The organism is Kitasatospora sp. NPDC041988 (genome assembly GCF_055588525.1).
Map to the genome: position 1 here is coordinate 56003 of NZ_JBVJCO010000002.1, position 57484 is coordinate 113486.

A 57484-nucleotide genomic window follows, 5' to 3' on the forward strand; every position below is an offset into this window, starting at 1 on the left:
ACCATCTACCGCCGCTGGCCCAACAAGGAGGCCCTGCTGGTCGACATGGTCAGCCGGCTGGAGGCCCCGCTGCCGACGCCGACCGGCGGTAGCGCGCGGGACGAGCTGGTCGCGATGATCGAGTACATGCGGTTGCGCGGCCTGGCCAAGCGCACCCGCTGGGTGCTCAAAGCCGCGCTCAGCCAGATGCAGGGCCTCCCGGAGCTGAACAGCGCGTACCGCGAGCGGGTGATCATGCCGCGGCGCCAGCTGGCGCGAGAGGTGATCCAGCGCGGCATCGACGAGGGCGAGCTCCGGTCCGACCTCGACGAGGAACTGCTCGGCGACCTGCTGCTGGGCCCGATCCTCTACCGCAGCATCCTCTGGGACGACTCCGACCTGGAGGACCCCGAGCTGGCCACCCGGATGGTCGACGCCCTGCTCCAGGGCCTGGCCGGCCCGGCCGCCCGGGGCTGACCGGGGCTGACCGGACAGTTCCGGAGCCCTTCGTTCCGGAACTGTCCGGTCCGGCTCCTTGCGGGCCCCTTTCGGCCGCCCCGGCGTGGCCTGGCTCACCAAACCGGGCCACGCCGGAACCCGCTCCACCGGCCCCGCGTCTGTCCCGGCATAGGCTGAGCCGGGAATCCGATCAAACCGGCACCAGTCCGGCACCATGCCCGCCCACCGGCGGCGTCGTGCGCCGGACCGGCAGGCGGGACGAACGACGGGAGCCACGGCATGGCGCAGGCGGACAGGGCGGACCGGGCGGGGGCACCGGCGGCGGAGGGCAGCGGCCCGGCCACCGCCGACGGCGCCGGCGACCGTCCTGACGGCCGCGGCGACCGTCCTGAGGTCCCCGGTGGCCCGGCCGACCCGGGCTCCCGGAGCTCTGGCAGCTCTGGCAGCTCGGGCTCCTCCGGGGCGGGCTTCCTGGGCCTGCGCGACTGGGGCCGGGACGGCCGGGGCAGCACCACCTGGCGGCGCGGCCTGGTCGTCGCCGCCCTCGCCCTGTTCGCCGCGGCCCTGCTGGCCTTCCACGCCGAGGTGCCCAACGGCGTCGGCAACCTCGGCAGCCTGCTGGAGACCTTCCTGCCGTGGATCGGCCTGGCCGTCCCGGTCCTGCTGGTGCCCGCCCTGCTGCGCCGTTCCGCGACCGCCCTGGTCGCGCTGCTGCTGCCGGTGCTGATCTGGTTCAACATGTTCGGCGGCCTGCTCAGCGACAAGAGCGGCGGCGCCGGCGACTGGACGGTGGTCAGCCACAACGTGGCCGCAGCCAACACCGACCCGCAGGCCACGGTGAAGCTGCTGAAGGAGTCCGGCGCGCAGATCGTCGCCCTGCAGGAGCTGGCCGGCAGGCCGCTGCGCAGCTACGAGTCCGGGCTGGCCGACGCCTACCCGTACCACGCGGTGGAGGGCACCGTCGGCCTCTGGTCCAAGTACCCGATCAGCGGGGTCTCGGTGGTGGACATCAAGATGGGCTGGACGCGGGCCTTCCGCGCCCAGGTCACCACCCCGCAGGGCCCGGTCGCGGTGTACGTCGCGCACCTGCCCTCCGTCCGGCTGAAGGCCGAGGGCGGCTTCACCGTCAACCAGCGGGACGCCAGCGCGCAGGCCCTCGGCGACGCCATCCAGGCCGAGCAGCTGAAGAAGGTGCTGCTGCTCGGCGACCTCAACGGCACCATGAACGACCGCAGCCTGGCGCCGGTCACCTCGCAGATGCGCTCGGCCCAGGGCGCGGCCGGCGACGGATTCGGCTTCAGCTGGCCGGCGTCCTTCCCGATGGCCCGGATCGACCAGATCATGAGCAAGGGCGGTCTGCAGCCCACCGACTCCCGCACCCTGGGCCGGGACGGCAGCGACCACCTCGCGGTGGCCGCCACCTACAGGTACTAGCGAAAGGTGCCGGCGGTCAGCCCCGGCGCCACCGGTTGGTGATCGGGAGGCGGCGGTCCCGGCCGAAGCCCTTGGCCGAGATCTTCGGGCCCGGCGGGTACTGCCGCCGCTTGTACTCGGCGGTGTCGACCAGCCGGACCACCCGGTCCACCACCGCCGGGTCGAAGCCGGCCGCCACGATCGCGTCCCGGCCCTGGTCGCCCTCGACGTAGAGGTCGAGCACGGTGTCCAGCAGGTCGTAGTCGGGCAGCGAGTCGGTGTCCTTCTGGTCCGGCCGCAGCTCGGCGGACGGCGGCTTGCTGATCGTGTTCTCGGGGATCGGCGCCACCTCGCCGCGCCGCTCGGCCTCCTCGTTGCGCCAGCGGGCGAGGCGGAAGACCAGCGACTTGTAGACGTCCTTGATCGGCCCGAACGCGCCGACCGAATCGCCGTACAGGGTGGAGTAGCCGACCGCCAGCTCGCTCTTGTTGCCGGGCGCGAGCACGATGTGCCCCTCCTGGTTGGAGATCGCCATCAGCAGGGTGCCGCGCAGCCGGGACTGCAAGTTCTCCTCGGCCAGGCCGGTCAGCTCGGTGGCCGCCAGGTAGGCGTCGAACATCGGCGCGATCGACACCGTCCGGAAGTGCAGCCCGGTACGGCGGGCCAGCTCGGCGGCGTCGTCCCGGGAGTGCTGCGAGGAGTACCGGCTCGGCATCGAGACGCAGTACACGTTCTCGGCGCCGACCGCGTCCACCGCGATGGCCGCCACCAGGGCCGAGTCGATGCCGCCGGAGAGGCCGATCAGCACCGAGCGGAAACCGTTCTTGCGCACGTACGCCTGGGTGCCGGAGACCAGCGCGGCCCAGATCTCGGCCTCGTCCGAGACGCGGGGGGCCACCTCGGCCCTCACCGTCCCCCGGCCTTCGGCCGGGGGTGCCCCCACGGCGGGCGCGGGCAGCGGCTCGCCGCCCAGCTCGGTGCGGACCAGGTGCAGGCCGTCGCCGAGCAGCAGCCCGTCGGTGTGGTCGCTGCTCGCGGCCGGCAGCTCCAGGTCGAGGACGAGCAGGTGCTCCTCGAACTGCGGGGAGCGGCCCAGCACCTCGCCGTCCGCGCCGACCACGATCGAGTCGCCGTCGAAGACCAGCTCGTCCTGGGCGCCGACCATGTTGACGTACGCCAGCGGGCAGCCCGCCTCGACGGCGCGGCGCTGCACCAGCTCCAGCCGGACGTCGTCCTTGTTCCGCTCGTACGGCGAGCCGTTGATCACCAACAGCAGGCCGGCCCCGGCCTCGCGGGCGGCGGTCACCCGGCCGCCGTCCTGCCAGATGTCCTCGCAGATCGCCAGCGCGACGTCCACCCCGTGCAGTCGCAGTACCGGCAGCTGGTCGCCGGGGACGAACCAGCGGTACTCGTCGAACACGCCGTAGTTGGGCAGGTGGTGCTTGGCGAACCGGGTGACCACCTCGCCCCGGTACAGCACGGCCGCGCAGTTCTGCGGCGACCCGGCCGGGCGGCCGAACCGCGGCGAGGCGTGCTCGGAGCGGCCGAGGTAGCCGACCACCACCGGCAGCTCGCCCAGCCCCTCGGCGGCCAGCCGGCCGGCGAGCTCGACCAGCGCGGACCGGGAGGCCTCGACGAACGAACGGCGCAGGGCGAGGTCCTCCACCGGGTACCCGGTCAGGGCCATCTCGGGGAACGCGACCAGCTGGGCGCCCGCCTCGGCGGCCCGCTTGGTCCAGCGCACCACCTCATCGCTGTTGCGTGCGATGTCACCGACCCACGGGTCGGTCTGGCTCAGGGCGAGACGGAGATTGGGCATGTCTCGGAGTCTAATCGTCTATCTGACGCAATGTCTCGGTCGGGGGTCGCCACTGCCCTCGGAGCCGGTGATCCGCCATGATGGGGTCAGTCGCTTTCGGGTGGTTTCCGGGCGTAACACGAACGTAAAGAGCAGAGGTGAGACTGTCCCCATGGGCAAGCAGCAGGAGTTCGTGCTTCGGACGCTCGAAGAGCGTGACATCCGTTTCGTCCGGCTGTGGTTCACCGACGTACTCGGGTTCCTCAAGTCGGTGGCGGTGGCGCCGGCGGAGCTGGAACAGGCCTTCGAGGAGGGCATCGGCTTCGACGGCTCGGCGATCGAGGGCTTCGCCCGGGTCTACGAGTCCGACATGATCGCCAAGCCGGACCCGACCACCTTCCAGATCCTGCCCTGGCGCTCGGAGACGCCCGGCACGGCCCGGATGTTCTGCGACATCCTGATGCCCGACGGCTCGCCCTCCTTCGCCGACCCGCGGTTCGTGCTGAAGCGGACCCTGGAGAAGGCGTCCGACCTGGGCTTCACCTTCTACACCCACCCCGAGATCGAGTTCTTCCTGCTGAAGAACCTGCCCGGCGACGGCACCCCGCCGATCCCCGCCGACCAGTCCGGCTACTTCGACCACACCCCGCGCGGGGTCGGCCACGACTTCCGCCGCCAGGCGATCACCATGCTGGAGTCGATGGGCATCTCGGTGGAGTTCTCCCACCACGAGGGCGCCCCCGGCCAGCAGGAGATCGACCTGCGCTACGCCGACGCGCTCTCCACCGCCGACAACATCATGACCTTCCGCCTGGTCATGAAGGAGGTCGCGCTGGAGCAGGGCGTGCACGCGACCTTCATGCCGAAGCCGTTCTCCGACCACCCCGGCTCCGGCATGCACACCCACCTCTCGCTCTTCGAGGGCGACCGCAACGCCTTCCACGAGTCCGGCGCCGAGTACCAGCTCTCCAAGGTGGGCCGCTCCTTCATCGCCGGCCTGCTGAAGTACGCCGCCGAGACCGCCGCCGTCACCAACCAGTGGGTGAACTCCTACAAGCGGATCTGGGGCGGCTCCCAGCGCACCGCCGGCGCCGGCGGCGAGGCCCCCTCCTACATCTGCTGGGGCCACAACAACCGCTCCGCGCTGATCCGCGTCCCGATGTACAAGCCCGGCAAGCAGGGCTCCACCCGGATCGAGGTCCGCTCCCTCGACACCGGCTGCAACCCCTACCTGGCCTACGCCGTCACCCTCGCCGCCGGCCTCAAGGGCATCGAGGAGGGCCTCGAACTCCCGCCCGGCGCCGACGACGACGTCTGGGCGCTCACCGACTCCGAGCGCCGCGCCCTCGGCATCCAGCCGATGCCGCAGAACCTCGGCGAGGCCATCGACCTGATGCAGCGCAGCGAGCTGGTCGCCGAGACCCTCGGCGAGCACGTGTTCGACTTCTTTCTCCGCAACAAGCGCCAGGAGTGGGAGGAGTACCGCTCCGAGGTCACGCCGTTCGAGCTGCGGAAGAACCTCCAGGTGCTCTGACGATTCATCAACTGTCGAGTGGGCCTGCTCCGATCGGAGCAGGCCCACTCTGCTGGTGCGGGGGGTCCGGGTTCCCGCGCCAGTCGCCTCCCGGGGAAGCAGGGGGCTGCTGCCGGCAGGTGTGGGCCGCGGGGTGGGGCGGCTTGCCCGGAGGCGTCCCCCGCGCACGCTAATTCGTTGGGCCAATGTGGTTACTCTGCAGCGGTGCGAACCGTGACCGGGTGACGGGGGAGCGTATTCAGAAGATCCGTTTTGCGGATCATCCTGGAGTGTCATGCGTACTCGAATCACCACCCTGGTTCTGTCCGGACTGGCCTCGGCCGCCCTCGCGTGGGGCGCCGGCGGCACGGCCTACGCTTCGCCCCTCGTCGACCACAGCGCAGCCGCCGAAGCGGCAGGGGCCCATGGCGAATGGGTCGACAGCCTCCTGCGCCTGGCCCAGGAGGACACCGGCTCCGCCGCCGACGCCTGGACCTTCACCGGTCGCAGCACCATCTACTCCGCGCCGGTGGTCCGCCCGGCCCACCGGGCCGACAGCGACTCCGAGGCCGGCGAAGCCTCGGTCGACAGCTCGGAGCCGGGCCTCGCGGAGCCGGCCGAGGCCGTCGCCGCCGAGCAGGAGGACTCGGTTCAGCCGGGCGAGGGCGGTACCGAGCGCGGTACCGAGCGCGGTCGGCCGATGGTTCAGTCGCCGGAGCTCGTGCTCCCCGAGGGTTCGTCGGCCGGTGGCGGCGAGCACTGCGACGAAGGCGGGCACGGCCACCCCGGCGATCACGGTTCCCCCGACTGCGTCTGCCCCCCCGGCGATCACGGCGACCACGGCGGTCACGAGGGTCACGAAGGCCATGGCGGTCACGAGGGCCACGGCGACCACGGCGGCCATGAGGGTCATGGCGATCACGGCGACCACGGCGGTCACGAGGGTCACGAAGGCCATGGCGGTCACGAGGGCCACGGCGACCACGGCGGCCATGAGGGTCATGGCGATCACGGCGACCACGGCGGTCACGAGGGTCACGAGGGCCATGGCGGTCACGAGGGCCACGGCGACCACGGCGGCCATGAGGGTCATGGCGGCCACGAGGGCCACGGGGGTCAGGGCGGTCAGGGCCAGGGGCAGGGCCAGGGTCAGGGACAGAGCGGCGAGCAGGACCAGGCTCAGGGCCAGGGCCAGGACCAGGCTCAAGGCCAGGACCAGGCTCAGGGCCAGAACCAGAGCGGCTCGCAGAACCAGGGTCAGGACCAGCACGTCAACGTGACCGTCAACGTGCAGAACGTCGTCACGAACAACCTCAACAACAGCGCGAACAACAGCGCCGCCAGCAACTCGAACAACTCCGCGCAGAACAGCGCGCAGAACTCGGCGCAGAACAACCAGTCGGCCTCCCAGGCCAACAACCTGTCCAACCAGCAGAGCCAGTCCAACCACCAGGCCTCGCACAACCTGAACCTGAACAAGGTCAACTTCGTCGCGAAGGAGCGGACGCCGAGCAAGACGGCCCACCACGGCGGCGGGCAGCACGGTGCGGGTGGGCAGCACGGTGGGGGCGGGGAGTACGCGGCCGGTCACCACGGTGCGGCGGGCGAGCAGCACTCGGCCGGGCACCACCACGGGGAGCTGGCCGAGACGGGTACCCAGGGGACGCCGATCCTGCTCGGCCTGTCGGCCGCGTTCCTCGCCGCGGGCGCGGCAGCGATGCGGCTCGGCCGACGGCGTGCATGACCGGACACGTCCCCCGGGGTGCCGGGTAGCGTGCACGGGCCGAACTGCGTGACTGTCCGGCGGGGCGCCGTCCCGGTCGCTCGCGACCGGGACGGCCGGACGAGGAGCAGGTGTCGAGCTCAAGGGCGGTGCGGGCACCGAGCGGGCGACGGGTGGTGCGCTGCGGGCGGCCGCCCGTCGGTCGGCTTCCCCCCTTCACCCGTTCGAGGGATCCTCCTTTCGCAGCTCGGGGGGCGGCGTACGGTCCGGGTCCACCGGCTGCTCCCGGACCAGGCTGCCCCAGACGGCCATTCGGTAGAGCGACGTGTAGACCGGCGTGCAGGTCGTCAGGGTGATGTAGCGGCCCGGCGTGGTGTACGGGGAACCGGTGGGCACCGGGGCGATGACGCCGGTGTCGTGCTTGGAGGTTTTCGGCAGCGTGGCATCGACGCGGTACACGTACCAGCGGTCGCGGGTCTCCACGACCAGTGGGTCGCCCGGCTTCAGCAGGTCCAGGTCGTGGAACTTCGCGCCGTGGCCGTCGCGGTGGGCGGCGAGGGCGAAATTTCCCTGTGGCTCCCAGGGCATGGCCGAGCTGTACGGCTTCGTGTAGGCCCCGGCGACTCCCTCCGCGAGGGTGTCCTCGTCGGTGCCGATCTTGATCAGCACCTGGTAGCCGACGCCCACCGCGGGCACGTGCAGGAAGCCGATGCCGCCGTCCGCCTCGAAACGGGGTGGGACGGCGGTGTCCGCGGTGCCGGTCGGTGGGGCTGCCGGGGCCGCCGCCGACCAGCGCTGGCGCAGGTGCTCGGCGGCGAGGCCCGTGTGGCGGGCGACCGTGACGTCCGTCCACCACAGTGAGTAGGCGACCAGCAGGGCGAGCAGCACACCCGTGGTGAACAGCAGGTCGCCGAGTACGCCGGTCGCGACCTGGAAGGGGCGTCGGTGCGGGGCTCGCGCCTCGGCCGGGTGCTCGGTCGCCATGGGCGGTCCTTCGGTCAGCGTCGGGGTCGGGGGCGGGGTCGGGGGCGGAGAGCGGCGGGGCGCCGCAGCCGGGGTTGGTCCGCTCGCCGCCGTCGCCGGTGTCGGCTGGTCCGATCGGACCCCGGACGAAGAACCGGACGACCGTCAGGGCGGCGACGGGCGTGCCGGTCAGCGGGGAGTCCCTACGGCGGGCGAGGACCGGAGCGGCATGGTGGGACGCCCTCGCCGAGGGCGTCCGGGCTGATCATGGGCGTACTTCACCGCGTCCCCGAACGGGCGGGCAAGCCGACACGCCACGCCGGCGGTCGGGCCCCTCCGGTCGGTCCACCGGCGGCCGGGTGGGGTCCGGTCCGCGGTCACGCCCGGCGCGGCGCCGTGAGGGCGCGTAACCTGCTGAGCGGGCGGATGGAGGGGCCATGGCGGTGGAGGAGCAGCGAACCGGGAGTCGGGTCAGCCGGCCGGAGATCAGGCTGGTCCGGCGCGGGTTCACCGATCCGGCGCAGGCCGTCAGGCTGCTCGCCGGGCCCGGCCTGGAGGGGCTGGCCGACGATCCGGTGCTGCTGGACGCGCTCGGTGCCACCGCCGACCCGGACCTCGCCCTGCTCGGCCTGGCCCGCCTGCTGGAGGCCGCCGACGAGCCGGACCGGCACACCCTGCGCGACACCCTGACCACCTCGAAGCCGCTGCGCGACCGGCTGCTCGGCGTGCTCGGCGCGTCCACCGCGCTCGCCGACCACCTCGCCCGGCACCCGCACGACTGGCACGCCCTGGTCACCTTCGAGCTGCGCGACATGCACCCCGGCCCGGACGACTTCCTGCGCGCGCTCCACCAGGGTGTCTGGGACAACGGGAACACCAACCGGGCGGACGCGCTACGGGTCGCCTACCGCCGCTGCCTGCTGGCCATCGCCGCCCGCGACCTCACCGGCACCACCGACCTCGCGCAGACCGCCGCCGAACTCGCCGACCTGGCCGGCGCCACCCTGCAGACCGCCCTGGACATCGCCGCCGAACAGGATCCGGACGCCGCCCGGGCCTGCCGCCTCGCCGTCATCGGCATGGGCAAGTGCGGCGGGCGCGAGCTCAACTACGTCTCCGACGTGGACGTGATCTTCGTCGCCGAGCCGCAGGAGGGCGTCGACGAGCACGAGGCGCTCAAGGCCGCCACCCGGCTCGCCGCCGCGCTCACCCGGCTCTGCGGCGACACCACCGGCGAGGGCACCATCTGGCCGGTGGACGCCAACCTGCGCCCGGAGGGCCGCAACGGGCCGCTGGTCCGCACCCTGGCCAGCCACCAGGCGTACTACCAGCGGTGGGCCAAGACCTGGGAGTTCCAGGCCCTGCTCAAGGCACGCCCGGTGGCCGGCGACGCCGAGCTGGGCGCCGACTACCTGGCCGCGCTGGAGCCGATGGTCTGGCAGGCCGCCGCCCGGGAGAACTTCGTCGCCGACGTCCAGCAGATGCGCCGCCGGGTGATCGACTCCATCCCGGCCACCGAGCTGGACCGCCAGCTCAAGCTGGGCCCCGGCGGGCTGCGCGACGTCGAGTTCTCCGTCCAGCTGCTCCAGCTGGTGCACGGTCGCACCGACCCGGCCCTTCGCAGCGGCAACACCCTGGAGGCGCTCGCCGCGCTCTCCCGGGGCGGCTACGTCGGCCGGGCCGACGCCGCCTCGCTGGACGCCGCCTACCGCTTCCTGCGCTCGCTGGAGCACCGCATCCAGCTGCACCGGCTGCGCCGCACCCACCTGATGCCCAAGGGTGCGGAGGACCGGCGCCGGCTGGCCCGCTCGCTCGCCCCACTGATCAACGACGACACCCGGGCCGACCCGGTCGCGGCCCTCCAGCGGGAGTGGAAGCGGCACGCCGTCGAGGTCCGCCGGCTGCACGAGAAGCTGTTCTACCGGCCGCTGCTGGACGCCGTCGCCGAACTGCCGCCCGGCGCGGCCGGCCTCACCCCGGACGCCGCCCGCGCCCGGCTGGAGGCGCTCGGTTACGCCGACCCGGCCGCCGCGCTGCGCCACCTGTCCGCGCTGGCCTCCGGCGTCAGCCGCAAGGCCGCCATCCAGCGGACGCTGCTGCCGGTGCTGCTCGGCTGGTTCGCCGACTCGGCCGACCCGGACGCCGGGCTGCTCAACTTCCGCCAGGTCTCCGACGCGCTCGGCCGCACCCCCTGGTACCTGCGGCTGCTGCGCGACGAGAGCGCCGCCGCCGAACAGCTCGCCCGGGTCCTCTCGGCCGGGCGGCTCGCCCCCGACCTGCTGCTGCGCGCCCCCGAGGCGGTGGCCATGCTGGGCGACCCGCAGGGCCTGGTACCGCGCGGCCGGGCGGGGCTGGAGCAGGAGATACTGGCCGCCGTCGGCCGGGCCGACACCGCCGGCGCGGCGGTCGCCGCCGCCCGCTCGGTGCGCCGCCGCGAGCTGTTCCGCACCGCCGCCGCCGACGTGCTCGGCCGGCTCGGCGATGACCCCGCCGAGGCCCTGGACGCCGCCGGGGAGGCGCTCACCGCGCTGAACGCGGCCACCCTGCAGGGCGCACTGCGGGCCTGCATCGCCGGCTGGGAGGCCCGGCACGGCGGCCTGCCGACCCGGATCGCGGTGATCGCCATGGGCCGGTTCGGCGGGCACGAGCTCGGCTACGGCTCCGACGCGGACGTGCTCTTCGTCCACGAGCCGCTGCTCGGTTCGCTGGAGCACGACGCCGCGAAGGCCGCCCAGGCGGTCTGCCACGAGCTGCGCGCGCTGCTGGCCGCGCCGTCCACCGAGCCGCCACTGGAGGTCGACGCCGACCTGCGCCCGGAGGGCCGCAACGGGCCGCTGGTGCGCACCCTGGCCTCGTACGCGGCGTACTACCGGCGCTGGTCGCACGCCTGGGAGAGCCAGGCGCTGCTGCGGGCCGAGCCGGTCGCCGGGGACGAGGAGCTGGGCGCGCGGTTCCGGCAGCTGATCGACCCGCTGCGGTACCCGGGGGCCGGCGTAGCGGAGCGGGACGTGGTGGAGATCCGCCGGATCAAGGCCCGGATCGAGGCCGAGCGGCTGCCGCGCGGGGCCGACCCGACCACCCACACCAAGATCGGGCGGGGCGGGCTGGCCGACGTCGAGTGGACCGTCCAGCTGCTCCAGCTCCAGCACGGGCACGAGCTGCCGGCCCTGCGGACGACGCGGACCAGGGCCGCGCTGGCGGCCGCCGCCGAGGCCCGGCTGGTCGGCGCGGAGGACGCGGCGGTGCTGGACGCGGCCTGGGTGCTGGCCTCGCGGGTGCGGTCCGCGGTGATGCTGGTGCGCGGGCGGTCGGGGGACAGCTTCCCCGCGGACGCCCGGGAGCTGGCCGGGGTGGCCCGCTACCTCGGCTACGGCGCCGGGCACAGCGGCGAGCTGGTGGACGACTACCGGCGGACCACCCGGCGGGCCCGGGCGGTGGTGGAGCGGCTGTTCTACGGGTGAGCCGGCTCTTCGCGGGCGACGGGTGAGTGTCGCTCTCCCGGTGGGACGCGGAAGGGCCCGGTGATCGCTCACCGGGCCCGTCAGTCCGTTCGAGAGGCGTACGCGAGGTCAGCGCCGCCCGGCGCTCACCTCGGGGGAGCTCCACTGCTCGGGGACGGTGATCGGCTCCTCCTCCGTCTCCCGGGCCGGGACCCTCGGCAGCTTGTAGGGCCAGACGTGGTAGAGCCAGCGGGCCGCGAGGAAGCCCACCAGCAGACAGAGCTCACCGCCGACCGCGTCCATCCAGAAGTGGTTGGCAGTGGAGATGATCACCAGCAGGGTGGCCGCCGGGTAGAGCAGGCCGAGCACCCGGACCCACGTCCGGCGGGCCAGGAAGAAGATCGCCAGCCCGCACCACATCGACCAGCCGATGTGCATCGAGGGCATCGCCGCGTACTGGTTGGAGACGTGCGTGGCCGGACCGGAGGCCATCGAACCCCAGGTGTTGTGGACCTTCAGGGTGTCGATGAACCCGCCGTCGGTCATCAGCCGGGGCGGTGCCAGCGGGAAGAAGTAGAAGCCCACCAGCGCGATGCCGGTGGTGACGAACAGCACCGTGCGGGCCGCGACGTAGCGTCCCGGGTGTTGGCGGTAGAGCCAGACCAGGACGCCGATGGTCACGACGAAGTGCAGCGTCGCGTAGTAGTAGTTCATCCCGACGATGAGCCACGAGACCTTGTCGATCGCGTGGTTCACCGAGCGCTCGATCGCGACGCCGAAGCTCTGCTCGAAGTCCCAGATCAGGCTCGCGTGCTTCTGGGCTATGGCCTCCTGCTCGGGCACCGCGTTGCGCACGAGGGAGTAGACCCAGTAGCTGATCCCGATCAGTGCCAGCTCGAACCAGATCCGTGGCCGCGCCGGCGAGCGGCGTTGCTCACGGATGCGGCTGCGCAGCGCCGCCGAGCGTGACTGGGCGGCGCGGGTGGCTCCGTCGGGCAGCCGGCCGAGCCCGGCCGGTGCCGGTTCGGAACCGCCACCGTGGGCCGCGTCGACGCGCTCGGCGCCGGGCTGCTGGATCTCGGTAGGTTCCCCCATGACCGAGAAGTCTGCCAGACGTCCCGTAGCCGTCTGCTCATCCTCTGGAAGTGGATTCTTCACCGGCTGTCCCCCTTGAGGGTTAGGGGGTTTCTCCCACCGGGGTAGGGGGTGAGGCTGGGACTGGTGCTAACCGGCGGGACGGGCATACGTCCCATTGTCACGCCGGGTGGATCGACCGGCGCAATCGGGGGTCGGGGCAGCGGTACGACGAGCGGATTTTCCCCGCGCGAAACGGTTTCTGCATCTTGCTGAAACATATTGCAGACCGCTAGCGTCCTGGCAACTCGATCACCCCTTTCCCCCGCAGGGAGCCCTCAGTGGCCGATGTCCCGCCCCGCCGCCGGCGGAGCACCACCCGCAGACCCGGCCGCACGGCCGTGCTGCTCGCCGCCTCGCTGACCGCCGCCACCCTCGGCACCGCCCCGGCCGTGTTCGCCGCCGCCCCGCCCGCCCCGCCCTCGGACGCCGCGCTCGCCGCCACCGCCGGACGCCACGACCTCACCCGTGAGCAGTTCTACTTCGTCCTGCCGGACCGGTTCGCCAACGGGGACCACGCCAACGACACCGGTGGGATCGTCGGCAGCAGGCTGGAACACGGCCTCGACCCGGCCGACAAGGGCTTCTACCACGGTGGCGACCTGGCCGGCCTGATCCAGCGGCTCGACTACATCCAGAACCTCGGCACCACCGCCATCTGGATGGCCCCGATCTTCAAGAACAAGCCCGTCCAGGGCGCGGGCGAGAACGCGTCGGCCGGCTACCACGGCTACTGGATCACGGACTTCACCCAGGTCGACCCGCACTTCGGCACCAACGAGCAGCTCAAGGAGCTGATAGCCAAGGCGCACCAGCGGGGCATCAAGGTCTTCTTCGACGTCATCACCAACCACACCGCCGACGTCATCGACTACCAGCAGCAGCAGTACGGCTACCGCTCCGCCGGCGCCTACCCGGTGCTGGACGCCGACGGCCGGCCGGTGGACGAGACCGCGGTCGCCGACGCGGGCGCCGCCTGGCCGAAGCTGACCAAGGACTCGTTCCCGTACAGCCCGGTCTTCCGCAACCCGGCCGACGCCAACGCCAAGACGCCGGCCTGGCTGAACGACCCCGCGCTCTACCACAACCGGGGCGACTCGACCTTCGTGGGCGAGTCCGCCACCGAGGGCGACTTCTCCGGCCTGGACGACCTCGACACCCAGAACCCCAAGGTGGTGCAGGGCTTCGAGAAGGTCTACCAGCAGTGGGTCAAGGACGCCGGTGTGGACGGCTTCCGGATCGACACCGTCAAGCACGTCAACATGGCCTTCTGGCAGCAGTGGGCGCCCGCGCTCAAGGACTTCGCGGCCAAGCAGGGCAACAAGAAGTTCTTCATGTTCGGCGAGGTCTACTCCGTCGACCCGGCGGTCACCTCGCCGTACGTCACCAAGGGCAGGCTCCAGGCCACGCTCGACTTCCCGTTCCAGAACGCCGCCCGCTCCTACGTCTCGCAGGGCGGCTCGGCGAAGAACCTGGCCGAGGTGTACGGGCAGGACTACCGCTACACCACCGCCGACACCGACGCCTACGAGCTGCCCACCTTCCTCGGCAACCACGACATGGGCCGCTTCGGCTCCTTCCTGCTCGGCGACAACCAGGGCGCCGACGAGGCCACCCTGCTGAAGAAGGACCGGCTCGGCAACGAGCTGCAGTTCCTCACCCGCGGCCAGCCCGTCGTCTACTACGGCGACGAGCAGGGCTTCACCGGCGCGGGCGGCGACAAGGACGCCCGGCAGGATCTCTTCGCCTCGCAGACTCCCTCCTACAACAGTGACCGGGTGCTCGGCGGCACCGCCGGCTCCGCCGAGCGCTACGGGCAGGGCGGCGAGCTCTACCAGGGCATCGCCGGACTGGCCAAGCTGCGCCGCGACCACCCGGCGCTCGCCGACGGCGCCCAGATCGAGCGGTACGCCGCGGACGGCGCGGGCGTGTACGCCTTCTCCCGGATCGACGCCGGGCAGCAGGTCGAGTACCTGGTCGCGGTCAACAACGCCACCGAGGCGAAGACCGTCACCCTGGACACCTTCTCGGCGGGCCAGGGCTTCGACCGGATCTACCCGGCGGCGGGGGAGCGGCTGACCAGCGGCGCGGACCGCAAGGTCACCGTCACCGTGCCGGCACTGTCGTCCGTCGTCCTCAAGGCGGCCGGCAGGCTGGCCCCCGTCGCGGCCGCGCCGGCGATCACCGTGAAGGCCCCGGCCGACGGTTCGTCCGGCACCGTCACCATCGGCGCCGACCTCGACGGCGGCGGCTTCAACCGGGTCTCCTTCGCCACGCAGATCGGCGACGCGCCCTGGCAGGTGCTCGGCACCTCCGACACCGGTACGTACCGGGTCACGCAGGACCTGAGCGCCGTCGCCCCCGGCACGGTGGTCCGGTACAAGGCCGTGGTGCAGGACTCCGCCGGCCACCTGCGCTCCGCCACCGGCAGCTTCACCACCGGTGCCCCCGCACCCAAGCCGGTGCCCAGCGCCACCGCCCGCCCGTACGCCGTCGTGCACTACCAGCGCAAGAACGGCGACTACGACGGCTGGAACCTCTATGCCTGGGGTGACCTCGCGGACGGCGAGGCGACCCCCTGGCCGGCCGGGCACGGCTTCACCGGCCGGGACGCGTACGGCGCCTTCGCCTACGTGAAGCTGAAGCCGGGCGCCTCCGACGTGGGCTTCATCGTGGAGAAGGACGGCGTCAAGGACGTGGACGCCGACCGCCATCTCGATGTCGGCACCGGCGGTGAGATCTGGCTCAAGGAGGGGGACCCGGCCGTCCGGACGGCCAACCCCGGGCCGGTGAACACTCAGCCCGCCAACACCGCGGTGATCCACTACAACCGGGCCGACGGCGACTACGACGGCTGGGGCCTGCACGACTGGACCGGCGCCGCCAACCCCACCGACTGGGGCAACCCGCTGCAGCCGGTGCGCCGCGACGCCTTCGGCGCCGTCTTCGAGGTGCCGCTCGCCCCCGGCGCGACCAGCCTCAGCTACATCCTGCACAAGGGCAACGACAAGGACCTGCCCGGCGACCAGTCGCTGGACTTCGCCGTCAACGGCCACGAGGTCTGGATCCTCGGCGGCCGCGAGGGCTACCTGCTGCCGCAGAACGCCGCCGCCTCCTCGCAGGTGGACCTCGGCTCGGCCAAGGCCCAGTGGATCGACGCCCGGACGGTGGTCGTCCCGGCCACCTACGGTGCCGCCGACGCCGCCCTGGCCGGCGGGACCAGCGCCCAGCTGGTGTACGACCCCGAGGGCGCCATCACGGCCGACAAGGGCGTGCTGAGCAAGCCAGGCCAGTGGATCCGGCTGACGCCCGCCCCCGGTGGCCTCACCGACGCGCAGAAGGCCAAGTACCCGCACCTGGCCGGCTACCGCGCCTTCACGGTGGACCAGCGGGACACCGGCCGGGTCGCCCAGGCCCTCCGCAGCCAGCTGCTCTTCACCGAGCACCTGCCCAGCGGCGCCGCCCTGGCCGCCACCGGGGTGCAGACCCCCGGCGTGCTGGACGACCTGTACGCGCGCCGCACCGGCCGCGTGGACTTCGGCCCGGCCTACTACAACGGCAAGGTGGCGCTCTCGGTCTGGGCGCCGACCGCGCAGGAGGTCTCCGTCCAGCTCTTCGACGGCCCGGCCGGCGGCACGCCGAAGACGGTGCCGCTGAAGCGGGACGACGAGACCGGTGTCTGGGAACTCGTCCGCGACAAGGCCGAGTTGGACGGCAAGTACTACCTGTACCAGGTGAAGGTCTGGGCGCCGAGCGTCCGGAAGCTGGTGGTCAACACCGTCACCGACCCGTACTCGGTGGCCCTCTCCACCGACTCGAAGCGCAGCCTGGTCGCCGACCTCGCCGCCAAGGAGCTCAAGCCGCAGGGCTGGGAGAACCACACCGTCCCGAAGGCCGTGCCGCCCGCGCAGCAGCAGATCCAGGAACTGCACGTCCGGGACTTCTCGGTCGAGGACACCACCGTGCCGGCCGCCGAGCGCGGCACCTACCTGGCCTTCACCGAGTCGCAGTCGGCCGGCATGCAGCACCTGCGCGAGCTGGCCAAGGCGGGCGTGACCACCGTCCACCTGCTGCCGACCTTCGACATCGCCACCATCCGGGAGAACCGGGCCGAGCAGAAGCTGCCCGCCTGCGACCTCAAGTCCCTTGCGGCGGACAGCGAGAAGCAGCAGGAGTGCGTGGCGGCCGTCGCCGCCGATGACGCCTACAACTGGGGCTACGACCCGCTGCACTACAACGTGCCGGAGGGCTCGTACGCCACCGACCCCGGCGGCACCGCCCGGACGGTGCAGTTCCGGCAGATGGTGCAGGCGATCCACGCGGCCGGGCTGCGCGTGGTCCTGGACGTCGTCTACAACCACACCGCGGCCAGCGGCCAGGCCGAGCACTCGGTGCTGGACAAGGTCGTCCCCGGCTACTACCAGCGCCTCGACGCCAACGGCAAGGTGACGACCGACAGCTGCTGCTCGGACACCGCGCCCGAGCACGCCATGATGAACCGCCTGGTGGTCGACTCGGTCACCACCTGGGCCCGCGAGTACAAGGTGGACGGCTTCCGCTTCGACCTGATGGGCCTGGACCCGAAGTCCACCATGCTGGACGTGCAGGCCGCGCTGCGGAAGATGACCCCGGACTCGGACGGCGTCGACGGGAAGAACGTCTTCCTCTACGGCGAGGGCTGGAACTTCGGCGTCGTCGCGGACAACGCCCGGTTCGAGCAGGCCACCCAGCTCAACATGGCCGGCACCGGCATCGCCACCTTCGACGACCGGATCCGGGACGCGGCGCGCGGCGGCAACTTCCAGCTCTCCTCGGCCCCGCAGCAGGGCTTCGCCTCGGGCCTGTTCACCGACCCGAACGGCTCGCCCGCCAACGGCAGTCCGGAGGAGCAGAAGGCCCGGCTGCTCAAGCAGATGGACCAGCTGAAGGTGGCGCTCACCGGCAACCTGGCCGGCTACCGCTTCACCGACAGCTCCGGGAAGAGCGTCACCGGCGCGGGCGTCGACTACAACGGTGCCCCGACCGGCTACGCGGCCAAGCCCGGAGAGGCCGTCGAGTACGTGGACGCGCACGACAACGCCGACCTGTTCGACGCGCTGGCGTACAAGCTGCCGGCCGGCACCGCGCCCGCCGACCGGGCCCGGATGCAGGCACTGGCGCTCTCGCTGACCGCGCTGACCCAGGGCCCGGGCTTCGCCCAGGCCGGCAGCGACCTGCTGCGCTCCAAGTCGCTGGACGCCAACTCCTACGACTCCGGGGACTGGTTCAACGCCATCCACTGGGACGCCACGCAGGGCAACGGCTGGGGCCGGGGCCTGCCGCCGGCCGCCGACAACAAGGAGATGTGGCCGGCCGCCAAGTCCCTGCTGGCCGACCCGAAGCTGACGGTGGGCGCTGCCGACATCCGGGCGGCCAGCGCGCAGTACCAGCAGTTCCTGCAGATCAAGCAGGGCTCGCCGCTGTTCTCGCTGTCCACCCTCGCTGCCGTGCAGCAGCGGCTCTCCTACCCGCTCTCCGGCACGGCCGGCGAGACGCCCGGGGTGATCACGCTGCACCTGGACGGCACCGGGCTGGCGGGCGCGGAGAAGGGCGTCACCGTGGTGTTCAACGCCACGCCCGCCGCGAAGAGCCAGACCGTGGCCGCACTGCAGGGGACGGCGCAGGCGCTGCACCCGGTCCAGGCGGGCGGCGTGGACCAGGTGGTCCGGCAGTCCGGCTTCGACGCCGCGACCGGCACCTTCACCGTGCCCGGCCGCACCGTGGCGGTGTTCGTCCAGCATTGACGGGCCGCCAGACCGGGCCCCGCTCCGCCGGCCGGAGCGGGGCCCGGTGCGTTCCGGACCGGACGCCGACGGGTGTGGCCGAAATCCGACCCTGGCACGGCCTGAATGGTGACGTGCCGCACCCGCGCGGCGCTGCCGTCCACCATGCGGACGTCCGACGTGCCCTGAGTGCTGGTCAGTGGCCGCCGAGGGTGATCGAACCTTTCCTGTGGTAATGAAAACCGTCTTCGAGAGTTTGTGTGCCTGTAACACGAATGCCGGTCTGACGGATGAACGGGTCCGGTAGCTAATCGGCCAATCCGTGGCATGCATCTGTCATTAACGACTCGTTTGCTGCCACGATTCCTCCGGCTGCAGACGAGGGGGCCCCACCCCCCGGTGCGGCTGTCACAGGTCACGAACAGCGCGTCCCCTGTCAAGAACTTGCTCGGCAACTGCTCCGCAACCGCACCCGCGCCGCGAACCCGGCGGCGGGGGCCCCCACTGCGCCGCAACCCTGCGGCCAGGTTCTCTCCACCGTTCGCGAACCCGCGCCGGTCGGAAAAGGAGTCCGCATGTCCCGTTACACCCAGGCCCGGAAGGCGGCGGTTGTCATGGCCGCCTCCACCGCGCTGCTGGTGACCGGCATTCCGGTCATCGCGCAGGCGGCCACCCCGGACGCCCCGGCAGCCGTTGCCGCCCAGCAGGCGAGCCGCGCTCAGCTGATCGCCTCCGCGACCCAGCAGACCACCTCCCTCGCCCAGACCCTGGGCCTGGGCAGCGAGGAGAAGCTGGTCACCAAGGACGTCGTCCAGGACGCGGACGGCACCCGCCACCTGCGGTACGAGCGCACCCTCAACGGCCTGCCGGTCCTCGGCGGCGACTTGGTGGTCCACCAGTCCGCCACGGGCGCGACCAAGGGTGTGGACCGCGCCAGCACCGCCGCGCTGACCGGTGTGAGCACCACGCCGAAGCTGGCCGCGCCGGCCGCGCAGTCCGCCGCGCTGGCCGCCGAGTCGGGCTCCTCGCTGGCCGCCGCGCCCCGCCTGGTGGTCTGGGCCGCCGACAACAGCCCGCGCCTCGCCTGGGAGACGGTCGTCGGCTCCACCGAGGCCGACGGCACGCCGAGCAAGCTGCACGTCATCACGGACGCGACCTCCGGCCAGGTCATCCACAAGTTCGAGGGCATCCAGACCGGTACCGGCAAGGGCGTCTTCGTCGGCAACGTCACCGTTGGTACGACGCAGTCGGGTTCGGCCTTCCAGCTGAAGGACGGGGCCCGCGGTGGGATGTACACCACCAACATGAACCACGGGACCACGGGCAACGGCACCCTGTACAGCAAGTCCACTGACACCTGGGGCGACGGCACCGTCGCCAACAGCGAGTCCGCCGCGGTCGACGCCCACTTCGGCGTCGCGGCCACCTGGGACTACTACAAGAACACCTTCGGCCGCAACGGCATCCGCAACGACGGTGCCGGCGCCTTCAGCCGCGTCCACTACGGCAACAACTACGTGAACGCGTTCTGGGACGACGAGTGCTTCTGCATGACCTACGGCGACGGTGAGGGCAACACCCACCCGCTGACCGAGCTCGACGTCGCGGGCCACGAGATGAGCCACGGCGTCACCGCGGCCACCGGCAACATGAACTACTCGGGCGAGTCCGGCGGCCTCAACGAGGCCACCTCGGACATCTTCGGCACCATGGTCGAGTTCTACGCCAACATCCCGACCGACAACCCCGACTACCTCATCGGCGAGTTGATCGACATCAACGGGAACGGCACCCCGCTGCGCTACATGGACAAGCCGTCCAAGGACGGCGGCTCGGCCGACTACTGGTCCTCCACCGTCGGCAACAAGGACGTCCACTACTCGTCCGGCGTCGCCAACCACTTCTTCTACCTGCTGTCCGAGGGCAGCGGCGCGAAGGTGATCAACGGCGTCAGCTACAACTCGCCGACCCAGAACAACATCGCCGTCACCGGCATCGGCCGGGACAAGGCGGCCGCGGTCTGGTACCGCGCGCTGACCACCTACATGACCACCACCACCAACTACGCCGCGGCGCGCACCGCGACGGAGAAGGCGGCCACCGACCTGTACGGCGCGGGCAGCGCCGAGCTCAACGCGGTCAGCACCGCCTGGGCCGGCGTCAACGTGGGCACCGCTCCGAACCCGGGTGGCGTCACCGTCACCAACCCGGGCAACCAGAGCACCGCGCTGAACGGCGCGGTCAACCTGCAGATCGCCGCCACCGGCGGCACCGCCCCGCTGACCTTCTCGGCCACCGGTCTGCCGACCGGCCTGTCGATCAGCTCCGGCGGCAAGATCACCGGCACCGCGACGGCCGCGGGCACGTACAACGTGACCGTCACCGCGAAGGACTCCGCCAACAAGACCGGCACCACCAGCTTCACCTGGACCGTCTCCGGCGGCGGTGGCGGCACCTGCACCCCGGCCCAGCTGCTCGGCAACGCCGGCTTCGAGACCGGCAGCGCCGCCCCCTGGACGGCCACCAGCGGCGTCGTGGACAACAGCTCCTCGCAGGCCGCGCACGGCGGCTCCTGGAAGTCCTGGCTGAACGGCTACGGCTCGACCCACGCGGACAACCTCTCGCAGACGGTGACCATCCCGGCCGGCTGCAAGGCGTCGCTCAGCTTCTACCTGCACATCGACACGGCCGAGACCGGTTCGACGGTGTACGACAAGCTGACGGTCACGGTCAACGGCACCGCGCTGAAGACCTACTCCAACGTGGACGCGGCCGGCGGCTACCAGCTGCGCACCTTCGACCTCTCGTCCTACGCGGGCCAGACGGTCACCCTGAAGTTCGCGGGCACCGAGGACTCCTCGCTGCAGACGAGCTTCGTGATCGACGACACCTCGATCGCCACCAGCTGAACCCGGGCCGGTAGCGCCGGCGGAACCAGGTAAGACAGGTGCGGGGCCCGGCAGCGACTGCTGCCGGGCCCTGTGTCGTCGGCCGGGTCCGGTGAGCTTTCGGAAACCGTCCGGCAACTGCGGAGCAACCGCCGGGCAACACGAAACACCGGTGAAACGTGTCCGTCCGCGACCGGAAATCCGTCCTCGCGACACTCTCCCAACCGCGACCTGCGAACCCCGCCCACCCGTCGCCACCCTTCCGAGGGCGCACTGCGTGCGGCACCCCCAGTCCACGCAGGCCTTTGGGAAGGCACCCCCTATGTTCCTGGCTGACTCGTCGCCCGGCCTCGACACCGGTGACACCGCCTGGCTGCTGGCCAGCACCGCGCTCGTCCTGCTGATGACCCCCGGGCTGGCGCTCTTCTACGGCGGCATGGTCCGCACCAAGAGCGTGCTCAACATGATCATGATGAGCTTCGTCTCGATCGCCGTGGTCACCGTGGTCTGGCTGCTGGCCGGCTACTCGCTCGCGTTCGGCCGGGACGCCGGCGGCTGGGGCCTGATCGGCGGCCCGGAGCACCTCGGGATGGCCGGGATCACCCCCTCCTCGCTCACCGGCCACGTGCCCACCGTGCTGTTCGCCACCTTCCAGCTGACCTTCGCGATCATCACCGCCGCGCTGATCAGCGGAGCCATCGCGGACCGGGCGAAGTTCGGCTCCTGGGTGGCCTTCACCGCCGTCTGGACGCTGCTGGTCTACGTCCCGGTGGCGCACTGGGTGTTCGCGCCCGACGGCTGGATCCTGTCGAAGCTCGGCGCGCTGGACTTCGCCGGCGGCACCGTCGTCGAGGTCAACTGCGGGGCCAGCGGCCTGGCCCTGGCGCTGCTGCTCGGCCCGCGGATCGGGTTCCGGAAGGAGGCGATGCGCCCGCACAGCCTGCCGCTGGTGCTGCTCGGCGCGGGCCTGCTCTGGTTCGGCTGGTTCGGCTTCAACGCGGGCTCGGCGCTGGGCGCCAACGGCCTGGCCGCGTCCGCACTGCTCAACACCCAGGCGGCGGGCTGTACCGGGCTGCTCGGCTGGCTCCTGGTGGAGAAGCGCCGGGACGGCCACGCCACCACGCTGGGCGCCGCCTCGGGCGCGGTGGCCGGCCTGGTCGCGATCACCCCGTCGTGCGGCAGCGTCGACCTGCCCGGCGCGCTGGTGATCGGGCTGGCGGCGGGTGTGGTCTGCTCGTACGCGGTCAGCTGGAAGTTCCGGTTCGGCTTCGACGACTCGCTGGACGTGGTGGGCGTGCACTTCGTGGCCGGCGTCATCGGCACCGGGCTGATCGGCCTGTTCGCCACCGCCGCGATGACCGGCGGCCCGGCCGGCCTGCTGCACGGCGGCGGCCTCGGGCAGCTCGGCAAGCAGCTGGTGGCGATCCTCGCCGTCGCGGTGTACGCCTTCGCCGCGACCTACGGGATCGGGCGGGCCGTCGACCGCGTGATGGGCTTCCGCGCCAGCGAGGAGCACGAACTCACCGGCCTGGACCTCGCCGTGCACGCCGAGACCGCGTACGATCACGGCGTCCTCGGGCACGGCACGACCGCCCACGCCACCACCACCGTGCTCACGCACTCGTCCGACAGGGCCCCCTCCGCATGAAGCTGATCACCGCGATCGTCAAGCCGTTCAAGCTGGACGAGGTCAAGAACGCGCTGCAGGCCATCGGCGTGCACGGACTGACCGTCACCGAGGCCAGCGGGTACGGCCGGCAGCACGGCCACACCGAGATCTACCGGGGCGCCGAGTACCGGATCGACCTGGTGCCCAAGGCCCGGATCGAGGTGGTGGTGGAGGACGAGGACGCCGAGCGGGTGATGGAGGAGATCGTCCGCGCTGCCCGTACCGGCAAGATCGGCGACGGCAAGGTCTGGGCCGTACCGGTGGAGTCGATCGTCCGGGTCCGCACCGGCGAACGCGGGCCGGACGCGGTGTAGGACCCCCTGCTTCTCCGTCCCGGGCACCTTGGGTCCGTCCCGGGCACCTCCGGCCACCGGGCCGGCGGCGGTCTGCCGCCGGCGCGCCGCGGGCCCCTCGGGGCGGCGTGACGGCCTGTGAGGCCGGGCCGTGCACCTCGACCGGGACCGTGCCGGCGCCCCGCCCGTCGTCGTAGCGCATCCAGAGCGCCGCGCCCCCGCGTCCCCCGCCCCGCCCGTTCGTCCCCCCTGCGCCGCTCGTCCGATGCGGCTGTTCGTCCACGCCCGTCCTTGGTGATCGCGGTGACGGGCAGGAAGGTCGCATACGACTTTTCCGGAGCTGCAGAAACGTTGCTTCCAAGGCCTTGACGGGCTCTGATCACGACTCTAGGTTCAGCGCTGCAAGTTTCCAGAAAGTTTCAGCAAGCTTTCACGAGCGGTACCCCAGGCTGCCCCACCCCAGCCCCCAGGAGACATCGTGGTCACCACCGCCCCCACCCGCCGGCCTGCCCGGACGGCCGGCGCGCTCACCGCCTCGGCGGCGCTCGCCCTCTCGCTCACCGCGGCGTTCGGCGCCGCCCCCGCCCAGGCCTCCCCGCCCGGCAACGGCAAGGACGTCACGGCGACCCTCTTCGAGTGGCGCTTCGACTCCGTCGCCAAGGCCTGCACCGACACACTCGGCCCGAAGGGCTACGGCTTCGTCGAGGTCTCGCCGCCCCAGGAGCACATCCAGGGCAGCCAGTGGTGGACCTCCTACCAGCCGGTCAGCTACAAGATAGCCGGGCGCCTCGGCGACCGCGCGTCCTTCAAGAGCATGGTCGACACCTGCCACGCGGCCGGCGTCAAGGTGGTCGCCGACTCGGTGATCAACCACATGTCGGCCGGCTCCGGCACCGGCACCGGCGGGACGAACTACACCAAGTACAACTACCCCGGGTACTACCAGGACCAGGACTTCCACTCCTGCCGCACCGCGATCAGCAACTACGGCGACCGCTCCAACGTGCAGAACTGCGAGCTGGTCAACCTCTCCGACCTCAACACCGGCAGCGCCTACGTCCAGCAGACCATCGCCGGCTACCTCAACGACCTGGCCTCGCTCGGCGTCGACGGCTACCGGATCGACGCGGCCAAGCACATCGCCGCCGCCGACCTCGCCGCGATCAAGGCGAAGACGGCCAACCCCAACGCGTACTGGGTCCAGGAGGTCATCTACGGCGCGGGCGAGCCGATCCAGCCCTCCGAGTACACCGGCACCGGCGACGTGGACGAGTTCCGCTCCGGCACCTGGCTGAAGAGCGCCTTCCAGGGCGGCCGGATCGCCGACCTCGCGAACTGGGGCTCCGGCCTGCTGCCGGGCGACAAGGCCCGCACCTTCGTCGACAACTGGGACACCGAGCGCAACGGCTCCACCCTGACCTACAAGGACGGCTCCGCCTACACCCTGGCCAACGTCTTCATGCTGGCCCACCCGTACGGCGCGCCCAACGTCTACTCCGGCTACGCCTTCACCGGCCACGACGACGGCCCGCCGAACGGCGGCACCGTCAACGCCTGCTACAGCGACGGCTGGAACTGCACGCACGCATGGCGGCAGGTGGCCAACATGGTCGGCTTCCGCAACGCGGTGGCGGGCACCGGGATCACCAACTGGTGGTCCAACGGCAACAACGCGATCGCCTTCGGGCGCGGCAGCAAGGGCTTCGTCGCGGTCAACCGCGAGTCCGGCCCGGTCACCCAGACCTTCCAGACCTCGCTGCCGGCGGGCTCGTACTGCGACGTCCAGCACGGCGACCCGGCCGCGGGCGGCTGCACGGGGCCGTCGTACACCGTGGGCTCGGACGGTCGGTTCACCGCGACCGTCGGCGCGGGCGACGCCGTGGCGCTGTACGTGGGCGCGCCGGGCGGCTCCGGCGGCGGCACCCCGGTGAGCGGCGGCGCCTCCTTCGCGGTCAACGCGACCACCGTCCTCGGCCAGAACATCTACGTGACCGGCAGCACCGCGGCGCTCGGCAGCTGGGACACCGGAAAGGCGCTGCTGCTCTCCTCGGCGGCCTACCCGGTCTGGAAGCTGGACGTGGCGATGTCCGCCGGGACGGCGTTCGAGTACAAGTACATCCGCAAGGACGCCGCCGGCAACGTCACTTGGGAGTCCGGCGCCAACCGCGCCGCGACGGTGCCCGCCTCGGGCGCGGTGACGCTGAACGACACCTGGCGTTCGTGACCGGTGCTGACGGCCGCCTCCCTTCCGACGGAAGAGAGGCGGCCGTCAGCCCGTCGTTCGACGGTTCCCCCTTGCGGGTGGCGTCGCGGACTTAAACCTCCCGTGACGGGTGAACGCTGCCAGCATCACGGGATGAGAACCATCCCCGTCGTCCTCGACATCGAACTCTGCGGCGGCCGCTGGGACGGCCACCGCAAACGCGTCAACGCCGCCGCCCCGCCGCCCTCACTGCGGATGGTGCTCCGCGCCGAACTGCCCGCCACCGAGGCCGGCGAGTACTGGCCGACCACCAGCGTCTACCGGCTCGACGAGGACGGCGCCCGGCCGCGCTACCGGTACTCCCACGACGAGTAGCGCCGGCCGCGAGGGGGCCCGGCCCCGGACCGCCTCACCCCGGAGCGCCGAAGCACGGGAGTACCGAAGCCCCGAACCGCCGCAGCCCGAACCGCCCGCAGCCCGGACCGCCGTACCCCCCCCGCAACTGCCTCAGCCGCGCCCGATATAGGGCATGGCCGTCGCCATCACGGTGGCGAACTGCACATTGGCCTCCAGCGGCAGCCCCGCCATGTGCCGCACGGTGCGGGCCACGTCGGCGACGTCCATGGTCGGCTCGACCGCGACCCGCCCGTCCGCCTGCCGGACGCCGACACTCATCACCGCCGTCATGTCGGTCGCGGCGTTGCCGATGTCGATCTGCCCACAGGCGATCCGGTACGGGCGGCCGTCCAGCGAGAGCGACTTGGTGAGCCCGGTCACGGCGTGCTTGGTCGCCGTGTACGCGATCGACTGCGGGCGCGGCACGTGGGCCGAGATCGAGCCGTTGTTGATGATCCGGCCGCCCTGCGGGTCCTGGGCCTTCATCTGCCGGAACGCGGCCCGCGCGCAGAGGAAGGCCCCGGTCAGGTTGAGGTCGACCACGGCCCGCCACTCGGAGACATCCAGCTCGTCGACCGGGGTCGGCGCGCCGAATGTCCCGGCGTTGTTGAACAGCAGGTCGACCCGGCCGAACCGCTCGGCGGCCGTCGCGAAGAGCGCGTCCACCGCCGCCGGATCGGTGACGTCGGTCGGCACCACGGCCGCCCCGCCGCCGTCCGCCCCGCCGTCGTCCGCCCCGTCCGCCGCCCCCGGTGCGGCCGCATCGCAGAGTCCGGCCGTCTCCCGCAGCGGCGCCTCCCGCCGTCCGGCGAGCACCAGCCGCCAGCCGGCGGCGGCCAGCTCCACGGCCACGGCGCGGCCCACCCCGCTCCCGGCTCCGGTGACGACGGCGATCTGCTGGGGCATGGCGGACTCCTCGGACGGTGGTACGGGCGAGCTGATCGTCCCCGATCCGGCTCACGGAGTCACTGGTGCGAGGGCCCAAAGCGCGGCGGGCCCGGCGCCCGTGCGGCTGTGTTCCCCGCCGTCCGGCGGGGGCGTCTCCCCGTCGATCGGCGGGGGCCTCGAAAACCTTTACCGGATCGGGATCAAACATTGGATTGACGTCGGTCGTACCGCAACCGGCCCGCCCCGGCCCACGTCATAAGATCGCAGGACGGCACGCCACCGCGAGGGACGGCGCGCCGCCTCCCGGGGGTCACGGACGATGTCGTGCCCCGGGCATGTCCGGCCCCACCCGGGGGCCACCGCCCGACTCCCGACGGAGCGGGCGCGACACCGGTCGGAGAGTCCTCACCGTGCAGCCGCAGCTCACCCGTATTCGCGCCGTCCTGACCGGCGCCGCCGCCCTCACCCTGGCCGCCTCGCTGGCAGCCTGCGGCAGTACGGAGAGCGGCGGCAAGAAGGGGGACTCCGCCAAGGCCACCGGCACGGCGAGCGCGAGCGGCAGTACCGCCCCGGGAACCCCGACGGCCGGCGGCAGCACCTCCGCCGCGCCCACCAGCGCAACCCCGACCGCCTCGGGCAGGGTCCTGATGCCCACCGGTCCGACCACCGCCCTCGCCAAGGCCCGGGACACCCCCGTCGGCCAGATCTTCGTGACCACGCTGGCCGGTCCCAAGTCGGGCGTCTCCGGCAAGGTCTGGGTCTGGCTGCCGCCCGAGTACAACGACCCGAAGTTCGCCAAGACCGGCTTCCCCGTGCTCACCCTCTACGCGGGCGGCCAGAGCAACGGCTACAACACCTGGACCGACGACCAGTTGCCGATCCAGCAGGAGGACGCCGAGCTGGCGAAGGCCGGCAAGGCGCACCCGTTCATCATGGTCATGCCGGTGCAGAACTTCACCTCCGACGAGAAGAACGCCCTGGACTGCTCCGACATCCCGGGCCAGCCCAAGATGGGCACCTGGATGGCCGAGGACATCCCGGACTTCGTCCGCGCCAACTTCCGCACCGTGAAGGGCCGTGACGGCTGGGGCCTGATGGGTGCCTCCACCGGCGCCTTCTGCAGTGCGAAGCTCGCGCTCCAGCATCCGGACAAGTTCAAGGCCGCCGTCCCGATCGACGGCTACTTCAACCCGGACTCCGGGTTCTGGAAGGGCCACGAGGCCGAGCGCCAGGCCAACAGCCCCGACGTGATGGTCGCTCAGGGCAAGGCCGACGTGAAGATGCTGGCCACCGCCGGCGGTGCCAACGGGTACGAGACCAAGCTGGTCAAGGCGTGGGCCGCCAAGGCCGCGCCGCCACTCTCCGTCGAGTACTACGAGCAGCCCGGTGGCAAGCACCTCACCAGCGACTTCAAGAAGATGATCCCGGACGCCCTGCAGTGGCTCAGCAAGAACCTGGCGGGCCCGGCGAGCGACTGATCCGATCGTGCCGCGCCGCCGGCGCCGGGAGTGCCCCCGTGGCCCCCGGCGCCGACGCTTTTCCGGCGGCCGGGCCGCCCCGGCCGGGGCGCTGACCTGCACGTCAATCGGACATTGATTCGGCTCTGATCGACTGTGAGCACTTTGGTGGAACCGCCGTACACCAGCCGTGCCAAGTCGTGAAGAGAGTGTCATGCCGAGCCATCTGCTGCCCGTAGCGTCCCCGCCCGCAGCCCCCGCCCAGTGGGGCTCCGACCGTGCGCAGCCCACCGGCGAGGAGTCGCAAGCCGTCCGGTTCGCCGGGCTGCGGCTGGTGCACGCGGCGCTCCGCCGAGACCTGGCGCGGCTGCCCAACGCGCTGCGGCTGCTTCAGCCCGGCGAGGACGAGAAGGGCGCGGCGCTGCTGCGGCACTGGCACTTCGTCAACGCGATGCTGACCTGCCACCACGAGCAGCAGGACAGCCGGGTCTGGCCGATCGTCCGCCGCTTCGCGCCCGAGCTGCGGCTGCTGCTCAACTGGCTGGAGGAGGACCACCACAACCTCGACCACTCCTTCACCCGGGTCGGCACCCTGGTCCGGATCGCCAGCCGGGACGCAGGCAGCGCCTGGCCGGTCGCCTACGCGATGGAGGATCTGGCGGCCCGGCTGGAAACCCACCTGCGGATCGAGGAGCGCCAGCTGCTGCCCCGGATGGAGCGGGTGTTCAAGGAGACCTCCCGGGTCGGCGGCCTGCCCGAGCTGCTGGACCTGCTGCGCTCCGCCGACGGCCCCGGCACCGCGGACGCGCTCGCCTGGCTGCTGGACGGCGTCGAGCCGGCACTGGTCGAGCGGCTGATCGCGGACTGCGACGACGACGTGGCCCGCAGCTGGCCGCACTGGCAGTCGACCTACCAGCGCTGCACCGCCCCGCTCTGGGGCCCGCCCGACGTCCGGGACGGCGCCGCCGAGTGACCGGCGGCCGTTTTTCCGGGCCGGTGATCTACGCGCGTGGCATATGCCTTGCGAATATGTCACCGGGTCAGCGGATCCCCAGCCGGGCCAGGTATCCCGGCAGGTCGGCCGGGTCGTCGGTGGCCAGCCCGACATAGCCGTCCGGCCGGACGACGAAGAGTCCGCTGCCGTACGCCCCGGCGGCCACTCCGCCGTCCACCCGGTGCGCCCGCACCCCGGCCGGCACGGCCGGCAGGTCGCGGCCGACGGCGAGCACCGTCACGTGCGGGCCGCGGAACAGGTCGAACAGCCGGGCCTCCGCCCCGGCCGACGTCCCCTCCGGTGCCGCGCCCTCCAGCGGAGCGTCCGGCGCCCGGTCGCCCGCCCGCAACGCCTCCTCGGCCACGCCCGGCCGCGCCTCCACGGTGAGCGGCCCGTCCGGGTAGCCGACGCCCAGCTGTTCCGTCCTCGGCCCGCGCAGCCTGCCATCCCGGACGGCACCCGCGCGGTGCAGCCGGGTGGAGATCTCCAGCACGTCGGCGGCGATCGGCAGCCGCTCCTCCTCGTAGCTGTCCAGCAGCTCCTCGGGGGCGTCGTGCAGCAGCACCTGCCCGAGCTTCCAGCCCAGGTTGTAGGCGTCCTGGATGCTGGTGTTGAGGCCCTGCCCGCCCGCCGGGGAGTGGATGTGCGCGGCGTCGCCGGCGAGGAACACCCGGCCGGCCCGGAACCGCTCGGCCAGCGCCGCGCTCGGGCGGAACGCCGAGGTCCAGCGGGCCGTCCCGACCGCCGCGGCGGCGAGGTGGGTGCGGGCTGCGATCACCTCGCGCACCGCGTCCGGTGAGGTGTCCGGTTCCTCGTCCGCGCCGAACTGGGCGAGCAGCTGGAACTCGGTGGTGCCGGGCAGCGGGCAGAGCAGCAGCGCCCCGCCGGGACCGTCCGGCCAGAAGTGCCAGTTGCCGCGGTCGAGCCCGGCGATCTCGACGTCCGCGACCAGCGAGTGCTGCGGGTCGACCTGCTCGCCGGCCATCGGGATGCCCGCCAGCCGGCGGACGGCGCCGCGCCCGCCGTCGGCGGCCACCAGGTACCGGGCCGTGACGGCCCGCTCGGCGCCGTCCGGGCCGGTCAGGGTGGCCGCCACCCGGTCGGGGTGCCGGTCGAGGCCGGTCAGCGCGGTGTCGAAGCGGACTTCTCCGCCGAGCTCCCGCAGCCGGTCGTGCAGGATCTCCTGGGTGCGCCACTGCGGGATCATCCAGACGTCCGGGTACGGGACGGTCGGGTCGTCGGGGGCCGTCCGCTCGACCAGCTCCCATTCGCCCTGCCGCTCGCCGTCCCGCCAGGACAGGATCCGCGGGTAGGGCGCGCCGGCCGCGCGGACGGCGGGCAGGATCCCGAGGTCCTCGAAGACCTCCAGGGTGCGGGGCTGGATCCCCTTGCCGCGGGAGCCGGGGAAGAGCGCCGGGGCGCGTTCCACCAGCAGGGCGCGCACCCCGCGCCGGGCGAGGTCGCAGGCCAGGGTGAGGCCGGTCGGTCCGGCGCCGACGATCAGGACGTCGGTCTGCTCCGGGAGTGCGGTGGGTTGGGGCTGGGCGTGCTGGGCGTGCTGGGCGGGCTGGGGCTGGGCGGGCTGGGGCTGGGCGGGCTGGGGCCGGGCGTGCCGCATGAGAGCTCTCCTTAACGACGTTAAGTTGGCCGATGGGGAGAGCATGGGCTTAACGGTGTTAAATTGTCAATGCCGGGAGCCCGCACCCATGGGCTCGCATCCACAGGAAGGCGGCCGGCCGTGCCACCGAAGCTGGACCGCGCCCAGGTCGTCGACACCGCGCTGCGACTGCTCGACGAGACCGGCCTCGACGGCCTCACCCTGCGCCGCATCGCCGCCGAACTGGACGTCAAGGCACCCGCGCTGTACTGGCACTTCGCCAACAAGCAGGCGCTGCTGGACGAGATGGCCACCGAGATGCTCCGCCGGATGTCCGCCGGGCCGGCCGCTCCGCCCGACTCCTGGCAGGAGGCGCTCGCCGACACCTGCCGCACACTGCGCGCCGCCCTGCTCGGCTACCGCGACGGTGCCAAGGTCTTCAGCGGTACCCGGCTCACCGACTACGGCCACGCCGAGGGCCAACACGCCCTGCTCGGCGTCTTCACCCGGGCCGGCTTCGAACTCGCCGACGCTGCACAGGCGTTCACCACCGGGTACGCGTACACCATCGGCTTCGTGATCGAGGAGCAGGCCGTCCACCCCGTGCCGGGGGAGCGGGCATCCGGCTACGACCCGGAGCAGCGGGCCGCCGCCATCGACCCCGCGTACGAGCTGGCCGCCGCCGCGGGGCAGGACTTCTTCGGGGGGTTCGAGCGCCGCTTCGAACGCGGCCTCGCCGTCCTCGTGGCCGGCGTCGAGCGCGTCCTCGGGCCGTCAACTCCCCAGTCCCCCTAGGGGATTCGCAACGGCTGGATCCGGGGGCAGCCAGGGGGACGGTACCGCCGGGGGCCGATGGCGCGGCGCGTCCGGGCACCTACCGTCGGAGCCATGACCACCTCACCGCGCCCCGTACGGCGCCGCCCCGCACCGGTCCGACCGGCCGCCCTGGCGGCCGGTGCCGTCCTGCTGCTCGGCGGCGGGCTCGCCGCCTGCAAGGGCGGCGCCTTGCCTGAACGACAACACCTGCGACGTCGTCGTCCGCACCGAAGACGGTGAATCCACGCACACCGTCGAGGTCTTCGGCAACGACAAGACCCTCAAGCTGATTGTCGGCCACATCACCGACAACTCGGCCGAGGTGAAGCTCGGAGACGAGACCAAGACCCTCACCGAGGACACCGAGACCACCCTCGGCGCGGCGAAGATCACCCTCCGCAACGCCAACGCGCACGACCACTACGCCGAACTCCACGTCAGCCGCTGACCGCCCGAGCGGACGGCAGGTCCTACTCCGGCAGGCGGTTGAGCCAGGTCAGCGGAGTGACGGCGATCGCCTTGCCCGGCGAACCGTCCCACTCCACCGGCAGGCCCGCCGCCTCCAGCGCCGCCACCACCTCGCGGCCGATCTCCACCGTCCGCAGCTCCGCCGACTCCTTCGACTCGCCCTCGGCCCGGAACCCGCCGTACCGCAGCATCAGCCCGCGCCCGGCGGCCGCGCCCTCGGTGTCCTGCTGGTGGAAGAAGACGAAGCCGCGCGAGTCCTCCTCGGCCTCGCCGCCGATCTCCTCGTAGCCGCAGCTCGAGCAGCAGGTGAAGTCCATCGCCGCGACGATGCCCTGGTCCTCCAGCGCGTCGAACGCCTCCTCCAGCCGGTCCACGTCCGTCGTCTCCGGCCAGGACGCCTGCTCGGCCAGCCGCTCCCGCCAGAGCGGGGCGACGATCTCCTCGGCGTCCTCCTCCTCCAGCCCCTGGTCCTCGAACTCGTCGACCAGGGACTCGGCTATCTCGTCGGGCTCCTGGAAGCCGCACCGGATCAACTCACGGGCACGCTCCTCGGCCTCGCGCCGTACATCGAAGGTGAGCTCGGTGTCCTGGTTCATGCCCGAATCCTCGCACCGCCCACCGACACAACCACCGCCGGGCCCGGTGTTACCGTCCGCCGGTGTTCTCCATCTTCCAACCGCCCCTGATCACCCGTCTGCTGGCCGCCGAGCGCATCCTGATCGCCGGCGCCGGCGGTGGCTTCGACGGGTACGCGGGCCTGCCGCTGGCGCTCGCCTGCGCGCGGCCGGCAAGGAGGTGCGCCTGGCCGACCTCTCCTTCACCCGGTCGCTGTTCGGCAGGCCCGGCCGGTCGCTGTCCGGCAGGCCCGGCCGGTCGCTGTTCAGCCCGAGGCGAGCCGGAACTCCAGGTTGCCGAAGCGGACCTGATCGCCCGGACGGACCCGGACCCCGCCCGCGATCCGGAGGCCGTTCACATGGGTGCCGTTGGTCGAGCCGAGGTCGTACAGCACCCAGCTGTCGCCCTCCCGCCGCAGCTCGGCGTGGTGGCGCGACACCGAGATGTCGTGCAGCCGCAGCCCCGATCCCGGGACCCGGCCGATCGTCAACTGGCGTTCCCCGGACTGCGGCAGGCTCAGTCCGGGCAGCCGCTCGATCCGCCACGCCCCGCGCAGCCGCACGCCGAACGCCGAGAGCTGACCCACCGTCCGCAGTAGGAACCGCCCGACCGGGTTGCCGGCCGGCAGGCCCGCCATCGCCTCGTCCAGCTCGGCCCGGCTGGTGGCGTGCAGCACGAGCTCCATCCGGCCGAGGAAGGTGTCGTGCGAGAGCCGGCCGCTGCCCGCGCCCTCCCGCAGCACTCCGAGCGCCTGCTCGCGCTCGACCTCGGACGGCCGGACCACACGCGTCCGGATCTCAGGAGACGTCATGGCCCGATTGTCGGCTCAGCCGCCCCCGCCTGTCCAGATTGCGGCCGGCTTCAGGGTCGGCGCCAGGGCGGGCTTCAGGGCCGGCGCCGGCCGCGCGGACCGGGCTCCCGGACGTGTCGGGGCGGGGTCAGCTCTTCCTGGCGGCGGCCAGGATCTTGACGGTGGTGTGCAGGAACCGGGCGGTGGCCGAGCCCCGGTAGGACTTGCCGAAGAGGTTGCCGCTGGTCTTCAGCCGTCCGTCCTGGAGGTGGACCACCACATAGGCGGTGGCCGGGTCGGCGCCGATCACCTCGTAGTCGCCCTTCGGCGAGGTGTACGGGACCGGGAAGTCCGCCGGCAGCGGCTCGGAGAGAAAGTTGATCATCAGTCGGAGGTCCGGCGTGACCTCGATGCCCGCGAACGGCTCGGCGGCGAGCACCGCCTCGACCTCCTCGACGGTGCGCAGCATCACCGGGACGGGGTAGCCGAGCGCCTCGGTCAGGTGCTGTTCGATGCGCCGGGTGAGCGCGGCCCGGTCCGGTTCGTCGGTGGTGAAGAAGATGTTGCCGCTCTGGATGTACGAACGAACGTCGCCGAGGCCCAGCTCGGCGAAGAGGGCCCGCACCCGCTCCATCTTCACCGTCCGGCCGCCGACGTTGACGGCGCGCAGGAAGGCGATGTACGTGGTCGTGGTGGTCACCGGGCCAGTCTGGCACCGGGGACGGACATCGCCCCGGTTCGCCGGGATTGTCACCGGTCGGTGCCACACTGACGCCATGGCTACCTGGCAGGATTTCGAGCACGAGGCACCGGATCTGGCCCCCGCCGTGCGGGCCCGCTTCGAGGCCAACAAACACCACGTCCTGGCGACGCTCCGCAAGGACGGCTCACCCCGGGTGAGCGGCACCGAGGTGGAGTTCATCGGCGCCGACCTCACCCTCGGGTCGATGTACGGGGCGGTGAAGGCCCGCGACCTCCAGCGGGACGCCCGCTTCGCCCTGCACGCCCACCCGAGCGACGAGACGATGGAGGGCGGGGACTCCAAGGTCTCGGGCCGCGCCGTCGAGATCACCGACGCGGTCGAGCTGGCCGCCTACGAGGCCGATCTGCCGGAGCCGCCGCCCGGCCCGTTCCACGCCTTCCGGCTGGAGCTGGAGCAGGTGGTGCACACCACCGTGGGCGACGACCACCTCTGGATCACGTCCTGGCGCCCCGGTGAGCCGGTGCAGCGCATCCAGCGGCACTGACGGCGGACTGACGGCGGTACTGACCGCGGTACCGGCGGCGGTACTGACAGCGGTACCAGGGGCGGCGCCGGTGACCGCCCCGGCACCGGGGGCGGCTCCCGCGCGGGTCAGCCCTTCTTCGGCAGTACGGACTTGAGGACCTCGGGCGTCCGGGCCACGACGGCGTGACCGTCGTCCGCGGTGATGATCGGGCGCTGGATCAGGATCGGGTGCGAGGCCATCGCCGCGATCCAGCGTGCCCGGTCGCCCGGCTCCCGGGTCCACTTCTTCATCCCGAGGTCCTTGGCGGACTGCTCGTCGAGCCTGGTGATGTCCCACGGCTCCAGCCCCAGCCGCTCCAGTACCTTCTCCAGTTCGGCGGCGGACGGCGGGTCCTCCAGGTAGCGCCGCACGGTGTACTCGGCGCCCACGGCCTCCAGCTCGCCGAGCGCCGTTCGGCACTTCCCGCATCGCGGGTTGATCCAGATTTCCATGCGGCCAGCGTACCGACCGCCCGGTCCGGAGCGGGTGAACCGGGTGCGGGCCGACCGGCGCAGGGCCCGCGTCCGACGGGAACTTCCTTCCGCCCGAGGAGGGTTGAGAAGCCAGGGGGAGGGTCTCGGGAGGGGAGCACCGGATGGACGGCGCGTCGATCATCGGACAGCTGATGACCAGCGAGGGCAGGGCGGATCCGTACCCGCTGTACGTGCGGGCGCACGAGCTGGGCGCGGCCGCCCCCGCCGGGCCGGGCACCGTCCTCGCGATCGGGCACGCCGCCGCCAACCAGGTGCTGCGCAACCCGGCCTTCATGCTGGAGGCCACCGAGAAACTGGCCCTGGCGGACGCCGCCCTCGCCCGGCACTCCTCCGTCACCCTGCTCGGCCGCTCGATCCTCTAGCGGAACGCGCCCGACCACGGCCGGGTCCGCTCGCTGATCGCCTCGGCGTTCAACGCCCGCCGGGTGGCCGCGCTGCGGCCGGCCGTGGCGGCGGCGGTCGGGCGGCTGCTGGACGGCATGGCACAGCGCGGCGCCGACGGTTCGCCCGTCGACTTCATGGACGCCTTCGCCTTCCGGCTGCCGGTCGAGGTGATCTGCGAGCTGCTCGGCGTCCCCGGGCCCGACCGTTACCGCTTCCGGGGCCTCGCGGGCGACCTCACCATCGCGCTGGAGCTGATCCAGGACCTCGACGAGCTCACCGTCGCCGACGAGGCCGCCGACGAGTTGTCCCGCTACTTCACCGCGCTGGTCGCCGAGCGCCTGGCCCGCCCGCAGGACGACCTGGTCAGCGACCTGGCCCGGATCGCCGCCGACGCCCCCGAGCGGATATCCGGCGCCGAGCTGCTGGCCAACCTGGTGCTGCTGCTGGTGGCCGGCTTCGAGACCACCACCAACCTGCTGGGCAACGGTCTCGCCCTGCTCTTCCGCCACCCGGAGGCGATGGACGGGCTCCGCACCGGCGCGGTGGCCCCCGCGCTGCTGACCGACGAGGTGCTCCGCCACGACTCGCCGGTCCAGCTCACCACCCGGGTCGCGGCCGCCGACGGCCTCGCCGTGGCCGGTGTGCCGGCGCCGGCCGGGAGTGTGGTGGTGGTCCTGCTGGGCGCGGCCAACCACGATCCGGCCCGCTATCACCGTCCGGAGCTGTTCGACCCGGGCCGTACCGACAGCCAGCCGCTCAGCTTCGGCGGCGGCCCGCACTTCTGCCTGGGCTCCCAGCTGGCCCGGCTGGAGGCCGAGGTCGCCGTACCGGCCCTGCTCGACCGCTTCCCCCGGCTGGCGCCCGGCGGCGTCGCCACCCGCCGGGACCGCCTCGTCCTGCGCGGCTACGAGACGTTGCCGGTCACGGTCCGCTGAGCCCCTGCCCCCGGGGGCAGGGGCGTTCGGCCCGGGCAGCCGGGACCAAAGAAAGGGGCCGCCGCGCCGCCGGTGGGGGAGCATGGAAGGACGAACCGGCCGCCCCGGAGCGGTTCGCCCCGGACCGGCGCCCCCACCGGCCGGCCAGGAGGTCTCCGCCGTGCCCACAGCGCCCCGCCCACCGCAGCCGGTGGCCGAGGAGCCGAGACCGCCGCGCTGGGTGGCCTGGCTCCCGGTGGTGCTGGTGGTGCTCGACCTGGTGGCCGAGGCGGTCGTCCCGGACGCCGTCGCGGCCGGCTTCCTGCTGACCGCGCTGCCGGTGGTGGTGGCGTTCAGCCACGGCCCGGCGGTCACCGCCGGCGCCACGGCCGGCGCCCTCGCCCTCCAGCTCCTGCTGGCCCTGCGAGCCGGGCACGTCGACGAGCAGCACCACGTCTGGGTCTACATCTCCACCCTGCTCGCCGGCGTGATGGGCACCGCGCTCTCCTGGCAGCGGATCCGCCAGAGCCGCACCCTGCTGCGCACCCGCACGGTGGCCGCGACCCTGCAACGGACCGTCCTGCGCCCCGTCCCCGAGCGGGCCGGCGGCCTGAGGGTGGCGGGCCTCTACCGCCCGGCCCAGGCCGAGGCGCTGGTCGGCGGTGACCTCTACGAGGTCTGCGACACCCGTTTCGGTGCCCGAGTGCTGCTCGGCGACGTCCGCGGCAAGGGCCTCGGCGCGGTCCGGACGGTGGCCGACGTGCTCGGCGCCTTCCGGGCGACCGCCCACGACACCGCCGACCTGGTCGAACTCGCCGAGCAACTGGACCGCGCGGTGTTGCGCGACGCCGCCGCCCGGGGCGACGACGAGCTGTTCGTGACCGCCGTCCTGCTCCAGTACCGCCCCGGTGCGGAGCACGTCGAGATCGTCAACCGGGGCCATGTCACGCCGCTGCTGCTCTCCGACCACAGCGCCGCCCCGGTGCACTGCCCGTACGAGCTGCCGCTCGGCCTCGGCCCCCTCGGCCGGGCCTCCGCCCGGCGGCCCGACCCCGCGGCCGTCCCCCTCCCGCCCGGTCACACGGTGCTGCTCTACACCGACGGCGTGAGCGAGGCCCGCGATGCCACCGGCGCCTTCTACCCGCTGGCCCGCCGTCTGACCACGCTCGGCACGACGGCCCCGGACCGCCTGGTCTCCTTCCTCGCCCACGACGTCCACGAGTACGCCGGCCTGCTCGCCGACGACCTCGCCGTCCTCGCCCTCACCCGGGAGTGACCGGGTACACCGCCGGCGTGACCCCCGCCCTGCCCCCGTCCCGCCGCTTCGGCACGCCGAAGCCCCCACCCCGGCAGGCGACTGCGGGGGTGGGGGCTTCGGGAACGAGCGGCGACGGCGTTCGGGCCGCGACGGCCTACAGGTCGTAGTAGAGCTCGAACTCGTGCGGGTGCGGGCGCAGGGCGATCGGGGCGATCTCGTTGGTGCGCTTGAAGTCGATCCAGGTCTCGATCAGGTCGGGCGTGAAGACGTTGCCCGCGAGCAGGTACTCGTGGTCGGCCTCCAGGGCCTCCAGGACGGCCGGCAGCGAGGAGGGCACCTGGGGCACGTTGGCGTGCTCCTCGGGGGCCAGCTCGTAGAGGTCCTTGTCGACCGGCTCCAGCGGCTCGATCTTGTTCTTGATGCCGTCGAGGCCGGCCATCAGCATCGCGGCGAAGGCCAGGTACGGGTTGGACGAGGGGTCCGGTGCGCGGAACTCGATCCGCTTGGCCTTGGCGTTGGAGCCGGTGATCGGGATGCGGATCGCGGCCGAGCGGTTGCGCTGCGAGTAGACGAGGTTGACCGGCGCTTCGAAGCCCGGGACCAGGCGGTGGTAGGAGTTCACCGACGGGTTGGTGAAGGCCAGCAGCGACGGGGCGTGCTTGAGCAGCCCGCCGATGTAGTAGCGGGCGGTGTCGGAGAGCCCGGCGTAGCCCTGCTCGTCGTAGAAGAGCGGCGAGCCCTCCGTCCACAGCGACTGGTGGACGTGCATGCCCGAGCCGTTGTCGCCGAAGATCGGCTTCGGCATGAAGGTGGCGGTCTTGCCGTTGCGCCAGGCGACGTTCTTGATGATGTACTTGAACAGCATCAGGTCGTCGGCGGCGTGCAGCAGGGTGTTGAACTTGTAGTTGATCTCCGCCTGGCCGGCCGTGCCCACCTCGTGGTGCTGGCGCTCGACCTCCAGGCCGGCCGCGGCCAGCTCCAGGGACATCTCGGCGCGCAGGTCGGCGAAGTGGTCGACCGGCGGGATCGGGAAGTATCCGCCCTTGTACTTGACCTTGTAGCCGCGGGCGTCGCCCTCGGCGGAGCCGGTGTTCCAGGCGCCCGCCTCGGAGTCGATGTGGTAGTACGACGCGTTGGCGCTGGTGTCGAACCGGACCGAGTCGAAGACGTAGAACTCGGCCTCGGGACCGAAGAACGCGGTGTCGGCGATGCCGGAGGAGGCGAGGTAGGCCTCCGCCTTCTTGGCGACGTTGCGCGGGTCGCGGCTGTAGGCCTCGCCGGTGACCGGGTCCTGGATGAAGAAGTTGATGTTGAGGTGCTTCTCCTTGCGGAACGGGTCGAGCCGGGCCGTGGCCAGGTCCGGGACGAGTGCCATGTCGGACTCGTGGATGGCCTGGAAGCCGCGGATCGACGAACCGTCGAACATCAGGGTCTCGGACGGGTCGAAGGTCGCCGCGGGCACGGAGAAGTGCTGCATGACGCCCGGGAGATCGCAGAACCGGACGTCGATGAACTTCACATCGTTGTCCTGAATGAACTGCTTCACTTCGGCGGCGTTGTTGAACATCCATCCTCCTCGGCGTGCGAATTGGGCTCACCCTAGGAATGGCCCGTTTCCAACCGGTGACCCGGTCGTTTCCTGAATGTTAACCGCCGCCGTTGAACGGGCGGCAAAATCGTACGCTCCGGGGCAAAACGCTTCGCCCGCCCTGGTCGGGCCGCTTGAGTGGTCTGGACCACTTGGGAAGCGCCGGGCGACGCGATTCACCCTCCGGGGGAGGCGGTGCAGGCCCGGACCGTCCGCCCGGTTAGTGTGGATTCGTGGACACCAGAGAAGCGTTGGGATCGTGGATCGACGGCCCGAAGGCGGCCGCCGAGAAGATGGGCACCGACTTCGGCCACCGTGGTGAGCGCCTCGGACTCCCCAAGGAGGGCCCCGGCTCGATCGCCGGCCCGGGCCGCCGGCTGGGCGCGCTCTTCGTCGACGGCTGGCTGGTCTCCCTGGTCGCCTACGGGCTGATCGCCAAGGGCTCCCCGGGCTCGGCCAACATGTGGACCACCCCGCTCTTCTTCGCCGTCACCGCGCTGCTGCTCGCCACCACGGGGACGACCGTCGGAAAGCGGCTGTTCGGCCTGCGGGTGGTGCGCCTGGACGGCAGCCGCGCCACCATCCCCCAGGTGCTGCTGCGCACGCTGCTGCTCTGCCTGCTGGTGCCGGCCCTGGTCTGGGACCGCGACACCCGCGGCCTGCACGACAAGGCGGTCGGCACCGCCGAGGTCCGGATCTGAGGTCCGGCCCCGAGGCGCGTGACGCGAGGGGTATGACCTGAGGCGTGGCCCCGAGGCCGGGCCGATGCCCGGAAGAGGATTCGAGAACGTCGAACGGCCCCGCCGCGGAACTTCCGCGGCGGGGCCGTTTCGTGCGAATGGGGAGGGGTGGGTCAGCGGGCCTGGCCGCCCTTGGGCATCCGGGCACCCTTGGGCATCGGGCCCTTGGGGATCGGCGCCTTGGAGAGCAGGTCGCCCAGGGCGCGCAGCCGGTCGTTGGTCTCGGTGACCTGGGCCGGGGTGATGGCGCGCGGCAGACGCATCAGGTGGACCTGCAGCTTCTTGAGCGGAATCTCGCCCTCGCCGTTGCCCACCACGATGTCGTGCACCGGCACGTCGCCGACGACCCGGGCCATCTTCTTCTTCTCGGAGGCCAGCAGCTGGCGCACCCGGTTCGGGTTGCCCTCGCCGATCAGCGCGATGCCGGCCCGGCCCACGGCGCGGTAGACCGCGTCCTGGCTACGGGTGACCGCCACCGGGGTGGAACTCGCGCTCCACCCTCGCTTGATGTTGTTCAGCACCGCCGCTACGGCCCCCGGCTGCCCTTCCATCTGCCCGAACGCTGCGCGTTCGGCCCGGCGCCCGAAGACGATCGCCATGGCCAGGAAGGCCACGATGAAGCCCAGGATGCCCAGATAGATCGGGTGGTCGATTGCGAAGCCGATGGCGAGGAACACGCCGAAGGTCAGCAGGCCGACGCCGGCGATGATCAGGCCGATCTTGGTGTCGACCTTCTTGGTCATGGTGTACGCCAGGCGGATCTGCTTCAGCCGCCCGGGGTTTTCGGATGTTTCCCTCGCCATAACGCTCATGGTACGTGGCGTGGGTACGGGATATCCAAGCCCGGGTGCCCGTTCGCCCCAACCGTGACTCTGGTGGACCCGCGCGGCTCCGTAGGGGTACGAACGCGGGGGCTCCGCCGGCGGTGCGCAGCCGGCGGGACCGCCACTCGGCTAGCGGTGCGCGGACTCGGTGACGGGGCCGCCGGGCGGCGCGTCGCGCTCGCGGTCCGCCGCGTACCGGCGGTTCTCGCAGACCGCCGCCCAGGCGTTGCGCCGGGCCTGTCGCTGGCCGCCGGCCAGCAGCACGCTCTCGGCCAGTCGCAGCGCGGTGCCCACCGACCGGATGCCGACCTGCATGTCGAACAGCTCCCCTCGTGACGGACCCGGTGACAGGGTCCGTGGCGGAAATGATTCGAACGGTCCCATTGTCACCACCCCGTGTTACCAGTCCGTGACCTGGCAGTCAAAGCCTGGTGAACCCGGAGAACCCGAAGGGCGGAGCCGAAGCTCCGCCCTTCGGTGGCCGGAAGCCGCCGGCCGGTCAGGCCGACGCCTGCGCGCGGTGCTCCAGCGCCTGCCGGTACAGCCGCCCGGCGCGGTACGAGGAGCGCACCAGCGGGCCGGACATGACGCCGGCGAAGCCCAGCTCCTCGGCCTCCTGCTGGAGCTCGACGAACTCGTGCGGCTTCACCCAGCGCTCCACCGGGTGGTGGCGCACCGACGGGCGCAGGTACTGGGTGATGGTGATCAGCTCACAGCCGGCCCCGACCAGGTCGGCCAGCGCCTGGCTGACCTCCTCGCGGGTCTCGCCCATGCCCAGGATCAGGTTGGACTTGGTGACCAGCCCGGCCGCGCGGGCCTGGGTGATGACGTCCAGCGAGCGCTCGTAGCGGAACGCGGGCCGGATCCGCTTGAAGATCCGCGGGACCGTCTCGACGTTGTGCGCCAGCACCTCGGGGCGGGACGAGAAGACCTCGGCCAGCTGCTCGGGCACCGCGTTGAAGTCGGGGATCAGCAGCTCGACGCCGGTGCGGCCGGCCTCGCGCCCGGCCGTCATCGCGTGCACCTGGCGCACCGTCTCGGCGTACAGCCAGGCGCCGCCGTCCTCCAGGTCGTCGCGGGCGACGCCGGTGATGGTGGCGTAGTTGAGGTCCATGGTCACGATGGACTCGGCAACGCGGCGCGGCTCGTCGCGGTCGAACTCGGCGGGCTTGCCGGTGTCGATCTGACAGAAGTCGCAGCGGCGGGTGCACTGGTCACCGCCGATGAGGAAGGTCGCCTCGCGGTCCTCCCAGCACTCGAAGATGTTGGGGCAGCCGGCCTCCTGGCAGACCGTGTGCAGCCCCTCCTTCTTCACCAGCGACTGGAGGGCGTTGTACTCCGGGCCCATCTTCGCGCGGGTCTTGATCCACTCGGGCTTCCGCTCGATGGGGGTCTCGCTGTTGCGGACCTCCAGGCGGAGCAGCTTCCTGCCGTCGGGTGCGACAGCGGACACGTGCGACTCCTAGAACTAGACGGGGTACCCCCAGGGTACGCCTGTGCTTGTACGGCCTTCGCCGGGCCGGTGGCCCGCAATCGCAGGGCAACATCGCTACCGGCGGGTAGATTCCCCGGACCAGCCGGGTGGATTTCCCGGACCTGCCGGGTGGATCCCGGGACCTGCGGGTCGTCCCGGGTCAGCGGCTGAGCGCCGGCTCCGGCAGTTCGGCGAACACGTCCGCCAGGTGTTTCGAGACCGCGGACAGCGCCTCGCCGACCGGGAACTCGCGGCCCAGCTCGCCCGAGAGCGACGCGACGCCCGCGTCCCGGATGCCGCACGGCACGATCCGGTCGAACCAGGTCATGTCCGGATTGCAGTTCAGCGCGAAGCCGTGCATGGTCACCCCGCGCGAGACCCGCACGCCGATCGCGGCGAGCTTGCGGTCGTCGCCGCGCTGCCCGGCGTTGGAGGGCGCGTACTCCGGCCCGGCCAGGCGCGGGTCGATGCCCAGCGGCAGGCCCATCCGCAGGGTCAGCTTGCCGAGGTCCACCACCTGCGACGGGTCCACCACCGCGTCCGGGATGGCCTCGCCCAGCACCCAGACCCCGCTGCGGCCCTCGACCCGGGTGGTCTCCACGCCGAACTCGCCGCAGGCCCGGATCAGTGCCTCCTCCAGCCGGCGCACGTACGCGACGACGTCCATCGGCTCGGGGAGCTTCACGATCGGGTAGCCGACCAGCTGGCCGGGGCCGTGCCAGGTGATCTCGCCACCCCGGTTGACCTCGACCACCGGCGTGCCGTCCAGCGGCAGGTCGGCCGGGTTGGTGCGCCGGCCCATCGTGTACACGGGCGGGTGCTCCAGCAGCAGCACGGTGTCGGGGATCTCGTCCGCGACCCGCAGCGCGTGCAGCCGCTGCTGCTCCTCCCAGGCCTCCTGGTAGGGGACCGCGCCCTCGCCGATGCCCATCCGCACGAACCGTATGTTCGCGCTCATGCGCCCACCTCACCGAGCTCGGCGGTCACGTCGCGCGACGTGTGCCTGTTGATGGTTCGCTCGCTCACTGCTGCTGCTCCTTGCCAGGCGTTCGAGACCAACCTCGCCACTGTACGCCCCGGCCGCGATCGGCCGTTCAGGTGCCCGCGAGCAGCCCGGGGCCGGCCGTTCGTTCAGGTGCCCGCGAGCAGCTGGAGCCGCAGCGCCAGCTGGAGCTCCAGCGAGCGCTCGGGGTGGTTCCAGTCCCGGCCGAGCAGCACCTCGACCCGGTCCAGCCGCTGCACCACCGTGTTCACGTGGACGTGCAGCTCGTCCTTGGCCCGGGTCAGGCTGCCGCCGCAGTCGAAGTAGGCGCGCAGGGTGCGGACCAGCTCGGTGCCGCGCCGGGCGTCGTAGTCCAGCAGCGGGCCGAGCGTCGCGCCGACGAAGCCGTCCACGTCGTGGCCGTCCCCGAGCAGCACCCCGAGGAAGCCGAGCGCCCGGGCGGAGGCGCCGTCCCCGGCCCGGCCGAGCACCCGCAGCGCCCGGACGCAGCGCAGGCCCTCGGCGTACGAGGCGGCCAGCGCGACCGGGCCGGCGGCGGGCCGGCCGGCGCCCACGGTGACCGGGAACCCGGCCAGCCGGGCGAGCCGCTCGGCCGCCTGCCCGGCCGCCTCCTGGGGGGCGCCCGCCGAGCCGTCGTCCGGGAGCAGCAGGACGACGGTCTCGCCGTGCTCCGCGCTGATGCCGCGCGAGCCGAACAGGTACCGCCCGGCGGCGCCCGCCAGCCGGCCGCGGTCGGTGGCGGCCGTGGCGGCGCTGGGCGCGGCGCCGGGGGCGCCGGCCGGTTCGGCGACCAGCACCAGGTGCGGGCGGCCGAGGTCCACGCCGAGCCGGCGGCCGCGTGCGGTGAGGCCGGCCGGGTCGCGGTCGGGGGCGGTGAGCAGGTCGGCGAGCAGTTCGCCGCGGACCCTGTTCTCGGTCTCGGCGACCGAGCGGCGCAGCAGCAGGAGCAGCGCGGTGACCACACCGGCCCGCTCGAACAGCCGCCGGTCGGCGTCGTCCAGGCCCGGCCGGCCGAGCAGCACCAGGGTGCCCAGCGGCTCCTGACCGGCCAGCACCGCGCAGACCCAGGCGTCACCGTGCCGCACCGAGCGGCCCTCGGACCGGGACGCGGCGACCGCCTCGGCCAGCCCCTCGGCGGGCGCGGCCCGGCCGGCCAGCGGCTCGCCGCCGGTGTCCAGCACGGCTATCTCGCCGCCCAGCAGCGCGGCCACCGCGGCGGCGACGTCCGGTACTTCGGCGCCGCGCAGCACCAGGTCGGTGAGCCGGTCGTGGCCCTGCTCGGCGCGCTGGACGGCGGCGGAGTGGGCCCGGATCAGCTCGTTGGCGCTGTTCAGCTCGGCGAGCGCGGCCCGGGTGTCGGCCAGCGACTTGGCGGTGTCCAGGGCGATCGCGGCGTGCGCGGCCAGGGTGCAGAGCAGCGCGACCTCGTCGGGGGAGAAGGCGCGCGGCGAGCGGTCGGCGGCGAAGAGCACGCCGATCACCTGGCCACCGAGCAGCAGCGGCACCCCGATGATCGCCACCAGGCCCTCGTCGAGCACGCCGGCGTCGATGGTGCCGGTGTGGTGGAAGCGTTCGTCGGTCCGGTAGTCGGGGGTCGCGTACGGGCGGGCGGTCTGGGCGACCAGGCCGCCGAGGCCGTCGCCGAGGCTGAGCCGCAGGGTCTGGAAGAGCACGGAGACCGAGCCGTCGGTCACCCGCATGTAGGTGTCGCCGGCGGCCTCGTCCGGGAGGGTCAGGTAGGCGGTGTGGGTGCCGAGCAGCATCCGGGCCCGGCGGACGATCGCCTGGAGCACGCTGTCGAGGTCCCGGGAGGCGGCGAGATCCCCGGCGGTATCGAACAGGGCCGTCAGCTCGGCCTCGCGGCGGCGGTGCTGACGCAGCGTCCGGTGCACCCGCAACGCCTGCCAGGTGGCGTCGTCGATCTCGCTCAGCACGGCCCCCGGCGCCCCCTGCCGGCGCGCGTCGGCCAGCACGTCGGCGAAGTCCTCGGTGGCGGCGCCGGAGGCGAGCAGGTCGAGCAGCCGCCGCAGCGCGGGCGCCGAGCTGGTGTGGGGGAGGGGGTCGTTCACGGTACGGCCGCCAATCGGCAGTGGGTCTCGGTCCCCAGGGACGGAAGCGCGATCGTAGCTGCTCGTTCCGGGTGGCCGTGGACGGCCGGCGCTCATGCGGTAATGAGCGCCGGCCGCCGGGTGGTCAGACGATCGCGGGCTTCCCGACCGAGGCCTGATCGGCCTCCGCGGCCCTCTCCTCGACCTCCGCCAGATCGCTGCCGCGGGTCTCCCGGCTGCAGAGCACCGCGAGGACGGTGATCGCCGCCGCGATGGCCACGTACACCGCGATCGGGGTGGAACTGCCGTAGTCCTTCAGCAGCGCGGTCGCGATCAGCGGCGCGGGCGCGCCGGCCGCCACCGAGGCGAACTGGGCGCCGATCGACGCGCCCGAGTACCGCATCCGGGTGGCGAACATTTCGGAGAAGAAGGCCGCCTGCGGTGCGTACATGGCGCTGTGGAAGACCAGTCCGACGGTCACCGCCAGCACCAGCGAGCCGAACGATTTCGTGTCCACCAGCCCGAAGAAGACGAACGCCCAGACGCCGACGCCCACCGCGCCGACCAGATACACCGGCTTGCGCCCGACCCGGTCGGAGAGCGCCCCGAAGAGCGGGATCAGCGCGAACTGGATCGCCGAGGCGATCAGCACCGCGTTCAGCGCGGTCTGCTTGGGCAGGTGAACCCGGGTCACGGCGTAGGCCAGGACGAACGTGGTCATCACGTAGTAGGAGATGTTCTCCGCCATCCGGGCGCCCATCGCCACCAGCACCTCCCGCCAGTGGTGCCGCACCACCGCGACCAGCGGCGGCTGTTCGGCCTGCCGCTGCGAGGCCTTGCGCGCCTCGGAGCGGGCCAGCGCCTCCTTGAACAGCGGGGACTCGTCGACCGCCAGCCGGATCCACATCCCGACCGCGACCAGCAGCGCCGACAGCAGGAACGGCACCCGCCAGCCCCAGGAGAGGAAGGTGGCGTCGGACTGCATGGTGGTCAGCAGCGAGAGCACGCCCGCCGCCAACAGGTTCCCGGCCGGTGCGCCGCCCTGCGGCCAGGACGCCCAGAACCCGCGCCGCCGGGCATCCCCGTGCTCGGACACCAGCAGCACCGCGCCACCCCACTCGCCGCCGAGCGCGAAGCCCTGCACCAGCCGCAGCAGGGTGAGCAGCACCGGCGCCGCCACGCCGACCTGGTGGTACGTCGGCAGCAGCCCGATCAGCGTGGTCGACCCGCCCATCAGCAGCAGGCTCACCACCAGCAGCTTCTTGCGGCCGATCCGGTCGCCGAAGTGCCCGAAGACCAGCGCGCCGAGCGGCCGGGCGGCGAACCCGATCGCGTAGGTGAGGAAGGAGAGCAGCGTCCCGGTCAGCGGATCGCTCGCCGGGAAGAACACCTTGCCGAAGACCAGCGCGGCGGCGGTGCCGTACAGGAAGTAGTCGTACCACTCGATGGTGGTGCCGATCAGGCTGGCACCGACCACCTTCCAGAGCGGTGAGCCCGGTCTCGCGACGGTGGGAGAACTGGCCATGGGATCAAGCCTCTCGGAGGGGGACGGGCGGGGGAGCGGCGGGGAGGGTCAGTGCGCGGTCCAGCCGCCGTCGACGGGGAGGCTGGCACCGGTGATGTAGGAGGCGTGCGCGGAGCAGAGCCAGAGGGCGAGCTGGGCCACCTCGTCGGGTTCGATCAGCCGCTTGACGGCGGTGCGGTCGAGCATGATCTGCTCCACCACCTCGTCCTCGCGGATGCCGTGTGCCAGCGCCTGGCCGGCGATCTGGCGCTCCACCAGCGGGGTGCGGACGTAGCCGGGGTTGATGCAGTTGCTGGTGACGCCGTGCGGCGCGCCCTCCAGGGCGACCGTCTTGCTCAGCCCCTCCAGCGCGTGCTTGGCGGTCACGTAGGCCGACTTGAAGGCGCTGGCACGCAGGCCGTGGACGGAGGAGATGTTGACCACCCGCCCCCAGGCCTGCTCGTACATGTGCGGCAGGGTGCGGCGCAGGATGCGGAACGGGGCCTCGACCATCACCCGCTGGATCAGGGTGAAGCGTTCGAGCGGGAACTCGTGCACGGGGGCGACGTGCTGGAGGCCGGCGTTGTTGACCACGATGTCGGCGTCGTCCGGCAGGCCCTCGACCGCCTCCGGGTCGGAGAGGTCCGCGACGTGGGCGACGCCGCCGATCCGCTCGGCGAGCTCCCGGGCCGGGGCGGCCGCGAGGTCGACGACGTAGACCCGGGCGCCGGCCTCGGCGAAGGCCTCCGCGCAGGCCCGGCCGATCCCCGAGGCGGCCCCGGTGACCAGGGCCGTACGGCCGTCGAGCGGGCGGGCTGAAGTGGTGTCCATGGCCGAGAACGGTAGGAATCCGGCGGCCCGGCTCCTATGTGGCGGGGGCCTACAGCAATCCGGTGAACTGTGGCGGTCAGCACTACGACGGTCGATCGGCGGTTCGGCCACCTGGAGTCAAACCCATCTTGTCCTGGCTTCCCCACAATGGGCGCCGATGCTTCACCCGTTCGGAGGATTGCTCGGCCAGAACCACCCATAGCGCCCGAATGCTCGCTACATTCGCGCCGATTCCCGACAGGGGGCGCCGCCACGGGCAGCCGAAGTGCTGGTGGAGCCGGTGCGGCGTCCGAGAGGTGTTGACTGACTATGCCCCAACGGCCTGCAACCGACAGCCCGGCGTACGGACCGCTCGACCCGCTCGACCAGCACCGAGGTCCGGTCGGCCGGGCCCTTCCGGACGCCCCCGACGCCCCGACCGCCGACGAGTTGCGAGTGCCCGCGCAGATCACGTCCGTCACGCCCGAACGGCATCAGGGCGCCGTCGCCGCCGCCCCGGACGACTCTGCCGCGCCCGCGACCGCGCCGGCACCGCCCCCGCCCACGGCCGGTCACTCCGGCCCGGGCCCGCAGAACGGCCAGCTGGCCGCCCTGATCGAGGAGGCCGGCTTCTCGCACGCCGGCCTGGCCCGCCGGGTCGACCAGCTCGGCCTGGAGCACGGCCTCGACCTGCGGTACGACAAGACCTCGGTCACCCGTTGGCTCCGCGGCCAGCAGCCGCGCGGCGCCACCCCGGCGCTGATCGCCGAGGTCTTCACCCGCCGGCTCGGCCGCCGCCTCACCGCCCAGGACCTCGGCCTGGACGCCTGCGCCCCGGTCTACGCGGGCCTGGAGTTCGCCGAGACGCCGCAGGAGGCGGTGGACATCGTGGCGAGCATGTGGCGCAAGGACAACGGCCCGCAGTCCGAACTGCGCCGGATCGCCTTCACACCGGCCGGGCTGGTCGTCCCCAGCCGGGACTGGCTGATCGGCCGGACGGACGAGCGCGTCGCCCGGGACGGCTCCACCCTGCCCCGGCCGGATGCCCCCGGCGCGCCGCCCGCCGGCGCGCCCGCCGCACCCCCGGTGCGCGGTCCGGCACCCGCCTCCGGCGCGCCCTCCTCCCGGGCCTCCGCCCCGGCTGCGGCCGTCGGCCAGGCGGCGTCGACCGCGCTCGGCCGGGTGCCGACCCAGAGCCGCCGCCCGCCCGTCGCCGTCGAGCCGCCGTACACCGACCCGGCCCGCGAGCAGCGCCCGGCGCTGCGGGTCGGCCGGGGCGACATCGCCGCCATCCGCGCCGTCGGGGACCTCTTCCGCGCGCTGGACCACGCCTACGGGGGCGGCCACGCCCGCCAGGCGCTGGTCCGCTACCTGGAGAGCGAGGCCGAGCCGATGCTGCGTGGCCGCTACGGCGAGCAGATCGGCCGGGCGCTGTTCGGCGCGGTGGCCGACCTGACCAGGCTGGCCGGCTGGACGTCCTTCGACATCGCCGCGCACGGCCTGGCCCAGCGCTACTTCGTCCAGGCACTGCGGCTCTCCCAGGCCGCGGGGGACCGGGCGCTCGGCGGCTACGTCCTGGTGACGATGAGCCAGCAGGCGGTGCACCTCGGCCACGGCCGGGAGGCCGTCCAGCTGGCCCGGGTCGCCCAGCAGGGCGTCGGCACCGCCGTACCGCCCACCGTGCAGGCGCTGTTGCACGCCGCCGAGGCGCGCGGGCACGGCCTGCTCGGCGACGTCCGGGCCTGCACCACCGCGCTGGTCCGCTCCGAGCGGTCGCTGGCCGCGGCCCGGGCCGGCGACGAACTCCCCTCCTGGGCCCGGTACTTCGACGAGGCCCAGCTCTCCGACGAGTTCGCCCACTGCTACCGGGACCTCCAGCAGTGGCGGACGTCCGCCCAGCACGCCGAGAAGTCGCTGCGGCTGCGCTCACCCGCCTACGCCCGGAGCCGGATCTTCTGCCGGATGGTGCTGGCCACCGCCCGGCTCGGCATGGGCGACCTCGACGAGGCGTGCACCATGGCCACCGACGCCCTGCGGGCGGCCGGCGAGATGCGCTCGGCCCGCTCGCTGGAGTACGTCCGGGACTTCCACCGCCGGCTCACCCCGTACCGCGGCAGTCCGGTGGCCCGCGCCTTCGAGGAGACGGCCCGCCAGGCGGGGGTGATCTGACCCACGACCACCAGCTCTCGGCGTTCACCCGTGGCCGGTCGCCCTCGGCGGCCGGCGGGCGGACGTCGCCGCGCGGCCGCTGTGCCGGCAGCGGAAGGATCAGCACCGAGAGCATGCCCGCGCCGACCGGCGCCGCCGCGGTGGACGAGGGCAGGTGCCCGGCGTCCACCTCGATCGTGGTGATCACCACGACCAGCGGCAGCGCCGTCGCGGCGTACCGGCCGAGAGCGCCCCGGTCCCGCCGGCCGGGACCACCCCGAAGGCGCCCGGGCCCCGCCCCGCGGGGCCCGCGTCAGGCCGCCGCCTCCGCCTCGCGGGCGCCGGCCGGCAGCCCCAGGTCGCGCACCACGGCCTGTGCCGCCCGCCGGCCCGAGACCAGCGCACCCTGGGCGGTGCTGGTGTCCCGGTGGTCCCCGCAGACGTACAGCCCGGCCAGCAGCCGCACCGGGCGCCGATGGTTGTGCGGCGGCGGCATGGCCGGCACCGCGTCGGGGACGTGGCGCACGCTCAGGAACTGCCAGCCCCTGGTCGGCGCGCCGTACAGCTCCGCCAGCCGCGCGCGCACCGCCGGTTCGAGCGCGGCCGGGCCGCCGGCGTCGAAGGAGCGCCGCCCGAGCACCGTGGTGGCGACCAGTGCCTGCCCGGCCGGGGCGTACGAGGGGTGCAGCTCGCTGAGCACCACCGAGTGCGAGACCAGCGGCGGTCGCCCGCCCGGCCGGTCGCCGTCCAGCAGCAGGACGGGCTCGCCGATCGGTGCCCGGTCGGCCGCGTGGTAGAAGGTCGTGACGGGGTGGAAGTCCGGTAGCCGGAGGCCCGGGAGCAGCCCGGCGGCGGATCGCGCGCCGGTCGCCACCACCACGGCCTGCGCGCCGATCCGCCCGTGCCCGGCGGTCTCCACTCCGTCGGCCGCGATCGAGGTGACCTGCACCCCGGTGCGCACCGTTCCGGCGGGCAGGGCGGCGGCCAGCTGGGCCGGCACGGCCGCTATGCCACCGGCGGGCAGACAGAGCCGGCCGCGCGCGTAGCTGCGCAGCACCAGGTCGGCGATCCGGCTGGAGGTGCCCAGGGCCGGGTCACTGAGCAGGGCGGCGAGCAGCGGCCGCAGGAAGCCGTCGACGGTGCGCGGGGCGAGGCCGCGTTCGGTGAGCGCGCGGGCGGCGGTGGTCTCCGGCCGGGCCTGGAGCCGGCCGGCCGGGGTGGCGGCCAGCCTGCTGAGCCAGCTGCCCAGCCGGGCCTTGTCCAGCGGATTGCCCAGCGGGGCCCGGGTGGCGGCCTGCCGGGCGGTGGTCAGCTGCGGGTCCCCGGCGCGGTAGCGGCGGCCGCCGCTGTGCACGAGTACGCCGGGTGCGAGCGGGCGTAGTTCGAGGCGGTCCAGGTCGAGGACGCGGCGCAGCTCGGGGTAGGCGGTGTTGAGCAGTTGGCTGCCGTGGTCGAGCCGGAAACCGTCCAGTTCGCGGGTGGCCATCCGGCCGCCGACGCGGTCCGTGGTCTCCAGGACGTGGACGGTCAGTCCGTGGCCGGTCAGTACGCGGGCGGCGGCCAGGCCCGCGAGTCCGGCGCCCACCACGACGACGTCCGGGTCGGACTGTCGGCGGGCGCGGCGAGTGAAGTCGTACGTGGGCACTGGCGTGCTCCCTCCCTGGTCCCGGAGCTTCGGCCGACGCAGGCAGCGGGGTGCCGGGACACGGTCCGACGATGTGATGCCCAGTCAGTGTGAGCGTCAGACAAGCGCATCGGGCCGTATCCGGGGCCGAGGAGGGTTCGGCCACACCGGGCGGGGGCGCCGTCACGGACTGTGGCCCAACCGGCCGGGTTCGGGGGTCGGCGGGCGCGCACGGTCACCGGGGGCGTGCGGCGCGCCCACTTCGTGCTCCCGTGCGCCCCCTGCCGGAGCCCCGACCGCCCCCTGCCCGGCATATGCCCCTGGCTGGCGCCGCCGCCGGAGCGGGCGTACGCGGGCCCGCGGGCACCCGCGCGGACGGCGGCCCGCCCCGGAAGCGGCCCGCCGGCAACACGCGACGCGCCCCGCCGCAGGGCCCGCTACAGCGCCGCCCGCCCCGCCGCAGGGCCCGCTACAGCGCCGCCCGCACCGCCGAGTCCACGTCCGGGTGCTCGAAGCGGAAGCCCGCCTCCAGCAGCCGCTTCGGCACCACCCGGTGACTGCCCACCACCTCGACCGCCAGCTCGCCCAGTACCGCCTTCAGCACCGCCGTCGGCACCGGGAACGGCGTCGGCCGCTTCAGCGCCCGCCCGAGCGCCGCCGTCAGCTCGGCGTTGGTCACCGGCTCCGGCGCGCTGAGGTTGAACGCGCCGCTCAGGTCGTCCCGGTCGATCAGGAACCGCAGCGCCGCGACCTCGTCCGCCAGCGAGATGAAGCTCCAGTACTGCCGGCCGTCGCCGAGCCGCCCGCCGAGGCCCAGCTTGAAGAGCGGGAAGAGCCGCCCGCCGGCCCCGCCCTTGGCGGAGAGCACCATCCCGGTGCGCGGGTGGACCACCCGGATGCCGGCGCGCTCGGCCGGCCGGGCGGCGGCCTCCCACTCGACGCAGACCTCGGCCAGGAAGTCGTACCCGGCGGGGGAGTCCTCGTCGATCACCGCATCCCCGGTCTGCCCGTACCGGCCGACCGCGGAGGCGCTGACGAAGACCCGCGGCGGCTCCTTCAGCTCGGCCAGCGCGACGGCCAGCGTCTCGGTGCCGAGTACCCGGCTCTCCCGGATCTCCCGCTTGTAGGCGTCCGTCCACCGGCGGTTGCCGACGCCGGAGCCCGCCAGGTGGACCACCGCCTCGACCCCGGCCAGCCCGTCCTGGTCGACCTGCCCGAGCAGTGGGTTCCAGCCGATCGCCGTCGTCCCGTCCGGCTGCGGGCCGGTCCGGGAGCGGTGCCGGACCAGCCGGACCACCTCGTGGCCGTCCGCCAGCAGGGAGCGGACGAGTGCCGAGCCGATCAATCCCGTGGAGCCTGTGACCGCGATTCGCATGGGCCCATCCTCGCAGTTTCCGGGGGCCGGAACTCCGTGTACAGCCCGGGAGCCGCTGATTAGCATGACGCGCATGCACGACGAAGATCTGATCATCCGCCCCGCCCGGTCCGAGGACGAGAAGGAGCTCTCGGAGCTCAACCGCGCGGCCTGGTCCTGGCTGAGCGACGTCGCCCCGCAGCCGCCCGAGGGGGACGGGGTGTTCGACGAGCGCCACACCCCGGACCAGTTCCTGCTGGCGCTGCTCGGCGGCCGGATCGTCGGCTACGTCCGGGTGGTCCCGCCCACCCCGCTGGCCAGCAATCAGCACGTGCGCCAGATCCAGGGCCTGGCGGTCGACGCCTCGGCCCGCGGCCGGGGCCTCGGCCGGACGCTGGTCGAGGCCGCCTGCACGGCCGCCCGGGAGCAGGGCGCCCGCCGGATCACCCTGCGCGTGCTCGGGCACAACGCCCCGGCCCGCCGCCTCTACGAAGCCTGCGGCTTCGTCGTCGAGGGCTCGCTCGCCGAGGAGTTCCTGATCGACGGCCGGTACGTGGACGACATCTGGATGGCCCGCCCGCTCGCAGCCTGAACCGCCCGGCCTGAGCCGAGCCGCCCGCCCGCCCCGAGCCGCCCTCCCGGGGGCTGCCGCACCCTCCGCACCACCCGCGCCAGACCCCCTGACGACCCGTCGGATTCCGTGTTCTTCCGGTAGCAGAGTCGTGACACACCCAACCTGTCTGGAGTAGCGCCGCGCCGGGTACCGTACGGCCGTGAGCAACTCGACGCCTCCCGGGTGGTACCCGGTACCGGGTGCGGACGGCACAGCCGGTCATGAGCGCTGGTGGGACGGCACCGCCTGGACCAGCGACGTCCGCCCCGTCCAGGCGGGCGGCGGCGGGCTCGCCGACGCCCCGACACAGGTCTCCTGGCAGACCCCCCAGCAGGCGGCCCCCGCCCAGCCGCCCGCGTACGGCTACGGCGCCCCGCAGCAGGGCACGCCCGGGTACGGCTACCCGGCGCAGAACCAGCCCGCCTACGGCTACCCGCAGGGCGGCTACCCGCCGCCCCCGCAGCCAGGCCGGACCAAACCCGGCGTGGTGGTCGGCATCGTTCTCGGGGTGCTGGCCGTGGTCGCCGTGGTGGTCGCGATCGCGCTCAACAGCGGTGGCGACACGCCGCGGGCGGACCCGACGCCGGCGCCGACGGTCACCGTCACGGACAGCCCGACCGCGAGCCCGACCAAGCGCACGCCCACCCCGACGCCCACGCCCACGCCCACGCCGAGCCTGCCGCCGGTGCCGGTGGTCAAGGACACCGCCGCCGACACCCAGCACTCCATCACCGTGCCGATATTCCAGGGCTGGGACGCGCAGACCGACACCACGCACTCGACGGTCTTCCTGGGCAGCGGCCGCTACACCTGCCCGACCGGCGGCTCCTGCATCCGCGGCCAGTTCTCGGTCGAGAAGGACACCATCTCGGGCACCTCGGCCCGCGCCGCCGCCGAGGCGGCGATGCCCGCCTACGCGGGGGCGATCTTCACCGGGATCACCTCGCATACCGACGCGGGCTCCTCCAACACCACGGTGGCGGGCGTCTCCGGGTACGCGGTGCGCTGGCACATCACCACCTCGGACGGCACCAAGGGCTACGTCCTGATGGTGGCCGTCCCGGCCAAGGGCGGCGGCTACGTGGCCTTCGAGGGCGGCGTGGACGACGCGGCGGGCGCGCCCGACCCCGGCGTCCTCGACCAGATCCTCAAGGGCATCAAGCAGGACGGCACCGCCTCCGGCTCCGGCGCCTGAGACGGCGGCGCCGCCGTCGCCCGGGCCGCGCAGCGCCCGTGGCTGCGCGGCCCGGGGCCTGGCCCGTGGGCCACTGCTCGCGGCTCAGTCCCCGTAGCGCTCCCAGAGTTTGGGGAACCGTTTCGCCATCGCCTCCGGATCGTCGAAGTCCAGGGAGGCGCCGGACGGCCGCGCGGGCTGCCGCTCGCCCACCTCGGGCAGCGGCAGCCCGGTCAGCTGCTCGTATGCCTCGTCGGCGGCGTAGCCGAGGTCCTCGGCCTCGCCGTCCTCCTCCTCGTCGAAGTCCGGGAGCAGGTCGGCCAAGTCGTCCGGCTCGTGCAGCCCGCCTTCGAACACCTCCCGGCCCTGGCCGATCAGCCAGCAGCGGAAGTAGTCGAAGCTGTCCTCGGAGGCGCCGTCCAGCAGCAGGTACGCCGCGGCCCAGAGGTCGGTGCGGTAGGCGCGTTGGAACCGCGCCTCGAAGAGCCGGGCGAAGTCGATGACGTCGTCCGGGGTCAGTTGGACGAGCCGCTCCACCAGCCGTTCCGCCTGCTCGTCCGGGTCGCCCTCGGCGGCTTCCCGGGTGTCGTCGATGATCTGCCAGAAGTCGGTCTCGTCCATCACGGCTCCAGCATCCCCGTTCGCCCGCGCCCGCGCATGTGATGGGCCCGCGAAACGCCCGTTCTTCCGGTGTCCGGCCCCGTTCGTCCCGTCCGGGAACGCGGGAACCCCGCGCCGTCCGGGGACGACGCGGGGTTCCGGAGTACCGCCGGAGTGCGGCGGAGGAGCCTTACAGGCCGAGCTCGACCTCGAACTCGCCGGCCTCCAGGATCTCCTTCACGGCCACCAGGTAGCGGGCGGCGTCGGCGCCGTCCACCAGGCGGTGGTCGTAGGAGAGCGACAGGTAGGTCATGTCGCGGATGCCGATGGCGGTGCCACCCTCGGCCTCGATGACGACCGGGCGCTTGACGGTCGCGCCGATGCCCAGGATGGCGACCTGGTTCGGCGGCACGATGACGGTGTCGAACAGCGCACCGCGCGAGCCGGTGTTGCTGATGGTGAAGGTGGCGCCGGACAGCTCGTCCGGGGTGATCTTGTTGCCGCGCACCTTGGTGGCCAGCTCCGCGGTCTTCTTGGAGATGCCGGCGATGTTGAGGTCGCCCGCACCCTTGATGACCGGGGTCATCAGACCCTTCTCGGAGTCCACCGCGATACCGATGTTCTCGGTGTCGAAGTAGGTGATGGTGCCCTCGGCCTCGTTGATCCGGGCGTTGACGACCGGGTTGGTCTTCAGCGCCTGGGCGGCGGCCTTGACGAAGAACGGCATCGGGGACAGCTTCACGCCCTCGCGGGCGAGGAAGGCGTCCTTGGCCTTGCCGCGCAGCGACATGATCTTGGTGACGTCCACCTCGACCACGCTGGTCAGCTGGGCCTGCTCGTGCAGGGCCTTCAGCATGTTGTCGCCGATGACCTTGCGCATGCGGGTCATCTTGACCGTCTCGCCGCGCAGCGGGGACGGCGCGGCGGCGGCCTTCGGCGCGGCGGCCGGGGCGGCGACGGGGGCCGGCGCGGCCTTGGCGGCCTCGGCGGCGGCGATGACGTCCTGCTTGCGGATCCGGCCGCCGACACCGGTGCCGGTGACGGAGGTCAGGGCGACGCCCTGCTCGGCGGCGAGCTTGCGCACCAGCGGGGTGACGTAGGCGTCACCGCTGTCGGCCACCGCGGCGGCCGGCGCGACCGGAGCCGGAGCGGCGACGGGGGCCGGAGCGGCCACCGGAGCCGGGGCGGCCACCGGGGCAGCCGGGGCGACCGGAGCCGGAGCGGCCACCGGGGCGGCCGGGGCAACGGGGGCCGGAGCCAGCGCGGGGGCGGCCGGGGCAACCGGAGCCGGGGCAGCGGCCGGAGCCGGAGCGGCAACCGGGGCCGGAGCGGCCACCGGAGCCGGGGCGGCGACGGCGGCACCGGCGGCGCCGATCAGTGCGAGCTGGGCGCCTACCTCAGCGGTCTCGTCCTCGCCGACCAGGATCTTCACCACGGTGCCGGCGACCGGCGACGGGATCTCGGTGTCGACCTTGTCGGTGGAGACCTCGAGCAGCGGCTCGTCGACCTCGACGGTGTCACCCTCGGCCTTCAGCCAGCGGGTGACGGTGCCCTCGGTGACGGACTCGCCCAGCGCGGGCAGCAGCACCGGGGTGGCGTCGCCGGCCGGAGCAGCCGGAGCGGCGGGCGCGGCCGGGGCCTCGGCGACCGGGGCGGGAGCGACGGGCGCCTCCACGACCGGGGCCGGGGCGGCGGCCGGAGCCGGGGCGGCCTCGGCGGCCGGGGCCGGAGCGGCAACCGGGGCGCCGGAGCCGTCGTCGATGACCGCCAGCTCGGCGCCGACCTCGACGGTCTCGTCCTCGCCGACCTTGATCGAGGCCAGGATGCCCGAGGCCGGGGCCGGGATCTCGGTGTCGACCTTGTCGGTGGAGACCTCGAGCAGCGGCTCGTCGACCTCCACACGCTCACCCTCGGCCTTCAGCCAACGGGTGACGGTGCCCTCGGAAACGCTCTCGCCCAGCGCGGGCAGTGTTACTGAGACCGCCATGGTTTCAGCGACTCCTATCAAGTCTTGCGTACTGGAATGGGGGAAGGTGGGGCGCGATCAGTCGTGCGCGTGCAGCGGCTTGCCGGCCAGCGCCAGGTGCGCCTCGCCCAGGGCCTCGGACTGGGTCGGGTGCGCGTGGATGAGCTGCGCGACCTCGGCCGGCAGCGCCTCCCAGTTGTAGATCAGCTGAGCTTCGCCGACCTGCTCGCCCATGCGGGCGCCGACCATGTGGACGCCGACCACGGCGCCGTCCTTGACCTGGACGAGCTTGATCTCGCCGGCGGTCTTCAGGATCTTGCTCTTGCCGTTGCCGGCCAGGTTGTACTTGAGGGTGACGACCTTCTCCTTGCCGTACAGCTCGACGGCCTTCGCCTCGGAGATGCCGACGGAGGCGACCTCGGGGTTGGAGTAGGTCAC

The 57484-nt window shown here is 72.9% G+C and carries 46 protein-coding genes and 1 pseudogene (2 of these 47 cut by a window edge); 24 read left to right on the plus strand and 23 right to left on the minus strand.

Going from position 1 to position 57484, the window contains the following annotated elements; translation table 11 throughout:
* Positions 1-456, plus strand: the 3' portion of a protein-coding gene (locus ACZ6NC_RS03200) for a TetR/AcrR family transcriptional regulator (protein ID WP_465728414.1). It extends 177 nt beyond the left edge of the window; 456 of the gene's 633 nt are visible here — the last part of the coding sequence; the start codon falls outside the window, past its left edge; its stop codon occupies positions 454-456.
* A gap of 261 nt (positions 457-717) precedes the next feature.
* Positions 718-1872, plus strand: a complete 1155-nt coding sequence (locus ACZ6NC_RS03205) for an endonuclease/exonuclease/phosphatase family protein (protein ID WP_465728416.1) — start codon at positions 718-720, stop codon at positions 1870-1872.
* 16 nt (positions 1873-1888) lie between these two features.
* Here the strand turns inward: ACZ6NC_RS03205 and ACZ6NC_RS03210 are convergent, their stop codons facing one another.
* Positions 1889-3670, minus strand: a complete 1782-nt coding sequence (locus tag ACZ6NC_RS03210; RefSeq protein WP_465728418.1) for an NAD+ synthase — start codon at positions 3668-3670, stop codon at positions 1889-1891.
* 151 nt (positions 3671-3821) lie between these two features.
* On the opposite strand from ACZ6NC_RS03210, the gene ACZ6NC_RS03215 reads away from it, so the two are divergent.
* Positions 3822-5183 carry a glutamine synthetase family protein gene (locus ACZ6NC_RS03215; protein ID WP_396319490.1) on the plus strand — a complete coding sequence of 454 codons (1362 nt, stop codon included), beginning with the start codon at positions 3822-3824 and terminating at the stop codon, positions 5181-5183.
* Between the two features lie 259 nt (positions 5184-5442).
* Here the strand turns inward: ACZ6NC_RS03215 and ACZ6NC_RS03220 are convergent, their stop codons facing one another.
* Positions 5443-6432 (minus strand): hypothetical protein, encoded by a 990-nt coding sequence (locus ACZ6NC_RS03220; protein ID WP_465728420.1) that lies wholly within the window; start codon positions 6430-6432, stop codon positions 5443-5445.
* Between the two features lie 6 nt (positions 6433-6438).
* Here ACZ6NC_RS03220 and ACZ6NC_RS03225 point away from each other — a divergent pair, with 6 nt between their 5' ends.
* On the plus strand, positions 6439-6906 hold the full coding sequence (locus ACZ6NC_RS03225; protein WP_465728422.1) for a hypothetical protein: 468 nt from the start codon (positions 6439-6441) through the stop codon (positions 6904-6906).
* Between the two features lie 195 nt (positions 6907-7101).
* On the opposite strand, the gene ACZ6NC_RS03230 is transcribed toward ACZ6NC_RS03225, so the two are convergent.
* The gene (locus ACZ6NC_RS03230) at positions 7102-7869 is read right to left on the minus strand and encodes a class E sortase (RefSeq protein ID WP_465728424.1); all 768 of its coding nucleotides are present in this window, start codon (positions 7867-7869) and stop codon (positions 7102-7104) included.
* A 416-nt stretch (positions 7870-8285) separates the two neighbouring features.
* Here ACZ6NC_RS03230 and ACZ6NC_RS03235 point away from each other — a divergent pair, with 416 nt between their 5' ends.
* Complete coding sequence (locus ACZ6NC_RS03235; protein ID WP_465728426.1) at positions 8286-11309, plus strand: bifunctional [glutamine synthetase] adenylyltransferase/[glutamine synthetase]-adenylyl-L-tyrosine phosphorylase; 3024 nt, start codon at positions 8286-8288, stop codon at positions 11307-11309.
* Between the two features lie 108 nt (positions 11310-11417).
* Here ACZ6NC_RS03235 and ACZ6NC_RS03240 read toward each other — a convergent pair whose 3' ends face one another.
* Complete coding sequence (locus ACZ6NC_RS03240) at positions 11418-12383, minus strand: phosphatase PAP2 family protein (RefSeq protein WP_465728428.1); 966 nt, start codon at positions 12381-12383, stop codon at positions 11418-11420.
* Positions 12384-12703: 320 nt separating this feature from the next.
* Between ACZ6NC_RS03240 and pulA the strand changes: the two genes are divergently transcribed.
* From pulA to ACZ6NC_RS03270, 6 genes are all read left to right on the plus strand, one after another.
* A complete protein-coding gene (pulA, locus tag ACZ6NC_RS03245) occupies positions 12704-18205 on the plus strand; it encodes a pullulanase-type alpha-1,6-glucosidase (RefSeq protein WP_465728430.1) in 5502 nt (1833 codons plus the stop codon).
* Between the two features lie 554 nt (positions 18206-18759).
* Positions 18760-21093 carry a M4 family metallopeptidase gene (locus ACZ6NC_RS03250; RefSeq protein WP_465728432.1) on the plus strand — a complete coding sequence of 778 codons (2334 nt, stop codon included), beginning with the start codon at positions 18760-18762 and terminating at the stop codon, positions 21091-21093.
* Between the two features lie 301 nt (positions 21094-21394).
* Complete coding sequence (locus ACZ6NC_RS03255; protein ID WP_465728434.1) at positions 21395-22720, plus strand: ammonium transporter; 1326 nt, start codon at positions 21395-21397, stop codon at positions 22718-22720.
* On the plus strand, positions 22717-23055 hold the full coding sequence (locus ACZ6NC_RS03260) for a P-II family nitrogen regulator (RefSeq protein ID WP_465728436.1): 339 nt from the start codon (positions 22717-22719) through the stop codon (positions 23053-23055). The genes ACZ6NC_RS03255 and ACZ6NC_RS03260 overlap by 4 nt, the downstream gene beginning before the upstream one ends.
* A gap of 457 nt (positions 23056-23512) precedes the next feature.
* Entirely contained in the window at positions 23513-25258 is a 1746-nt protein-coding gene (locus tag ACZ6NC_RS03265) for a carbohydrate-binding module family 20 domain-containing protein (RefSeq protein ID WP_465728438.1), read from the plus strand.
* A 132-nt stretch (positions 25259-25390) separates the two neighbouring features.
* The gene (locus ACZ6NC_RS03270) at positions 25391-25612 is read left to right on the plus strand and encodes a hypothetical protein (RefSeq protein WP_465728440.1); all 222 of its coding nucleotides are present in this window, start codon (positions 25391-25393) and stop codon (positions 25610-25612) included.
* A gap of 132 nt (positions 25613-25744) precedes the next feature.
* Here the strand turns inward: ACZ6NC_RS03270 and ACZ6NC_RS03275 are convergent, their stop codons facing one another.
* Positions 25745-26539 carry an SDR family oxidoreductase gene (locus ACZ6NC_RS03275; protein WP_465728442.1) on the minus strand — a complete coding sequence of 265 codons (795 nt, stop codon included), beginning with the start codon at positions 26537-26539 and terminating at the stop codon, positions 25745-25747.
* A gap of 392 nt (positions 26540-26931) precedes the next feature.
* Here ACZ6NC_RS03275 and ACZ6NC_RS03280 point away from each other — a divergent pair, with 392 nt between their 5' ends.
* Complete coding sequence (locus ACZ6NC_RS03280; protein ID WP_465728444.1) at positions 26932-27999, plus strand: alpha/beta hydrolase; 1068 nt, start codon at positions 26932-26934, stop codon at positions 27997-27999.
* Positions 28000-28192: 193 nt separating this feature from the next.
* Positions 28193-28951 (plus strand): hemerythrin domain-containing protein, encoded by a 759-nt coding sequence (locus tag ACZ6NC_RS03285; protein ID WP_465728446.1) that lies wholly within the window; start codon positions 28193-28195, stop codon positions 28949-28951.
* A gap of 67 nt (positions 28952-29018) precedes the next feature.
* On the opposite strand, the gene ACZ6NC_RS03290 is transcribed toward ACZ6NC_RS03285, so the two are convergent.
* Positions 29019-30590, minus strand: a complete 1572-nt coding sequence (locus ACZ6NC_RS03290) for an FAD-dependent monooxygenase (protein WP_465728448.1) — start codon at positions 30588-30590, stop codon at positions 29019-29021.
* 120 nt (positions 30591-30710) lie between these two features.
* Between ACZ6NC_RS03290 and ACZ6NC_RS03295 the strand changes: the two genes are divergently transcribed.
* Together ACZ6NC_RS03295 and ACZ6NC_RS03300 are read left to right on the plus strand one after the other, a co-directional pair.
* Positions 30711-31364 (plus strand): TetR/AcrR family transcriptional regulator C-terminal domain-containing protein, encoded by a 654-nt coding sequence (locus ACZ6NC_RS03295; protein ID WP_465728450.1) that lies wholly within the window; start codon positions 30711-30713, stop codon positions 31362-31364.
* A gap of 160 nt (positions 31365-31524) precedes the next feature.
* On the plus strand, positions 31525-31833 hold the full coding sequence (locus tag ACZ6NC_RS03300) for a hypothetical protein (RefSeq protein WP_465728452.1): 309 nt from the start codon (positions 31525-31527) through the stop codon (positions 31831-31833).
* Positions 31834-31855: 22 nt separating this feature from the next.
* Here ACZ6NC_RS03300 and ACZ6NC_RS03305 read toward each other — a convergent pair whose 3' ends face one another.
* Positions 31856-32449 carry a DUF6891 domain-containing protein gene (locus ACZ6NC_RS03305; protein WP_465728454.1) on the minus strand — a complete coding sequence of 198 codons (594 nt, stop codon included), beginning with the start codon at positions 32447-32449 and terminating at the stop codon, positions 31856-31858.
* Between the two features lie 62 nt (positions 32450-32511).
* Here ACZ6NC_RS03305 and ACZ6NC_RS03310 point away from each other — a divergent pair.
* A pseudogene (locus tag ACZ6NC_RS03310) lies at positions 32512-32690 on the plus strand (DUF1152 domain-containing protein); the annotation flags it as partial.
* Positions 32691-32733: 43 nt separating this feature from the next.
* Here the strand turns inward: ACZ6NC_RS03310 and ACZ6NC_RS03315 are convergent.
* Both ACZ6NC_RS03315 and ACZ6NC_RS03320 read right to left on the minus strand, forming a co-directional pair.
* Entirely contained in the window at positions 32734-33279 is a 546-nt protein-coding gene (locus ACZ6NC_RS03315) for an FHA domain-containing protein (protein WP_465728456.1), read from the minus strand.
* 127 nt (positions 33280-33406) lie between these two features.
* Positions 33407-33958: a DUF1697 domain-containing protein gene (locus ACZ6NC_RS03320; RefSeq protein ID WP_465728458.1), complete on the minus strand. Its 552-nt coding sequence runs from the start codon at positions 33956-33958 to the stop codon at positions 33407-33409.
* A gap of 76 nt (positions 33959-34034) precedes the next feature.
* Between ACZ6NC_RS03320 and ACZ6NC_RS03325 the strand changes: the two genes are divergently transcribed.
* Positions 34035-34505: a pyridoxamine 5'-phosphate oxidase family protein gene (locus tag ACZ6NC_RS03325; RefSeq protein ID WP_465728460.1), complete on the plus strand. Its 471-nt coding sequence runs from the start codon at positions 34035-34037 to the stop codon at positions 34503-34505.
* Positions 34506-34612: 107 nt separating this feature from the next.
* Here ACZ6NC_RS03325 and ACZ6NC_RS03330 read toward each other — a convergent pair whose 3' ends face one another.
* Positions 34613-34978, minus strand: coding sequence for an arsenate reductase family protein (locus ACZ6NC_RS03330; RefSeq protein WP_465728462.1), 366 nt, complete (start codon positions 34976-34978; stop codon positions 34613-34615).
* 143 nt (positions 34979-35121) lie between these two features.
* Here ACZ6NC_RS03330 and ACZ6NC_RS03335 point away from each other — a divergent pair, with 143 nt between their 5' ends.
* From ACZ6NC_RS03335 to ACZ6NC_RS03345, 3 genes are all read left to right on the plus strand, one after another.
* Positions 35122-35382 (plus strand): hypothetical protein, encoded by a 261-nt coding sequence (locus ACZ6NC_RS03335; RefSeq protein WP_465728464.1) that lies wholly within the window; start codon positions 35122-35124, stop codon positions 35380-35382.
* Between the two features lie 63 nt (positions 35383-35445).
* Positions 35446-36339: a cytochrome P450 gene (locus ACZ6NC_RS03340; RefSeq protein WP_465728466.1), complete on the plus strand. Its 894-nt coding sequence runs from the start codon at positions 35446-35448 to the stop codon at positions 36337-36339.
* Between the two features lie 160 nt (positions 36340-36499).
* Complete coding sequence (locus ACZ6NC_RS03345) at positions 36500-37594, plus strand: PP2C family protein-serine/threonine phosphatase (protein WP_465728468.1); 1095 nt, start codon at positions 36500-36502, stop codon at positions 37592-37594.
* A gap of 136 nt (positions 37595-37730) precedes the next feature.
* Here ACZ6NC_RS03345 and glnA read toward each other — a convergent pair whose 3' ends face one another.
* Positions 37731-39143 carry a type I glutamate--ammonia ligase gene (gene glnA / locus ACZ6NC_RS03350; RefSeq protein WP_465728470.1) on the minus strand — a complete coding sequence of 471 codons (1413 nt, stop codon included), beginning with the start codon at positions 39141-39143 and terminating at the stop codon, positions 37731-37733.
* Positions 39144-39397: 254 nt separating this feature from the next.
* Between glnA and ACZ6NC_RS03355 the strand changes: the two genes are divergently transcribed.
* Complete coding sequence (locus ACZ6NC_RS03355) at positions 39398-39865, plus strand: RDD family protein (RefSeq protein ID WP_465728472.1); 468 nt, start codon at positions 39398-39400, stop codon at positions 39863-39865.
* A 152-nt stretch (positions 39866-40017) separates the two neighbouring features.
* Here ACZ6NC_RS03355 and ACZ6NC_RS03360 read toward each other — a convergent pair whose 3' ends face one another.
* The 7 genes from ACZ6NC_RS03360 to ACZ6NC_RS03390 all read right to left on the minus strand — a co-directional run bounded on the left by ACZ6NC_RS03360 (position 40018) and on the right by ACZ6NC_RS03390 (position 47588).
* A complete protein-coding gene (locus tag ACZ6NC_RS03360) occupies positions 40018-40707 on the minus strand; it encodes a DUF4191 domain-containing protein (RefSeq protein WP_465728474.1) in 690 nt (229 codons plus the stop codon).
* A 150-nt stretch (positions 40708-40857) separates the two neighbouring features.
* Complete coding sequence (locus tag ACZ6NC_RS03365) at positions 40858-41043, minus strand: SCO2195 family GlnR-regulated protein (RefSeq protein WP_465728476.1); 186 nt, start codon at positions 41041-41043, stop codon at positions 40858-40860.
* A 184-nt stretch (positions 41044-41227) separates the two neighbouring features.
* A complete protein-coding gene (gene lipA / locus ACZ6NC_RS03370) occupies positions 41228-42181 on the minus strand; it encodes a lipoyl synthase (RefSeq protein ID WP_465728478.1) in 954 nt (317 codons plus the stop codon).
* A gap of 181 nt (positions 42182-42362) precedes the next feature.
* The gene (lipB, locus tag ACZ6NC_RS03375; protein ID WP_465728480.1) at positions 42363-43160 is read right to left on the minus strand and encodes a lipoyl(octanoyl) transferase LipB; all 798 of its coding nucleotides are present in this window, start codon (positions 43158-43160) and stop codon (positions 42363-42365) included.
* 173 nt (positions 43161-43333) lie between these two features.
* Positions 43334-45274 carry a helix-turn-helix domain-containing protein gene (locus ACZ6NC_RS03380; protein WP_465728482.1) on the minus strand — a complete coding sequence of 647 codons (1941 nt, stop codon included), beginning with the start codon at positions 45272-45274 and terminating at the stop codon, positions 43334-43336.
* Between the two features lie 124 nt (positions 45275-45398).
* Complete coding sequence (locus ACZ6NC_RS03385) at positions 45399-46778, minus strand: MFS transporter (protein ID WP_465728484.1); 1380 nt, start codon at positions 46776-46778, stop codon at positions 45399-45401.
* 48 nt (positions 46779-46826) lie between these two features.
* On the minus strand, positions 46827-47588 hold the full coding sequence (locus ACZ6NC_RS03390; protein WP_465728486.1) for a 3-hydroxybutyrate dehydrogenase: 762 nt from the start codon (positions 47586-47588) through the stop codon (positions 46827-46829).
* A gap of 309 nt (positions 47589-47897) precedes the next feature.
* On the opposite strand from ACZ6NC_RS03390, the gene ACZ6NC_RS03395 reads away from it, so the two are divergent.
* Positions 47898-49736 carry a regulator gene (locus ACZ6NC_RS03395; protein ID WP_465728488.1) on the plus strand — a complete coding sequence of 613 codons (1839 nt, stop codon included), beginning with the start codon at positions 47898-47900 and terminating at the stop codon, positions 49734-49736.
* Between the two features lie 292 nt (positions 49737-50028).
* Here ACZ6NC_RS03395 and ACZ6NC_RS03400 read toward each other — a convergent pair whose 3' ends face one another.
* Positions 50029-51360 (minus strand): NAD(P)/FAD-dependent oxidoreductase, encoded by a 1332-nt coding sequence (locus tag ACZ6NC_RS03400; RefSeq protein WP_465728490.1) that lies wholly within the window; start codon positions 51358-51360, stop codon positions 50029-50031.
* Between the two features lie 448 nt (positions 51361-51808).
* Entirely contained in the window at positions 51809-52714 is a 906-nt protein-coding gene (locus ACZ6NC_RS03405; RefSeq protein ID WP_465728492.1) for a TIGR01777 family oxidoreductase, read from the minus strand.
* A gap of 73 nt (positions 52715-52787) precedes the next feature.
* Between ACZ6NC_RS03405 and ACZ6NC_RS03410 the strand changes: the two genes are divergently transcribed.
* Together ACZ6NC_RS03410 and ACZ6NC_RS03415 are read left to right on the plus strand one after the other, a co-directional pair.
* A complete protein-coding gene (locus ACZ6NC_RS03410; RefSeq protein ID WP_465728494.1) occupies positions 52788-53285 on the plus strand; it encodes a GNAT family N-acetyltransferase in 498 nt (165 codons plus the stop codon).
* Between the two features lie 181 nt (positions 53286-53466).
* Entirely contained in the window at positions 53467-54501 is a 1035-nt protein-coding gene (locus ACZ6NC_RS03415; protein WP_465728496.1) for a DUF2510 domain-containing protein, read from the plus strand.
* Between the two features lie 84 nt (positions 54502-54585).
* Here the strand turns inward: ACZ6NC_RS03415 and ACZ6NC_RS03420 are convergent, their stop codons facing one another.
* From ACZ6NC_RS03420 to lpdA, 3 genes are all read right to left on the minus strand, one after another.
* Positions 54586-55101: a DUF4240 domain-containing protein gene (locus tag ACZ6NC_RS03420; RefSeq protein ID WP_465728498.1), complete on the minus strand. Its 516-nt coding sequence runs from the start codon at positions 55099-55101 to the stop codon at positions 54586-54588.
* Positions 55102-55270: 169 nt separating this feature from the next.
* Complete coding sequence (gene sucB, locus ACZ6NC_RS03425) at positions 55271-57067, minus strand: 2-oxoglutarate dehydrogenase, E2 component, dihydrolipoamide succinyltransferase (RefSeq protein WP_465728500.1); 1797 nt, start codon at positions 57065-57067, stop codon at positions 55271-55273.
* Positions 57068-57124: 57 nt separating this feature from the next.
* Positions 57125-57484 carry the 3' end of a dihydrolipoyl dehydrogenase gene (gene lpdA / locus ACZ6NC_RS03430; protein WP_465728502.1) on the minus strand. It continues 1029 nt past the right edge of the window, so 360 of the gene's 1389 nt are visible here — the last part of the coding sequence; the start codon falls outside the window, past its right edge — the gene reads right to left on this strand; the stop codon is at positions 57125-57127.

What these genes read in the sequence shown, in the direction of transcription:
- ACZ6NC_RS03205 (WP_465728416.1), top strand. Translation starts at nt 718, where the DNA reads ATGGCGCAGGCGGACAGGGCGGACCGGGCGGGGGCACCGGCGGCGGAG.
- ACZ6NC_RS03210 (WP_465728418.1), bottom strand. Translation starts at nt 3,670, where the DNA reads ATGCCCAATCTCCGTCTCGCCCTGAGCCAGACCGACCCGTGGGTCGGT.
- ACZ6NC_RS03215 (WP_396319490.1), top strand. Translation starts at nt 3,822, where the DNA reads ATGGGCAAGCAGCAGGAGTTCGTGCTTCGGACGCTCGAAGAGCGTGAC.
- ACZ6NC_RS03230 (WP_465728424.1), bottom strand. Translation starts at nt 7,869, where the DNA reads ATGGCGACCGAGCACCCGGCCGAGGCGCGAGCCCCGCACCGACGCCCC.
- ACZ6NC_RS03235 (WP_465728426.1), top strand. Translation starts at nt 8,286, where the DNA reads ATGGCGGTGGAGGAGCAGCGAACCGGGAGTCGGGTCAGCCGGCCGGAG.
- ACZ6NC_RS03240 (WP_465728428.1), bottom strand. Translation starts at nt 12,383, where the DNA reads ATGGGGGAACCTACCGAGATCCAGCAGCCCGGCGCCGAGCGCGTCGAC.
- ACZ6NC_RS03250 (WP_465728432.1), top strand. Translation starts at nt 18,760, where the DNA reads ATGTCCCGTTACACCCAGGCCCGGAAGGCGGCGGTTGTCATGGCCGCC.
- ACZ6NC_RS03255 (WP_465728434.1), top strand. Translation starts at nt 21,395, where the DNA reads ATGTTCCTGGCTGACTCGTCGCCCGGCCTCGACACCGGTGACACCGCC.
- ACZ6NC_RS03260 (WP_465728436.1), top strand. Translation starts at nt 22,717, where the DNA reads ATGAAGCTGATCACCGCGATCGTCAAGCCGTTCAAGCTGGACGAGGTC.
- ACZ6NC_RS03270 (WP_465728440.1), top strand. Translation starts at nt 25,391, where the DNA reads ATGAGAACCATCCCCGTCGTCCTCGACATCGAACTCTGCGGCGGCCGC.
- ACZ6NC_RS03275 (WP_465728442.1), bottom strand. Translation starts at nt 26,539, where the DNA reads ATGCCCCAGCAGATCGCCGTCGTCACCGGAGCCGGGAGCGGGGTGGGC.
- ACZ6NC_RS03285 (WP_465728446.1), top strand. Translation starts at nt 28,193, where the DNA reads ATGCCGAGCCATCTGCTGCCCGTAGCGTCCCCGCCCGCAGCCCCCGCC.
- ACZ6NC_RS03290 (WP_465728448.1), bottom strand. Translation starts at nt 30,590, where the DNA reads ATGCGGCACGCCCGGCCCCAGCCCGCCCAGCCCCAGCCCGCCCAGCCC.
- ACZ6NC_RS03305 (WP_465728454.1), bottom strand. Translation starts at nt 32,449, where the DNA reads ATGAACCAGGACACCGAGCTCACCTTCGATGTACGGCGCGAGGCCGAG.
- ACZ6NC_RS03315 (WP_465728456.1), bottom strand. Translation starts at nt 33,279, where the DNA reads ATGACGTCTCCTGAGATCCGGACGCGTGTGGTCCGGCCGTCCGAGGTC.
- ACZ6NC_RS03325 (WP_465728460.1), top strand. Translation starts at nt 34,035, where the DNA reads ATGGCTACCTGGCAGGATTTCGAGCACGAGGCACCGGATCTGGCCCCC.
- ACZ6NC_RS03330 (WP_465728462.1), bottom strand. Translation starts at nt 34,978, where the DNA reads ATGGAAATCTGGATCAACCCGCGATGCGGGAAGTGCCGAACGGCGCTC.
- ACZ6NC_RS03335 (WP_465728464.1), top strand. Translation starts at nt 35,122, where the DNA reads ATGGACGGCGCGTCGATCATCGGACAGCTGATGACCAGCGAGGGCAGG.
- glnA (WP_465728470.1), bottom strand. Translation starts at nt 39,143, where the DNA reads ATGTTCAACAACGCCGCCGAAGTGAAGCAGTTCATTCAGGACAACGAT.
- ACZ6NC_RS03360 (WP_465728474.1), bottom strand. Translation starts at nt 40,707, where the DNA reads ATGGCGAGGGAAACATCCGAAAACCCCGGGCGGCTGAAGCAGATCCGC.
- ACZ6NC_RS03365 (WP_465728476.1), bottom strand. Translation starts at nt 41,043, where the DNA reads ATGCAGGTCGGCATCCGGTCGGTGGGCACCGCGCTGCGACTGGCCGAG.
- lipB (WP_465728480.1), bottom strand. Translation starts at nt 43,160, where the DNA reads ATGAGCGCGAACATACGGTTCGTGCGGATGGGCATCGGCGAGGGCGCG.
- ACZ6NC_RS03385 (WP_465728484.1), bottom strand. Translation starts at nt 46,778, where the DNA reads ATGGCCAGTTCTCCCACCGTCGCGAGACCGGGCTCACCGCTCTGGAAG.
- ACZ6NC_RS03390 (WP_465728486.1), bottom strand. Translation starts at nt 47,588, where the DNA reads ATGGACACCACTTCAGCCCGCCCGCTCGACGGCCGTACGGCCCTGGTC.
- ACZ6NC_RS03395 (WP_465728488.1), top strand. Translation starts at nt 47,898, where the DNA reads ATGCCCCAACGGCCTGCAACCGACAGCCCGGCGTACGGACCGCTCGAC.
- ACZ6NC_RS03405 (WP_465728492.1), bottom strand. Translation starts at nt 52,714, where the DNA reads ATGCGAATCGCGGTCACAGGCTCCACGGGATTGATCGGCTCGGCACTC.
- ACZ6NC_RS03410 (WP_465728494.1), top strand. Translation starts at nt 52,788, where the DNA reads ATGCACGACGAAGATCTGATCATCCGCCCCGCCCGGTCCGAGGACGAG.
- ACZ6NC_RS03420 (WP_465728498.1), bottom strand. Translation starts at nt 55,101, where the DNA reads ATGGACGAGACCGACTTCTGGCAGATCATCGACGACACCCGGGAAGCC.
- sucB (WP_465728500.1), bottom strand. Translation starts at nt 57,067, where the DNA reads ATGGCGGTCTCAGTAACACTGCCCGCGCTGGGCGAGAGCGTTTCCGAG.